The sequence below is a fragment of the Shewanella hafniensis genome (genome assembly GCF_019655335.1).
Taxonomy (GTDB): domain Bacteria; phylum Pseudomonadota; class Gammaproteobacteria; order Enterobacterales; family Shewanellaceae; genus Shewanella; species Shewanella hafniensis.
In genome coordinates, this window is record NZ_BPFD01000028.1 from 1 (window position 1) to 53,036 (window position 53,036).

Genomic DNA, 53,036 nt, shown 5'->3' on the forward strand with positions numbered 1-53,036 from the left:
TGATAATGCTTATATTTATTTTTGAACCCCAAAATAGTGCATTTTAAGTCCGCCGCCCATACGCCAAGGCTTTGACGGCCGTTTATCAGGACAACTCACAGGGTTATCCACAGATTTTGTTGATAAGTCGAAATAACCTAGAAACCACGCGGGATTGGAGGCTGTCATGCCACCGAATAACAGCCAGTCAACATTTGGTAATTTAATTACATTTGATAAATGTTGCTACTTGTATCAATTTCACTAATTGCAACTACCCTTGCTCTTCACTGCGTTGTAAGCCATTCGACTTGAGTAACAGATACGGCTAATTTGATGAAAGCTAAATTAAAATCAGTCACATATTGCGTGTTGAATTGGACACTTTAACGTTTAAAAAGCAATGAACGGCGATCAAATCTCGTTGAATAACTTGTTGGCGCTAAGCTAAAACCTAGCATAGACCAGTGATTAATACTCTAGCACTCCTTAATTATCCTACTTTCGAAGCTAAGATACGCTTCAACGCCATTAATAGTTCACTTTTACAGTAAATGTCTTCTATATACGACGTATAGGCAGCTTAACCTTTAACTTGCTTACGGTGCATACTGGCTAGCCAATCTTTAATCGGACATGGTGACGTATGCCATACCGAAGAAAGAAGCGTTCGTTAATCGCCGACCATTTAATCGCCGACCATACAGTAATGTGCCTCACGGTTTAAGCCTTGAGGTTTACCAAAGCTCCATTTCCCTCTTTATGCTGCTGCGATAACTTAACACTGCATCACTATGTTGGCTTACCAAACTACTATGTTAGCTCACCAAACTAACCCAAAGCTTATCAGTCAGTAGAAAAGAGGAATTAAACCCGCAGCAATATCTGGTAGCGCTTTATATTTAAATTGTTTAAGTCTATTTATTGACTCTGAGCTCAACTGATTTCCAAAAAGTGCTTATTTTTTAACGAGTGATTTCAATTTTATAGCAATTTCCCCCTGCGAACGGTAGCGGCGTTCAAAGCTATATTGCGAATTGTTAAGTGGTTTTTCACTAAAAATGTCGAATTCTGCACCACGATGCACATTAGATGAGCACTTAACAGCATAATTACACTTTTTTTAGTAACTCGAGTTGACTCATCCCACAGAGCGTTTTACTATGCGCTCCGTTCTCAACGAGTCGCTACGACTGTGTGAAACGATTCCCCTGTAGTTCAGTCGGTAGAACGGCGGACTGTTAATCCGTATGTCACTGGTTCAAGTCCAGTCAGGGGAGCCAATTTAACACAGAGTAAAAGCAAGTAAGAACAAGCAGTAACGATAGTAATCGATTCCCCTGTAGTTCAGTCGGTAGAACGGCGGACTGTTAATCCGTATGTCACTGGTTCAAGTCCAGTCAGGGGAGCCAATTACATTATGACACTGCTGTTTTAAAACGATTCCCCTGTAGTTCAGTCGGTAGAACGGCGGACTGTTAATCCGTATGTCACTGGTTCAAGTCCAGTCAGGGGAGCCAATTTAAAGCACAGAATAAAGTCGATAGCTATATCGCACCCGATTCCCCTGTAGTTCAGTCGGTAGAACGGCGGACTGTTAATCCGTATGTCACTGGTTCAAGTCCAGTCAGGGGAGCCATATTCAAAGTGTTATTTCTTAAAAGTCGATAGCAATATCGCACCCTCTACTCCCCTGTAGTTCAGTCGGTAGAACGGCGGACTGTTAATCCGTATGTCACTGGTTCAAGTCCAGTCAGGGGAGCCATATTTTCTAATTCAACACCCCATTCCTCAGTTTCACTCCTGCTAGGCAACTTATTCTTTTCATTTTGTTTTTAAGCAAATGCAGTTACACTGTTATCAGCTTATTAAACAAATTTCTGAGTATCTTCACACAGATAGCGGTTTTTAAGCATTCTTGACTTAAACTTATCCTGTTCGTACTCACCAAAATCTAGAGCGGATTTTTATGGCCATGTCAAAATCATATCCAATTTTTTTACTGCTTATTTTTTTAGGTCTTTTTGCTTGGGTGTATCAAAGTGAAAACAGTCAATTGCAAGTCCAACAGCAGCAAGAACTCGATAGTTTTAAATCCAGCTTAATCCGCTACCAAGAATGGCAAGGTAATGGCACTGAACTCTTCAAAAAACTATCTCAAGACTACCAATTTCAGTTCTTCCAATATATTGATGATACCGACGGGCAACTGAGCCATACCGAAGGCAGCTTAGACAGCCAACATTCCCATCCTTTAGCCAGTTTATTTTCCATCGACCTCAGCCACACACAAAAATTGGCAGCCGGTCGTTTACAAGTCAAACTCAGCGCCAATCAAGCCATTGATACGGCAATTAGCAACACTGAAAAACTTGGCCTCATGTTGCTAGTGGCTTATCTGACATTACTGTTAGTGTTTGTTCTATTAATGTCAAAACATAGGGCTGCAATACGTTATGCTGCTGATTATATTTCCAAAATACCTGAGTTAGGGTTTTCTGCAGTCGCATCATCAAAGCTGACTGGCGAGCTCAACCCTATTGGTATTTCCCTTGAAGAATGTCGCCTGCAACTTAAAACTCAAATCGATAAGCTCAATCAAGAAAACGAAAAGCTCCATAAAGCCGCCTATCAAGACACAGTGACAGGTTTTAGCACCCGCCCAGGATTTACAAAAAAACTAGAAACCATTAGTAATCCAAATATTCCTCAATTAGGCTTGATGGCTATGGTTAAAGCGACCGAGTTGGCGCAAATAAACCAGAAACAAGGGCGAACAGCGGGAGATGATTATCTCGCAAGAGTCGCCAATTGCATCCGTAAAGCCTGTAGCAGCTATCCTGATGCCGAATATTTTCGAGTAGCGAGTGCTGATTTTGCAGTGTTTATTCCAGAAGTTATGCTCAAAGATGCACCGAAATTTTTAGACCAGCTAAAAATTTACCTCGATGAATATCAGCAGATGACAAAAGCGGAATCCGTTGCCCATACAGGCTTAGTCCCCTACAACCAAGGAGTGGAAGCGGCTAATTTACTGACCATTGCCGATACTGCGGTCAGCATAGCGCAAACCCTTGGGCCCAATAGCTATCACATCCAAGAAAAACTCAATGGGGATGAACAATTTGGAGACGATCGCTGGAAGATGGCGATCAATGATTTAGTCACTCGCCAAGCATTAAAATTTTACCAGCAACCTATTCAGCCGTGTCGTACTGATGTCGAAGTTTACCGCGAGTTATTAGCCCGTTTTTATAATAGCGAAGGCAAGTTTTTACCCACCACCACAGTGATTGCCATGGCTGAACGTCACGGCATGAGCACTGAGTTAGATAAACTGGTGGTGATCAGTGCATTAAAAATACTTAAGGAAAACCCGACCATTACCGGTAACTTTGGTATCAATATCAGCGCATTTTCGGCCCATCAAGACATGTTTGTCGCTTGGTTGAAGGACATATTAGGTAAGCAAAAATACATCGCCTCGCGCTTAGTATTTGAGATCAACGAGTCCGGAATGCAGTCTAACTTAGGGGCGAGTTATAAGTTTGTCCGTGAAGTGCACAGTGTAGGTTCGCGGGTGTCGATTGAGCGTTTTGGTATGAGCTTTACCTCCTTCAAATTCTTCAGCGAAGTGCGGCCCGACTTCATCAAGCTCGATGGTAGTTACACTTCTAATATCGATGAAGACAGCAACAATAAGTTCTTCGTGCGTATGATGGTGGATGTCGCAAGGCGGATAGGCATCCGGGTCATCGCTACCAGCGTCGAACGCCAAGAAGAAAAATTGACCCTCGAAAAACTCCTCATCGATGGATTACAGGGCTATTACATCGCACAGCCACAAGCTATGGCCATTACAGATCAGATTTAATACTTTAACGGGTTAATTCGTCGCCAAAATTTACAGTAAAGATGGTTAACCCTGCATTCTATATGTTGTTTATGCATACGGAAAAGTCGATAATACGGCCAAGATCCGTTTAGAAAAGTATTAGGATGACTGAATATCTCCTCCTGTTGATCAGTACAGTGCTGGTCAACAATTTCGTTTTAGTGAAATTCTTAGGCCTGTGCCCTTTTATGGGGGTCTCCAGCAAATTGGAGTCCGCTATTGGCATGTCTATGGCGACAACTTTTGTGCTGACGTTAGCCTCAATTCTCAGTTATCTCGTCAACCAGTATCTGTTATTACCCTTTGATCTAAGTTACCTGCGAACCATGAGCTTTATTTTAGTGATTGCCGTTGTAGTACAATTTACTGAAATGGTGGTGCAAAAAACCAGTGCCGCTCTGCACCGTGCCTTAGGGATTTACTTGCCGTTAATCACGACTAACTGCGCGGTATTAGGCGTTGCCTTATTAAACGTGAATGAGAAGCACGATTTTATTCAATCGGCTATCTATGGCTTTGGTGCTGCGTTAGGCTTCTCATTAGTGTTAATTCTCTTCTCGGCGATGCGCGAGCGTTTAGCGGCCGCCGATGTCCCCTTACCTTTCAAAGGCGGCGCGATTGCGATGATCACCGCAGGTCTTATGTCCCTCGCCTTTATGGGATTCACAGGATTGGTTAAGTAAGATGTCCGGAATTTTAATTGCAGTCATATTGTTGACCCTATTGGCATTAGTCTTTGGGGTGTTACTCGGTTTTGCCGCCCTTAAATTCAAGGTTGAAGGCAACCCGATTGTCGATGAGCTCGAAGCTATTCTGCCACAAACCCAATGCGGTCAATGCGGTTACCCAGGTTGTCGCCCTTATGCAGAAGCCATTGCCAATGGCGATAAAGTCAATAAATGCCCCCCAGGTGGCACAGCCACCATGGAAAAACTGGCGACTCTAATGGGCGTTGAGCCAGAGCCGCTGAATGCCGAGGCACAATCTCAGGTCAAGAAAGTCGCCTATATTCGCGAAGATGAATGTATTGGCTGCACTAAATGTATTCAAGCCTGCCCTGTGGATGCGATTATCGGTGCAGGCAAGCTGATGCATACAGTGCTCACAACCGACTGCACTGGTTGCGATCTTTGTGTTGAGCCTTGTCCCGTCGATTGTATCGATATGATCCCTGTTACCCAGAATCTTAAAAATTGGAACTGGCGCTTAAATGCCATCCCAGTGACGCTCATCCAAGAGACTCTCAGCAAAGAGATTCAGAGCAAAGATCCACAGTTAGAAGAGGAAAAGCGGTGTTAACTTTATTAGATCAATTAGATAAAGGAACCCTTTGGCGCTCACCCGGTGGTATACATCCCCCTGAAGTCAAATTTCTCTCAAATGCGACACCGATTGGCCAATTGCCATTAGCCTCGACGTACTTAGTACCAGTGCCACAAGTCGGTGAAAACTGTACGCTTGCGGTGAAGGTTGGCGATAAGGTGCTAAAAGGCACGCCGTTAACGCAAGGTACTTCCATTTGGCATTTACCTGTACATGCACCAACATCAGGCACAGTTGTTGCTATTGAGCCAAGGGCCAGTAACCACGCCTCTGCACTGCCGGTTAACACTTGCGTTATTGCTGCCGATGGCAAGGACACCTGGTGCGAGTTAGTACCCAATCAACTTGATGACTTAAGCCATCAGCAAATCGTCGATAAGATTCGCTCAGCGGGTATTGCGGGTATGGGCGGCGCAGCGTTTCCGACTCATATTAAGCTAAATCCGGTCAGTGAAATCGACTTAGTTATCATCAACGGCGTCGAGTGCGAGCCTTATATCAGCGCCGATGACAGATTAATGCGCGAATACAGCCAAGATATCCTCGCGGGTATTGGCATAATCCATCGATTGTTAGCGCCAAAACGCATTGTTATCGCCATTGAAGATAATAAACCTGAAGCGGCCAAAGCCATGCAAGCTGCAGTCAACCAATGCGGACTTCCTGCAGGCAGCATTCGGGTGACGGTTATCCCGACAAAATACCCTTCGGGCGGTGAAAAGCAGTTAATTCAAATCATTACTGGCCGCGAAGTCCCGTCAGGGTCGATCCCCGCCAAACTCGGTATTGTGGTGCACAACGTCGGCACAGCCTTTGCCATTCATCAAGCCGTGACCCAAGGTAAGCCTTTGGTTGAACGCGTAGTGACTGTGACAGGCAAAAATGTCAGCAAACCGGGAAATTACTGGTTACCGATAGGCACGCCAGTTGATCACGTACTGACGGCAACTGAATTCACGCCAGAAGCTGAACAAAAGGTGATTATTGGCGGGCCTATGATGGGCCATGCGTTAGCCAATATCCAAGTGCCAATTTTAAAAGGCACTAACTGTATTCTGGTACCCAGCAGCCAAGAAATTGGTAGCGCGCCAGAAGAGAAAGCCTGTATCCGCTGCGGCGAATGTGCCACTGCCTGCCCTGCACTCTTGTTGCCACAGCAACTTTTTTGGCACGCCAAGGCCGAAGAATATGACAAAGCCGCCAGTTACAATCTAAAGGATTGTATTGAATGCGGTTGCTGTAGTTACGTTTGCCCGAGTGATATTCCTTTAGTCGAGTATTACCGCATTGCCAAATCAGCACTTAAACAAGCCGCCGATGAGAAACAACAAGCGGAACGCGCTAAACAACGCTTCGATGCTCGCTTAGCGCGTCTCGAAGAAGAAAAACTGGCCCGTGAAGCTAAAGCGAAAGAAGCTGCAGAGCGCCGACAAGCGACGATGACAGGCACAGATAAAAATGCCGTTGCTGAGGCCATGGCACGCATCGCCGCGAAAAAAGCCGCAGCGGCACAAGCAGCCACAGGTGGAGCAACAATAGAACAACCAGCAACTGCAGAATTAAACGCCACAGCGACTGACACTACAGCAGCACCAAAAGGTAAGGCCGCCGTTGCCGCCGCCATCGCCCGTGCGAAGGCGAAAAAAGCCGCTCAAGCAAATACCGAGAGTACTAAAACACATAGTGTGGAAACAGATAGCGCTCAAATAGACAGTTCGGCGAATGTTGATGAGACTGAATCAGCCACTGATGTGATAGCGCAGGAAGCGCCGTTATCCCAGAAAGATAAAGTCGCTGCGGCGATTGCGCGCGCCAAGGCCAAAAAAGCGGCGCAGCAAACCGATACCGCGCCGCTTGAACCTACAGAAACCGCTGACAGCACATCAGAGTTAAACGCTGCTGATGATAAAAAGGCCAAAGTGGCCGCCGCGGTTGCCCGCGCTAAAGCGAAAAAAGCCGCGCAACAAGCTGAGACGAATGCTGAAAATGGTTTAAACCAGACCGCGACTCCAGCAGTTGATTCCAAAGCTAACGTTCAAGCAGATGTGAATGATGATACAGAAGCAGCCGCTACTGACATTAACGACGCTGAAGCGATTAAGAAAGCCAAAGTCGCCGCCGCGGTTGCTCGTGCTAAAGCTAAGAAAATAGCAGCTGCATCAGCAGAGTCTAAAACTGATGCTGAAATAGAGTCCGTTGACGTGATTCGAGCAGAAGCTAACGTGGCATCGCCCTCGATAGCAGCAACGCTTGATACTGCAACAACTGAAGCTGATGCCGTTTTGCCATCGCAGGGATCTGCTGCAGAGCCCATTGAAACGGCGCAGTTATCCAGTGAAGAGCTTAAAAAAGCGCGGATTGCTGCGACCATCGCCAAGGCAAAGGCTAAAAAAGCGGCACTCGCCCAAGAAGCCAACGCTTCGAGCGACTCAAGTGTGACTAATGATTAAGAACAGAATGATTAAAAGGGAACACAATGGCGTTTAAAATAGCCTCATCACCCCATGTAACGCGTAACTTGCATACCTCAACGGTCATGCAAAGGGTGATTTTATGTTTACTGCCGGGCCTTGTCGTGCAATGTGCCTTTTTTGGCTGGGGCACACTTGTGCAAGTCTTGCTGGCGATCCTCGTTGCCTTAAGCTGCGAAGCCGCGGTGATGAAACTTCGCAATCGTGATATCAAAACGAGCCTTAGCGATAACAGCGCAATGCTCACCGCCATCTTAATTGGCGTTGCCATTCCGCCCCTCGCCCCTTGGTGGATGATCGTCATGGGCACCGCCTTTGCGATCGTGATAGTCAAGCACCTCTACGGCGGTTTAGGCCATAACCTGTTCAATCCTGCGATGGCGGCATACGTGCTGCTGTTAGTTTCGTTCCCGGTGCAAATGACCACTTGGATAGCACCGAGTACCGTTGCACTGCATTCACCAAGCCTTGTTGAAAGCTTGCAGCTTATCTTCAATGTTGGCGCGCACGTGAATATGGAGCAGTTCCGTTTAGGCATTGATGGCATGACAATGGCGACGCCACTCGATACCCTCAAAACCGATTTATCCATGGGATTAACCACTACAGAAAGTCTCACCAAAGCCATTTTTGATGGCAGCACAGGTGTAGGTTGGTTCTGGGTCAACTTGGCTTATCTTGCTGGCGGTTTAGTGTTGCTTAAACTTAAAGCTATTCGCTGGCACATCAGCACTGGCGTGTTATTAGGCCTCTTTGTGGCATCGAGTATTGGTTTCTTACTCTCACCCGATAACCAAGCCAGTCCGTTGCTGCATTTGTTTTCTGGCGCAACCATGTTAGCGGCGTTTTTTATCGCCACCGATCCCGTTACTGCCGCAACCAGCCCCCGTGGCCGCATTATCTTCGGCGCGTTAATTGGTGTGTTGGTGTATATCATCCGCACGAAAGGCGGTTACCCTGACGCCTTCGCCTTTGCCGTATTATTGGCTAACCTCTGCGCGCCCTTTATTGACTATTATGTGCGTCCACGCACCTATGGCCATTCAACGAACTAAGGTCATGCTAAGCGATAGCATCATTCTGCGGGCAACGAGAGCTTAAGGAAAAAGAGTTGAAAAATCCGATGATTAAAAATGGTTTTTTATTGGCATTGTTTGCCTTGATTTGCACTGGGCTCGTCGCCGCAGTCAATCAACAAACCGTCGATAAAATTAAGCAGCAAGAACAGCAAGAGTTAATGCGAGTGTTACATCAATTAATTCCTGATGAAATGCACGATAACGAGCTAACGGCTCAGTGTACTCTGCTGCTAGATAAAGACGCATTAGGGACTGACAGCCCAATGCCCGCCTATATTGCCACTCGAGCAGGCAAACCTGTGGCCATCGCCATTGAAGCCATCGCGCCCGATGGCTATAACGGCAATATAAAATTAATTGTAGGTATCAAAACAACAGGTGAAGTCCTCGGTGTTCGCACCTTAGCCCACCAAGAAACACCTGGGCTTGGTGATAAAATCGATCTGCGTAAATCCAATTGGGTCACTCAATTTGTCGGTAAAGTGTTAAGCTCGGCAGATGATAAACAATGGTTGGTTAAAAAAGACGGTGGCGATTTTGATCAATTCACTGGCGCAACTATCACCCCGCGTGCTTATGTCAAAGCAGTCAAGAACGCAGTAGGATATTTCAATAATAACCAAGCGCAAATTTTCAGCCAACCACTAAATTGTGAAGCTAACCATGACTAATTATCGCGAAATTGCTTGGCAAGGTTTGTGGAAGAATAATCCTGGCCTAGTGCAACTATTAGGCTTGTGCCCGCTGCTTGCGGTCACAGCGACGATCACGAATGCGCTAGGGCTTGGCCTAGCGACTATGTTGGTGCTGATTGGCTCTAATATTTTAGTGTCACTGGTGCGCGACTATGTGCCTAAAGAAATTCGTATTCCAGTATTTGTGATGATCATCGCCGCGTTAGTGACCACAGTGCAATTGCTCATCAATGCCTATGCCTACGGTCTGTATTTATCCCTTGGGATCTTCCTGCCATTGATTGTGACCAACTGCATCATTATCGGTCGCGCCGAAGCCTTTGCCTCGCGTAATAACGCCTTTAGCGCTGCCTTCGATGGTTTGATGATGGGACTCGGTTTTACCTTAGTGCTCACAGTACTTGGCGCAACGCGGGAAATCTTAGGTCAAGGCACACTGTTTGATGGCGCCGATCAACTGCTCGGCCCATGGGCAAAATCCTTAACCATCCACTTATGGCAAGTCGACACTCCTTTTCTACTCGCTATGCTGCCACCTGGCGCATTTATCGTGATGGGACTATTGATTGCATTGAAAAATGTGATTGATAAAAAAGTCAAAGAACGCCAGCCTCAAGTCGCCGCAGAACCCAGTGTTACCCGCGCGCGCATTACTAAGGTCGGTTAGGCTTTCAACCTAACACCTCCTATTCAAGCATCAAAAAGAGTATTATGTTCACCGCTTAATGTGCGCTCAGCGCACATTAAGCGACTGAAATTGAGCCATATAATTTAAAACATACGCATTCAACATAAGCACTCAAAGCATAGGAAATCAGCGGGTCTAGGTTTTAGCTCGTTCAATCATGATTAATGGCCAATTGACAATAAATGATTAACAGTTGAATCCAACAACCGCGCAGGAATCGTACATGAATCAAGAAAAACGCATCCAGATCCTCACCCGACTTCGCGATAACAATCCGAAACCTGAAACCGAGCTCAATTTTTCCAGTCCCTTCGAACTTTTAGTCGCCGTGACCTTATCCGCCCAAGCGACGGATGTGAGCGTCAACAAGGCAACGGACAAACTCTTTCCTGTAGCCAATACCGCCCACAGCATTTATGCCTTAGGCGTGGATGGATTAAAGGAATATATCAAGACGATTGGCCTGTATAACAACAAAGCCATCAATGTGATCAAAGCCTGTGAGATCTTGATTGAGAAATACAATGGTGAAGTGCCTGAAAACCGCGAAGCACTTGAGTCCCTGCCCGGTGTAGGGCGAAAAACGGCTAACGTAGTGCTCAATACCGCCTTTGGCTGGCCAACCATCGCCGTCGACACCCATATTTTTCGCCTCGCCAATCGCACTAAATTTGCGCCCGGCAAGAACGTGGTTGAAGTGGAAGAAAAAATGCTAAAAGTGGTTCCCGCAGAATTTAAAGTCGATGTGCATCACTGGTTTATCCTGCATGGCCGCTACACTTGCCTTGCGCGCAAACCCCGCTGTGGTAGTTGTATCATTGAAGACTTGTGCGAATTTAAAGAAAAAATTTATCCTGAAGAGTAAGCCCAAGCCAGTTAGCCTTGGCTTTTCTTCTCGAGCAAACTGACTAGCTCTTCATATTTTGGCCCTTGCCCAAATTGCGGCAAGGCCACTGCAAACACCACGATTCCAAAGGCCATATAAATGGCGAATTCATTGACCCACAAGCCAGATATTGTCAGCCCAGTACCCAGCACGACTAATGTAATCACAGCTAATCGCACTTTCTGCGCCATCTGTACTTTTCGCTTAGCCGATGCAATTAATGCTATTTCAGTTTCGCTAAACAACATTTTCCAATCCTTGTTAAGTTTTACGTGCATTAAATCACAGACAAACAAAAAGCCGCAATAGCGGCTTTTTTGCTTAACTTGGAGCTGGGTTAACTCAAACTAATACTAGTCGTTAAAACATTGAAACAAAGAACGCGCTGAAAAATAAAGCAATTACAACTGTAGTGCCTAAGGCCATTTTAACTTCGGTGTTCATCATTCACTCTCCTAGTTGGTATGGCTGTATTATCGTCAACCTCGCGGTAAAATCCCACGTTTGTCTCTGTGTTTTGTGAGCGACAGCCAATTTATCGGCAATTTTCTTATCACAATCCGCAAATTCGCCCGTCGACAGCCAGCGCTTTCCTATCCTAACCAATCGAATTGATCAAGTGTGATAAAAACACCATGGATGAGATTTGTGGTCATGCGCAGAGACATTTTTGATATACTCCCCACCGGAATCTATTTAGAGAGAGGACCTATGTCGCAACTATTACACACTATGATCCGCGTCGGTAACTTAGAACGCAGTATTGCTTTTTATACTGAAGTGCTCGGCATGAAACTACTTCGCACCTCTGAAAATCCAGAATACAAATATTCTTTAGCTTTCGTAGGTTACGGTGAAGAGTCCACAGGCCAAGCCGTGGTTGAACTGACCTATAACTGGGGCACTGACAAATACGATTTAGGCACTGGCTTTGGCCACTTAGCGATTGGTGATGAAGATATCTACGCCCGTTGCGCTGCTATTGCCGCTGCAGGAGGCAAAGTAACACGTGCACCTGGTCCAGTCGCAGGTGGCACCACAGAGATTGCCTTTGTTGAAGATCCAGACGGTTATAAAATTGAGTTCATTCAAATGAAGTCAGCGACTCAAGGTTTAGGTTAAGTCTTGTCACCTGAGCAAGAAGATTAACTAAGCTAGATTAAGTGAGCAGAACTGTTCTGCTAAATGATAAATGCCGAATCTTGATTCGGCATTTTTGTTTTTATACTTTTATTTTGCGTTAAGCACAAAGAAACGTGACACAAGCCAGCAATTCACCACTCGCGCCATACGTTTAAGCTGATTTTATCGACGCTTTCTCTTGTCCACTGGTCGTCTTTTTCACGGTTTTACTCATCCCTTTGCGGCTGAGGATGCGCTTAAGCCAAGGCGTACGCCACAGCAGCAACACACTAAAACCAACGATATACAGACTTGGCTCGATGATTTCCGATTTTACCGACCAGTAAAAATGGATTGGCGCTAATATCGCGACTAAATACACCCCATTATGCAAGGTTTGCCAACGACGTCCCATCTTACGCATCACGGCTTTAAACGAAGTGATCGCCAAAGCGGTGACAATAAGATAAGCCACTGCGCCGACTAAAATATACGGTCGTTTTACCACCTCGCTAAACAGTAATTCCCAAGCAAATAACAGATCTAAACTAAAAAACGCCAAGATATGCAAAGTGGCATAGGCAAACACATATAAGCCCACTAAACGGCGAGTCTGCATCAACTGCCCTTGCTTAGTCAGCTTAGCAATGGGTGAAATCAGCAAGGTCGCCGCTAAAGCATTTAACGCACCTATGCCTGTGTAGTGAATAATATGCTGCACAGGATCGCCGCCCGCACGCCCTAACACGACAGTGAGCACTAGGTAGACGATGGGCACTAAACCCAGCAAATGAAATAACGCTTTTAGCCAAAACAAGTGCTTAGCGGTTAATCTCAACATAGGTCATCCCCGCTAAATGGCATATTTTCAAACAAACTAAACATCAATAGTTTTTCCTCAGATCCATGCCGTCATACAGTGAAGCCACAAACTCGCCGTAACCGTTGAACGGCTGGGTATCGATGCGGGTTGCTGAGAATAATCCCCCTTCGCCGATACGACGTTCACTGGCCTGTGACCAGCGTGGATGATCCACCGCCGGATTCACGTTGGCATAGAATCCATATTCATGCGGAGCAAGTTGATTCCAACTTGTTGGCGGCTGTTTATCCATCACGCGAATTCGCACTATCGATTTAATGCTCTTAAAGCCGTATTTCCATGGCACTACTAAGCGAATGGGCGCGCCGTTCTGCGGCGGCAGGGTTTTGCCATACAAGCCAACCGACATTAAGGTCAAATCGTTCATGGCTTCGGCTATCGTCAAGCCTTCAACATAGGGATAACGAATACCGCCCCCCATTAATCGGCTCTTCTGCCCCGGCATTTGCTCGGGATCAAAAGCGGTTTCGAAGGCGACATACTTGCCCTTACTGGTGACGCCAACTTTTTTCAATAATGCCGCCAGCGGGAACCCCACCCAAGGGATCACCATAGACCAAGCTTCAACGCAGCGCAGGCGATAATTACGCTCCTCAAGCGGGAACATTTTAGTCAGATCATTAAAATCTAACGTCATGGGCCGTTCGACTTCACCTTCAATACGCAGTTGCCAAGGATCAACTTTAAAGCCTTGGGCATTATTGAAGGGATCTTGCTTATCCGTACCAAACTCGTAAAAGTTATTGTGCTGCGTCACTTTATCAAGCGGGGTTAACACATCGGCATCACCGTATTGCTTATTGGTTTGAAACGTCAGTGGTGTCGTGATAAATGAGGACTTAGGCTGATCGCCAAATAGATCGAACAATCCGGCCTGCACGTAACCGGGCACACTGGCACCAATAGCACCAAGCCCCATGGCTTTCACAATCTGCCGGCGCGAGCGAAACACCGCTTCGGGTGTCACTCGGTTGTCTTGCATGTGCCACTGCGCTTTTTTAAGAATACCTGGGGTAAAACGGGAATGTTTAGCCAATTGACACCTCTACCATCCAATGATTAACGCCACCGAGTCGCGATAAAATCTTATCTGGCGCTCGTCTGTATCGCTCACTTCTATGCTCACCTTAATATAGACAGGTAAAAGCCAGAAAAACTTTCCACCCGCGAATAAATTCACCTTAAACGTATAAGACTTGCTCATTCAAGCATTAAGCGCAGATATAGTTGATTAAAGGGCTTGAAGCCAGTTGGGGGGCATGCGAACCTAAGCGCCAAAGCTAAAGGAGTGCTATTGATCATGCCATTTTCTCAATCTTTTTCCGTCGCCGAAATCATCGGCCTTCTCGCCATTGCCTTCTTAGGCCTGTTGATCGGTGCTCTGCTCAATCAAAGACTCACCCGCCAACGCTGGCAACTACACAAAGACCAACTTGAGCAAGAAATGCGTCAAGTAAATGAAGATGCGGAATTATCCTTAGCACAACAGCAAATTTTGGTCGATGACAAAGAAGCGCAATTACGTCAATACCAGCAACGCCTTGAGCTCAAAATTGAACAACTGGGCAAAGCCGAGGCCCTAGCCGAACGCGTTCCCACCTTAGAGCAGCAATTAAATGACAGCCAGCGCCGTCAGTTAGAAATTCAATTGGCCCTGTCGAAATCCAATGCCATGCAGCAAACCATTCAAGCCAAGGCCGATGCCCAACAAGAATCACTACAAGATAAAATCGCTAGCTTAGAATCGGCCGAAGTGCGATTAAAGACCCAATTTGAAAACCTCGCCAATCGCATTTTTGAAGAACGTAGCGAAAACTTTAAGCATCAAAATGCCAGCCAACTCGAAGGCGTGCTTGGGCCATTGAAACAACAGCTTGAAGGATTCAGACAACAAATTCGTGAATCCTACACCCACGAACAGTCCGAGCGCAGCGCCCTTAAACATCAACTTGAGCACCTGCGAGATCTCAATCTGAAGATGAGCCAAGATGCAATCAACCTGACCAAAGCGCTTAAAGGTGATAACAAGCAGCAAGGTAACTGGGGTGAAGTGATCCTCGATCGCGTCCTGCAGGAAAGCGGCCTACGCGAAGGCCATGAGTACCATACCCAACAAGAACTCAAGGATGACAATGGTAAGCGCTTTAAGCCGGATGTGATTGTGCATCTGCCAGAAAATAAAGACGTGGTCATCGATGCTAAGATGTCGTTGGTCAGTTATGAGCGCTACTTCAACAGTGAAGATCCGGCACTGCGCCAACAGGCGATTAACGAGCATGTCATTTCAATTCGCAGTCACATTAAAGGCTTAAGTCAAAAGGATTATCAACATCTACATGGGCTTAAGAGTCTCGATTATGTGTTGATGTTTATTCCTATCGAACCGGCATTTTTACTGGCGTTAGAGCATGATCCTAGCCTAGTCAATTTTGCTCTTGAGCAGAATATCATGTTGGTAAGCCCGACGAATTTACTGGTAGCCCTGCGCACCATTAACAACATTTGGCGCTACGAATATCAAAACCAACATGCGCAAACCATTGCTAAGCAAGCGGGTCGAATTTACGACAAGTTATGTGGTTATATTGAAGACATGGAAAAACTCGGCCGCGCCTTAGATAACGCCGAAAAAACCTATCACAGCGCCATGAACAAGCTGTCATCGGGCAAAGGCAATCTAGTGCGTCAAGCCCACTTAATGCAGCAACTCGGGGTCGATACCAGTAAGCAGCTGGATAAAATGCTATTAGAAAAAGCGCTTAATGAAGCCCAAGACGACAACGATACACAGGATGACGCGGAGCAGACGCTGCCGCCAACGCGCGATCCTAAGGACACAGAACTCGAACCCGCATAAATCCAGAATGAGATAGAGAGTTGAGAGACTGAGTTGATTACAAAGTTGAAAAACCTAATTGATTAATAGAGTTAAACACTCACCAATAACCTTGAATCGATACGGACATGTCGATTGATACCTTGATGCCCGGAGGCAAACGCTCCATGTGCAAAGCCGTGATGAATGTGGTTATATCCAGCGCAATATTGCTCGCAGGCGCCTTGAATGCCCCTTCTGCATTCGCGTTAACGCCAACGCAAAAAACTTTCCTTGAGGCCGAAAAAGCCTTAAAGAAACAAGACTATGAAGTCTATAAACCCCTACGAGCAAAATTAGGTAATTATCCGCTCGCGATTTATTTAGACCATGATATCGACATAGGCGATCTCAATGGTTTGCATGGCGCTGCGGCAAAAAATCTGATTGATAAGTATCAAACAACGCCTATGTACAACAGGTTAAGGTCTAAATACTTAAACAATGCAGGAACCCAAAAACGTTGGAATGATTATCTTGCGATAAGTCCCGATGCTCCTACCGACATCCGCCTGCAATGTTATTACTACGAGGCAAAACTCGCCAAGGGCGATGTAAAGACGGCTTACGCGGCGGCGCAATCACTGTGGGTCTTTGGTAGTTCGCGGCCAAAGGAATGTGATCCCCTGTTTAATGCTTGGACCAAAGCAGGTAAACGCACTCAAGATGTGATCTGGGCGCGGATGATGCTGAGTTTTGAAACTGGCGAAACCAGTCTGCTGAGCTTTTTATCCCAGAAAATCACCACCCATAACAACGAAGCAAAGCGTTTAGTCGCTGTCTATAAAGATCCAAACAGCCTACGCCATACCGAAAAGTTTAAGGATAAAAATCCGATTGTGGGTGACATAGTCGCAGCGGGATTAAAACGCCTTGCCCGCAAGGATCTCGACCAAGCCATCAATTTGTGTGAACGGTATCAAAAGGCTAATCGTTTCACACCAGCACAAGCTCAACAGCTGGATAAATACTTGGTTCGCCGCATCTTAATCGAACAAGATGATAGCCATAAAAGCTATGTTGACAATGTGCTTGCCGAGCTAAAAAGTGACGACTTATTTGAACGCCGCTTAAGATGGGCCATTCGCGATCACGACATGCGCAGCATTGCCCGTTACTTGAACTTGCTGCAACCAGAAACCTTAGCTAAGGAACGTTGGCAATATTGGCTCTATCGCACCAACGCCAAAGATGCGCCTGAAAGTGCCACTAAGGCTCTTGCGACAATCAGCAATGAACGTAATTTTTACGGTTTTGCCGCCGCACAATTTTTAAATAAACCCGTCTCGCTGAATCAAAGCCCAGAGCCTATCGTCGACGCCAGCAGCCAAAAATTAACCGATGATCTGGGTTTTGTGCGGGTGCAAGAGCTGATGGCGCTGGACCGTTATTTCGATGCGCGCTATGAATGGATTTCGCTACTAAAACGCAGTGACAATACGATGCGAGCCCGTTACGGCCGTTATGCCCATGAGCAAGGCTGGTATGATTTCGGCGTCGAAGCCAGCATACAAGGTAAGTTGTGGGATGACATTCCCCTGCGTTTCCCGATGGCGCACCAAGAAGGTTTTGAGCACGCCAGTAAAAAGCACAAAGTCAACATAGATGAGATTCGCGCGATCAGCCGCCGCGAGAGCGCGTTTTATCTGTACGCGACCTCAGGCGTGGGTGCCCGCGGCTTAATGCAAATTATGCCAGCAACCGCTAAAGCAACCGCCAAAAAACACGGGGCCAGATATAGCGATCCTAAGGATCTTTATAGCGCCGAGCTTAACCTCAACCTTGGCAGTGCTTACTATGCCCAGTTGTTAAAAGAGTTTAACCAGAACCGTATCCTCGCGACCGCCGCCTACAATGCCGGCCCGTCACGGGTACGTCGCTGGTTAGCAAATTCAGATGGCAAACTCGATGCCATGGGCTTTATCGAAGCCATTCCCTTCACTGAGACCCGTGAATATGTGCAAGCCGTCCTCAGCTATCGATTGATTTATGAGGCGCAGGAGCAAAAAGCGCAGCCATTATTCAGCGAAGCCGAACTGAAGTTTGCTTACTAACTTGCGATATAAAAAGGAACTCGATATTCAGCAGTATCGAGTTCCTACTTTTCAGCATACCCTAAGATAATGCTCATGCTTTAACCGCCTAAAATTCTTAATGATATTCCCTAAATTCAAATAATTAGCAAAGCGAATAATTATTCAGCAATCACGCCGTTTTATCGTAAACTTGTTTGCACTGCAGGGCATTAAATGCGAATAATTAGTATTAATGCATTAAGACTCCCATTAGGCCCATGATTAACCTTAGCTCGTTAACACTTAGCTGCGAATACCAACCCTTTGTCGATCCCCATACGTTAGCCATCGACGGCTATGAAGCCTTAGCGCGTTTTTATCTACCTAATGGCGATGCGGTTGCACCCAATATCGTGTTCGAGCAATTGCATGAATCCACAGAGTTGCTCGCCGCCGTTGAATATCAAGCCAAGGCATTTCAACTCGCTCACGCGCCCAGCCAGCAGCGTATTTTTATCAATGTCGATCCCCACGCAGTCGATGGGCCACATACTGCCAAGCTTATAAAGCTGTTATCGCAAAACCAGCAAATTACGGTCGAGATCATTGAAAATACCTGCATTAGCGATGCTCAACTGGCCAATCAACTATTCAGCCAATTTAAACAAGCGAATATCCAAGTGGCGCTCGATGATATTGGCGCGCCCCACTCCATGCTTTGTGTTGATTTGATGATGAATGTGGATTATCTCAAGTTCGATCGCCATTGGTTAACGCACATCACGCATCCTGAAGGCGTCCAGTTACTCATAGCGCTGATTAACTTTGCCAAACAAACCAATAAACAGTGCATTCTAGAAGGCATAGAAACCGAAACCCAGCTAGCGTTTGCGCGAGATATAGGCGTCGACTTAGTCCAAGGATTTTTATTTAAATCTTGGTTTATTGCCCCAGCCGCAGTCAAACGCTGTGTCTTGCCTAAATCCAAGCGCTAACCTTTGACTTGGTGCCACCAGCACACGCAAGCCTAAACGTCATTCAGTCGAGTAATTGATTTCGCACTAGAAATGCCACTGGATAAGCAGGCGATGATCCGCCATAGTGGTTAAGCTTATCTGCTTTCGCATGCACTTTCAGTTACGCTTTTAAATGTATTAGGAGTCGCCCGTGGCACAATCTGGGATCAGCGAATTACTACAACAACTCGAACAAGTGTTACTGGGCAAACCAAGGCAAATTCGGCTTGCTTTGGCCTGCATTCTCGCCCGCGGCCACCTGTTGATTGAAGATTTACCCGGCATGGGTAAAACCAGTATTTCCCATGGCATAGCCCAAAGCTTGGGCTTGAGTTACCAAAGAATTCAATTTACCAGCGACATGCTGCCCGCTGACATTCTCGGTGTGTCGATTTTTGATAAACATCAAGCGCAATTTATCTTCCATCCAGGGCCGATTTTTAAGCAGATGATCTTGGCCGATGAAATTAACCGCGCCAGCCCTAAGACCCAAAGCGCCTTGCTTGAAGCGATGGCAGAACAACAAATTTCCGTCGATGGCATCACCCACAGATTGCCTAATCCTTTCTTTGTGATCGCAACTCAAAACCCCACCGATCAATCCGGCACGTTTCCACTGCCAGAATCGCAGCTCGACAGGTTTATGATGCGTCTGTCTATTGGTTATCCGAGCCACGACGCCGAACTTGCGATGCTTAAGAGCAATCATAACCACTTAACCTTAGATCAACTGCCCCAATGCCTGACGCCACTGGCCTTAATGCAACTACAAGAACAGTGCGACAAGGTCAGCGCTTCCGATGCCTTACTCAATTACATTCTGGCCTTAGTGAATTTTTCTCGCAGCCAAAGTGACAGCGTGGGTTTATCGCCCCGCGCCACCAAAGCCTTATTGCGAGCCGCTAAGGCATGGGCTTTTTTAGAGGGGCGACATTATTTAGTCCCTGAAGATGTACAAGCGGTCTTTTGCTGCGTGGCGGAGCACAGACTCAGAACCAGTAGCCAATTACAGGGTGAAGCCTTATCCGAGCGAATTCTGGCGAGCGTTAACCCCATCATGTGATGAACCGCTGTCATGAACAATATTGCTAAGGCATGCAGTTAATCGAGCAGTTAACCTAGGCATTAAAGCAAGCCATTCAACCATGGAAGTGATGCAGAAGTGAAACGACTGATACGCCCTACTTTCGTTCCGACTCTAGTACCGATTTGGCAGCGTTGGTTAGCAAGGCGTTTGCCACCGAGTCCTGAAATCACCTTAAGCCATCGCAGCATTTTTATTTTGCCGAGTGTTTTTGGCTTAGTTTGGCTCGGGTTGGTTTTACTCTTATATCTTTTTGGCACTAACTATCAAAATAACTTAGTCATTGGCCTTAGCATCTTACTCCTAAGCCTCTTTAATACCTGTATTCTCTACAGTTACAAAAATCTTGCTGGTCTACATTTACGCGCCATGACGCCGCCCGAAGTCTATGCGGGAGAGACCTTAACCTTTCCGGTCCTCATCAGCACCCATCACAGTGGCCATAATATTCAGCTTAACTATCCGCATAATCGCACTTATACGGTGCAGAACGTCGGCACAGATGAACAGCAAGCGCTCGTGCCCTTCGAATATCATCAGCGGGGCCAAGTGTCACCGGGTCGGCTCAAAATTGAATCCTTCTATCCCTTAGGGCTTTGCCGCGCATGGTCCCATGTGGATTTGGCCATTAGTCACTTAGTCTTTGCCCAGCCGATTGAAGCGCCGCTGCAGCTTGAGGCTGATCATACTCAGTCGGAGCAAGATCCTCTGCTACTGGCGGGTAAACATGTGTCAGGCATTGATGAGTTTAAAGGACTTAAACCCCATGTGCTCGGCGAGTCCCTCAAGCAAGTGGCGTGGAAACAGTGGGCGCAGGGTCGCGGTATGTTGAGTAAAGAATTCCAGCAGCCCCAAGGCGATCCCGTCTGGTTAAGACTCAGACCTGATGCTAAACGGCTCGAAACCCAGTTGAGTCAATTAAGCTGGCAAATCAATAAACTCACGCAACTCGAGCAATATTTTGGCCTACATCTGCAAACACCAATGGGCGAGGATATATTGATCGCGCCCTCTATCGGTCATAACCATAGAATCGCCTGCCATAAGGCCCTTGCCTTGTATCCACAGCTAGCGCCGTCAGCCGTTAATTCGTCATCAGCAGCGGCAAAGCACTCAAATAAAACGGCTAAAACCACCAGCAAGAAACGTCATATCCCGACCTCGAGGGAACAGGCATGACATTAACGGCCAGCAGCACGACACCGCAAATTGGCGATAACATCAGCCGTCAGACTTTATTTTGGTTATTGATCACCAATATCGCCGTACTGAGCCCGCTATTTGATAAGACCACGCCTTGGACCTTAAGCATTTGCGCAATTTGTTTGCTGTGGCGTGTGGGGATTTATGTCGGCAAAGTGGCAAAGCCGCCGCGTTTTTTGGTGACCAGTCTTGCGATCGGCGCCGCAACCACACTGGCACTCGTTTCAAAGGAAATAGGCTTACTCAATGCGCTGGTGAATCTGCTGCTGTTAGGTTATGCCTTAAAATACATTGAAATGCGTAATCAAAGGGATGTGCGCGTTGTCGTCCTCGCGGGCTATTTTATTATCGCGCTGACCTTTATCGACCATCAATCCCTGCTTAATACCGCGCATTTACTCGTGGTAACGCTGATCAATACCTGCGTACTCGTTACTTTGTATCAAGATAAACACTCCCTAAAACACACGGCATGGCTCGGTAGTAAATTTTTACTCCAGAGTGTGCCCCTCGCACTGCTGTTATTTTTAGTGTTACCGCGTTTTGCGCCGCTCTGGTTAGTGCCCAACATGAAAGAAGCGCAAACGGGCTTGTCCGATAGTCTGGCCATTGGTGATATCGGCAAGCTCACCCGTTCGACCGAACTGGCCTTTAGGGCGAGTTTTACCAATGCGGCGCCCATTAATGCTGAGTTATATTGGCGCGCGCTGGTGATGGAAAACTATGACGGTATGACTTGGCGTCAGGAGGAAGGCATTAAAAAGCTGCAAAAAGATGCGCTGCTGTTTCCGCCATCACGGCCAAGCCCAGCTTTGATGCTTAATAATCCAGCTTCGACAGTCACGAGTCCTGACTCTGTGAACTATAACCCTGATTTAACAAAGAGCCCCGCTTCGATAGACAGCGAAGGTCAAGATGCTGCAAAACAAGGCAAGCAAAACAATAAGCCGAGTATTCGTTACCAAGTGATTGCTGAGCCGAGCCACCAGCCGTGGTTATTTGGCCTCGATGTCGCCTACAGCCAAGATGATAGTGTGGTCAATATGCCTGATTATCGGCTGTTAGCACTGCGCAATGTCGATCAGCGAATGAGTTATCAAGTAGAGTCTTGGCCCAAGGCGAAGATGGATCTTAGGCTCTCTGCGCGGCAAAGGCAGATTAACCTCGAACTACCAAGTAACAGTAATCCACGAACTTGGGCGCTGGCCGAGCAATTCAAGACTCAGTATCCCGAGCCTAAGCCACGATTGTGGGCCATGATGCGCCACTTTAATACCGAGCCTTTTTTCTACACTCTCACGCCGCCCCCCCTTGGGCCGCAGCAAGTGGATGATTTTCTATTTGAAAACAAAGCCGGATTTTGTGTGCACTATGCCGCCGCCTTCATTGTTATGGCTCGGGCCACAGGTTTGCCCGCACGTATGGTTACAGGTTATCAGGGCGGCGAATTTAATCCGCAAGCGGGTTACTACAGCGTGTATCAATATATGGCCCACGCATGGGCAGAGGTTTGGCTCGAAGGCGAAGGTTGGGTGCGTTTCGACCCGACCGCTATGGTGGCGCCCGATCGTATCGAACAAGGTTTCGACGCCCAGTTTGATCCCGCGCTAAGTTACCTGCAGGAAAGCCCTTTTAGTAGCTTACGCTTTAAATCCATGCCTTGGCTCAATGAGTTAAGGCAACGTTTTGCCAGCATAGATTATTACTGGAGCGTGTGGGTATTGGGTTTCAATAAAGATAGGCAGAATCAAGTGCTCAGCGGCATCTTAGGCGATGTGACTAACACTAAAATCGCGGTATTTATGGGGCTGTGTATCAGCCTTATCGTGCTCTATATCGCCTACAGTGCGGGGCTGTTACATTTTAGCACTCAGGGCGATCCTATCAGCGCCCGCTATCAACAGATCTGCAATCGCCTCGCCCGCCATGGTATTAAGCGTAATGACAGTGATGGGCCAAACCAATTTGCGCAGCAGATTATCGAGCAATACCAACACAGTTCACCACAGCTTTGTACGCTGATGCACACCTTGACCCAAAGTTATGTGGCGCTGAAGTATCAAGATTTACTGGCTGATGACTATCAAGCGCATTTAACAAAATTTAAAGCGGCGGCGAAGCAACTGAATTGGTTATTGCTCAGGGCAAAGGTGAAAAAGAAGTTCACGCTAGCCTAGCATTGGTAAGCTGAGCATTAGCCGGCCAAGTTTCACCAGTTTAAGGCTCAGTAAACGCCTAAAATTGCGGGTTAATTCCACAGAAGCAGCAATAGTGTTGAATCTTATAAATCAAACACATAGAATTGTTTTACTGTCACCATGCCGAGTTGCACATGCTAAAGTTAATCCAGTCCAATCAGATGGAAGTGCTCTGCGCCCATTTAGCCGCTTACCTGACCCAACCCCTTGCTTTTGCACGTCTACTGAGTAACGAGCATATTCTGGTGCAGAGTCCCGGCATGTCGACTTGGCTACGCCTCGAAATCGCCAAACAGAATGGAATTGCTGCCGCACTGGAATTCCCGCTGCCATCGAGCTTTACCTGGCAGTTGTGCCATGACTTATTGCCCAATGTGCCTAAGGATAACGCCTTCACTAAGGCGGCAATGACGTGGAAGCTGATGCAACTCTTACCGCGCATGTTGCAAAATGACGCCTTTGGGCCGTTGAGACACTATCTAAGTCATCAGCAATCCCGCACAAATGCCGCCGATACAAGTGAACTGCACAACACCCGTGATATGACGGCTGACGATATTAAGCTGTACCAACTCTGTGGCCGTATCGCCGATATATTCGACCAATACTTAGTGTATCGCCCCGATTGGATTTTAGCCTGGGAGCAAAACGAGCATCCCGACTCACTCACCAAGCCGCTGAATGAAGACCAACGCTGGCAACCCATTTTATGGCGCACGCTGATTGCCTTTAACCGTGATGAGCTTAATCAAAGCCATTACCACAGGGCCAATCTGCACAGCGACTTAATTGCCGCGCTGAATAATCCCGACACGTCACTCGCCAAATTACCACAACGCCTATTTGTGTTTGGCATTTCCTCGATGGCGCCGCAAACCCTAGAGGTGCTTTACCATCTGGCAGGCCGTATCGATGTGATCGTGCTGGGCTTAAGTCCGTGTCAGCACTATTGGGGCGACATTGTTGATCCCCGTAATCGTGCCCGCATGGCGGTGCAATATGCAGGTAAACGCCAATTAGCCGAACTGTGGGAAGATAAACTCGAAGTGGGTAATCCGCTGCTTGCCAATAACGGCAAGATGGGCCGTGAATTACTTGATATGCTGCTTGAGCTCCCCGCCGAACACTGCGACTTTGGCGACGATGTGTATTGTGAACCCTGTGACGATCCCAACTCGCCGCACAGTCACGCCAGCATGCTCCACGGGGTGCAATACGATATTTTAGAGATGCAAACCTTAGACAGAGTGCTAGGGCCTGATGCCGAGCTGTATCAGAATGTCGAGAACAGACGCCTGCTTAAGCGCGACGATGAATCTATTCGAGTCAAGAGTTGTCACAGCCCGCTGCGGGAAGTTGAAACCCTGCACGATCACTTGCTGGAGTTACTCAGCAACCATGCCGACCTTACACCCAAAGACATAGTGGTGATGATGCCCGATGTCGCCGCGTACGCGCCCTATATCGATGCCGTCTTCTCGGCGAAGCAAGGTCTGCATTACATTCCCTACGCCATTGCCGACCGAGGCGCAGCGCAGGAATCACCGCTCATCAATAGCTTTTTGAATTTACTCGGGATTAATCAGAGCCGTTTTGGTCTGACCGACATTTTGAGCATACTCGAAGTGACCGCCATTTTGCGCCGTTTCCAGCTCGATGACGATGAATTGCAACTCATCCGCCGCTGGTTAGATGAAGCGGGCGTGCGCTGGGGCCGCGATGAACAAAGCCGCCTTAAGCAAGGTGTGCCAGCATTTGAGCAAAACTCCTGGGCCTTTGGTATTAAAAGGCTGATTTTAGGTTACGCCTTGAGTGACGATGCGCCGCTGTACCAAGATCATCTGATCGTGACTGGTATCGAAGGCCAATCGGCGCAGGCGTTAGGTAAGCTACTCAATTTTATTGAAGTGCTCGATGAAACGGCGCAAATACTCGCCCTGCCGCAAGTGGGCGCCCTGCGTTTAGCGGAATTAACTGAGTTGCTGGATGCTTTTTACGACACAGATGAAGACGAGCGCGAACAGTTACAGGAAATCCGCGATGCCATCGCCGCCCTAGAGCAAGAGTTACTGTCGGCGGGCAAGCCCTTAGATTCAAACTCATTAGATACAAGTATATTCGAGACGCTAGCCCAACAGAGCATAAGCGGACTGAGCCTCAGTATTGAAGTGCTGCAACAATGGTTTAATCAACGCTTAACCGAATCTCGGGTCGGCCAGCGTTATCTTGCGGGGAGCGTGAACTTTTGTACCTTAATGCCGATGCGCTCTATCCCCTTTAAGGTCGTGTGTTTACTCGGCATGAATGATGGGGTGTATCCTAGGGTTCAGCATCCCGTCGGCTTTGATTTAATGGCGCATTTCGGTGCCCGTAAAGGCGATCGTTCCCGCCGTCTCGATGACAGATATTTGTTTTTAGAAGCCTTATTGTCGGCGCGCGAGCAACTGTACATCAGCTATATTGGCCGCAGCGAACGGGATAACTCGGAGCGTATCGCCTCTATGCTCGTCTCTGAACTGATTGAATATTGTCAGCTGTGCTATCTGCCTGAAACGCTATTGGCTCAATCGCAAAACGCTTCAAGCCCCATAGACCCAGAGGAAGCTGAAAAAGCCCTCTATAACGCGATCGTCAGCCACCAGCCGCTGCAACCCTTCGATCCTAAGTTGTATCAGTCCACAGTAAAAAATAGCGACGAAGATGGCTCAAGCATAGGCCAAAGTTACAGCCAGCAATGGTGTCCACCCAATGCGGGCGCTGCGGGCACACATGCGGGCCGCTTTATCGGCGCGCAAACGCGCATCATGCTCGAAGCAGATGAGCAAGGCTCAGTGCCAGAAACAGAGGCACAGCCCGCTTCTGTGCACGAACAACAGCAAAGCAAACAAGTGGATGTGTCAGCCCTGATCCGTTTCTTTCGAAATCCAGCGCAGTACTTCTTCAACCGAACGCTTAAAGTCGATCTTAGCCTCAATATTCAGGCCGATGATAATGACGAGCCCTTTAGCTTGAATGCCCTAGAGCGCTATATGTTGCAGGCCCAGTTACTCGACGATGCCATAGGCCAAGGCCTAACTGAGCCCGATATTGAACTGATTAAACGCCTCAAAGCCAGTGGCACTTTGCCCATGCAGCCCTTCGATGATTTGCTACTGCGCCAATATCAGCATGATATTAAACCTTTGATTGGCAGAACCTTGTTCCTCAAGGGAGAACAAGCCAGCAGTCACGCCGATATTAAACTCGTGTTTGACTTGCCCATTACGGCGGGTAAATCCCAGCAAGTGTTACTGCAAGGTCGTATCGATGACATCAGCCCTAAGGGGTTAGTCAATTATCGCCCTGGTAGCGCACACGGTCGCGATGTGCTGAGGTTGTACCTTCGCCACCTGTGTTTAATGGCAATGGGCCACACACATGCAAGCTATCTACTCGACATGGGGCATTTTCACGCCTTAGCGCCAATCACAGCAGAGCGCGCCCATGCGTTACTGGCCGATTTGTTAGTGTTGTTTTATCAAGGCCAGCAATATCCACTGTGTTTTATGCCGCGCACGTCACTGGCCTACGTCAGCTGCGAGGGTGAGCACGATGAGCGTTTGCAGCAAGCGTTACCTGAATGGCTGGATGAGCAGAGTCAATTAGGAGAAGGGAACGAGCCCCATTATCAGCGCTTATTCAGCTTCCCGCGGGATTTCGCTGAGGATAGCTTTGGCGCATTAGCCGAGCGCATCTATCGCCCTATGGTGAGTTTATATCTCAAAGACACACTGGCTCAGCTTGAGGAGTTTGCGCTGAACGATGGCATGACCCAAGGCCAAACACCCGATGTACAAGCGACTGACACACGAGCGACTACAGCACATTTGAACCGTAATAGCGCACAGGGAGAGCAAGCATGAGTGAACCGATGCAGTTAAACGCAGCAGCGTTACATTCAGTACCACAGGCGCTTGATCCTCTCACTCTGCCCTTTGGCGGTAGTCGTCTGATTGAGGCCAGCGCTGGCACTGGTAAAACCTACACGATTTCAGGTCTTTACTTACGCTTATTGCTTGGTGATGGCATAGCGGCGCCACTGACATGCGAGCAGATTCTCGTGGTTACCTTCACCAATGCAGCCACCGAAGAGCTAAGGGATCGTATTCGCCGGCGTATTCAAATCGCCTTTAAGTGTTTCTTAGGGCTAACGATTGCCGATCCCTTTGTGCAGGCATTGTATGACAACACCCCAGAGAGTGAACGCGCCATTGCCCTTAGGCGATTCGATCTCGCCCTTAAATCCCTCGATGAAGCGGCGATTTTTACCATTCACGGTTTCTGTCAGCGAATTTTATCGGATCTCGCCTTTGAGTCTTCCTTACTGTTCGAATCGGACTTTACCTTAGACGACAGCGAGTTTTTACACCATGCGGTGCGGGATTTTTGGCGTGAGGCCTGTTATCCGCTGCCCGATTACTTAGCACAAATCATTGCCAAGGAATTTGGCGAGCCCGATGGTTTAGTCAAACAGTTGCGACCGCTCCTTGGCGCCAGTCAAGCAAAGCCTTTGAAACCCGCGCTTAAGTTTGATGCCTTAGCCCTATCACTGCGCCAAAGTTTAGAGCGCTTTAAATTAGCTTGGCCACGGGAACGCGATGGCTTATTGGCATTGCTACACAGTTTGCCACTCAATGGCACCCGCTTTGGCAAAGCAACGGATAAATACCCCAAGCTCGCCGCCATGTTCGATGCGCTGGATAACTGGCTCGCCTTCGGTCATGGGTTGCCGCCACTGAAAGAGTTAAAAGCCTTGTCCTTGTCTGAGTTAAAGCTCAACAAGGGCGGCGTGATCCCAAGTGTGAGCGAAGCGCCGCTAATGGATCATATGGAGCAACTCGCCACATTAATTGCCGCCATTAAACCGGCGTTTTTGTATAGTGCGAAACTTGGTATAAGCGAGCGATTTGCCCAGCAAAAGCAGCAAAAAAACGTGCTGACCCCAGATGATTTACTCACGACATTAGCAAGCGCGCTACATGCCAATAATGAAACCTTGCCCAAAGCCGTGGCCACACGTTTCCCCGTCGCGCTTATTGATGAATTCCAAGATACCGATCCGCTGCAATTTGCGATTTTCTCAGGCATCTACCAAGGCAGCTACTCGTTTGAGCAGCAAGGCAAAAACGATACAGAAAATAAGCTCAGCCTGTTGATGATTGGCGATCCTAAGCAAGCCATTTATGCCTTTCGCGGTGCCGATATCCATACCTATATTGAGGCCCGTCATCATACGCAGGCACACTATCATCTGGATACCAACTACCGCTCAAGCGCAAACATGGTCGCTGGGGTTAACCATCTGTTTAGCCAGCATCACGATCCGTTTATCAGTCAGTCGATCCCCTTTGATAGCGTGAAAACGCCCAGCAGTGCTAAAGGGAAAATCCTCACTGAAAAAACCGCCAATCCAGCCGCCTTAAGATTAAGACTCTTAAGCGAAAGCGCAGAAAACGGCCTCAACAAAACCACGGCAAGACACTTGCTCGCCGAAGACGCGGCGGCACAAATTACCCATTTACTGACAGATGCGGCCAATGGCGAATGCCACAGCCCTAAAGGGCCGTTGATCGCTAAAGACATCGCTATCCTAGTGCGGGATCGCAACGAAGCGGCAGTGATGAAAACCGCATTAAGTAAACGCCACATAGGCGCAGTATTTTTAAGTCGCGACAGTGTGTTCGATACCCTTGAAGCGCGGGAAATGGCGTTAATTTTGCGCTCTCTAGCGAACCCAAAAGATGAACGGGCACTGCGCAGCGCCCTAGCCACGGCATTATTAGGTTATAGCGCCGAGCAAATTCATGCCTTTAACCAAGATGAAGAGCACAGACAGCTGTTATTAGAGCAGTTTTTTAACTTGCACCAAGTGTGGCAGAAACGCGGCATCATGCCCGCGCTACTCAGCCTTGCTAATAGCACTAAGTTGATTGACCGTTTACTGCACTCCGCTAGTACGCAAACCGATGCACAGGAGCAAGATGCCACCAACGGCGAGCGCCGTTTGACGGATTTTCGCCACCTTGCTGAGCTATTACAGCAAAAGGCCACCGAGCTTGATGGTATTAGCGCCCTGCTCAATTGGTATGAACAGCAACTGATTGATAACACAGGCACCGATGAACAGCAGCTGCGCCTTGAAAGCGAGCAGAATCTGGTACAAATTGTCACTATCCATAAGAGTAAGGGCCTTGAGTATCCCGTATGTTTTGTGCCCTTTGTCAGCCTAGCCCGCGACAATCGCCGCCGCCCGACGCCTATGCTGTACCACAGAACCAACGACGCTGGTGAGCAAGAACTCGTGTGGGATATCGAAGGCACGGATGACGGTTGGGAGCGCGCCAAGCAAGAAACCTTGGCCGAAGACTTGCGCCTTTTGTATGTAGCGCTCACTCGCCCTGTGTATTTGTGCTATTTGTATATCGCCAATCACAGTCGTCAGCTTAAAAATGGCCTTAAAAGTCAGCTGCATGAAACCGCTATCGGCTATCTGCTCGGCATAGGCGACTCAGAATGTGACTTTGCCCGTATCTGCAATGCTGCGCAGCAGCTCGCTGAAGATGTGGAAGCCATAAGTATTGATAAGGTGCCCGATGACATAGATGAACGGCCATTGCCCTCAAGCCAAGACATAGCACACATACTGAGCGCGAAAACCTTAACCCGCCAATACTGCACGCCGTGGCGAGTTGGCAGTTATTCAGGTCTCGTTAAAAATACTAGCCATGGCAAAGCCGCGCCTGGCGCAGATGATGAAATATTAGGTACGCTTGAATATACGGCGGCGCAAACACTCTCTATTGCTGATGAGGCAAGTCATGATCTGCAGGATGACATGCTCAATCGCTTTAACTTTGAGCGCGGCGCCAATGCCGGTAGCTTTATGCATTTAGTATTAGAAGAGATTGATTTTACACAGGCAGAAATCGACTTACCGCTGCAATTGCCTAAAGCCATGCTGCAATACGGTATCGCGCCCGAGTGGCAAACGGTATTGCACACTTGGTATCTGGATGTGCTGCATGCGCCGCTCGGCTTAGCGTCGCAGGTCACTAGCCATGTAAGCGCCGTCAAACCAGCTCATCCAGAGCTGTGCTTAGCCAAGTTATCGCCACAGGATACCTTAGTCGAAATGGAATTTTATTTACCCTTAAGCGAACTTAAGGATACTGAGCTCAATGCGCTACTGCAGCAGTTTGGCTATGAGTCGACACTTAAGTTTGATGATCTCAAGGGCATGCTCAAGGGCTTTATCGATTTAACCTTTGAATACCAAGGAAAATATTATATCGCCGACTATAAGTCGAATCATTTAGGCGACAACATCAATGCCTATCATCAGAGCGCGTTGCAAAGTGCCATAACCGATCATAGCTACGATTTGCAGTACATCCTCTACTCATTGGCGCTACACAGGTATTTGAGTTTACGCCTGCCAAGTTATGACTACGACAGCCATATCGGCGGTTGTTATTACTTGTTCTTACGGGGAATGTCGGCTCAGTATCCCGGCTACGGTGTTTATTACGACAAGCCGCCGAAGGCACTTATCCTCGCGCTGGATTCACTATTTAATGACAATTTATTTCACAGTAGATTAGCTGGTGCAATCGATACAGGAGTCACGGCATGATGCGCTCAACCCAAGGGCTAAAGGCACATTCACTCACAGCCGCGAAATGGATAGATCATGGCGCAATCCAGCTTAGCGCGCCGCTGCCAGAGCTTTTAAAGCTGTGGGAGCAAGAACGACTGCTTACACCGCTCGATCGGCATTTCGCACTCGAAATGAGCCGCTTGCATCCAAGTGACAGCCAACATCCCTTGTTTATTTTGCTGTGTGCGCTATTAAGCCAGCAATTATCTTCACAGCACAGTTGCCTAGTGCTCGCCCATATCGTGCCGCTTAATCCTATGGCCGAGCAAAATAGCCATTGTAAAATCAGCTTAAGCCTAGAAGCGCTCACCGAGACCTTGCAAACCTTTGATGCCGTCGGTCAAGCGGGCAGTAACAAACCACTTATTTTTGATAATGGCAGACTCTATTTGCAGCGTTATCATCAATTTGAAACCTCAGTGGCCGCTTCGTTAATCTGCCTATCGGGCAGCGTATCTAAACACTCTGAAGAGGTAAGCCACCAAGAGCAAACTCAAACCGCTAAGTTGCGGTCACTGCTAGATCAATTGTTTCCCGCCACTGTCAGCGCTCCCCATTCACTCACTACCAATGTACTCACTACCAGTGTAATCACTAAAAGTGATAGCACACAAAGCACAGCACCCATTGATTGGCAAAAGGTCGCAACGGCCACTGCGCTGGGTAAAAAACTGGCGGTGATCACTGGTGGCCCAGGTACGGGCAAAACCACCACTGTGACTAAGCTTTTGTTATTGCTACAAATGGAATCACAGCAGGAAATTCGTTTAGTCGCGCCAACGGGAAAAGCGGCGGCTCGGTTAAGCGAATCAATCAAAGCCTCAAAAGCGCGTCTGGCGAAGGAACTCAGCGCCCATACTGATGTTGTTGATGAAGCTCGCAATAGAAATAATCAAGACTTTTTAACGGCACTGGGGCGCATTCCAGAGGAAGCATCAACCTTACACAGACTGCTTGGGGTGATTCCCAATTCGCCGCACTTTCGCCACCATCAAGGTAATCCGCTTAGGCTCGACTTATTAATCGTCGACGAAGCCTCTATGGTCGATTTGCCCATGATGTATAAGCTGCTGAGCGCACTGCCTGAGCACGCCAGTTTGATTTTACTCGGCGATCAGGATCAACTCGCCTCGGTTGAAGCCGGCGCTGTGCTCGCCGATATTTGTGCGGGCCTGAAAATACCAGTAGAACCCAATAACCTTGCGCAAAATAACACAGCATCTAACAACTCTGCTCTGTGGCAAATGCGCTATTCCAAGGAGCAAGCTGAGCGTCTGAGCGCGTTAACGGGGTTTGAGTTAACACCCTATATCAGCGACGCGCCTAAACTTGGCGATAGCTTGTGTATGCTGATGCACAGCCACAGATTTAAAGGCGATGCAGGGATTGGACAACTTGCGAGCGCCGTTAATCGCGCGGATCTTCAAGGTATTTTGCAAGTATGGCAACAGGGACCCGCAGAATTAAGCTGGTTAGAACACAGCATGGCTTTAAGCCAAACCCAAGCCAAAGTGAGCGAGCCTGCTAATAATATGGGACTCAATTTACTGCTAGAGCAAGCCTGCCAGCAATATGGTATTTATCTCAGCGCCTTGAATAGCGATGTAAACATTAGCGATGAAAATCATAGTGATTTAAGTAAGCGTCCAAGCACAGCTGAGATCATAGAAAGCTTTAACCAGTACCGCATTTTATGCGCCATGCGCTCAGGCGATTATGGGGTTGAAGGCATCAATCAGTATGTAACTCAAGCATTGGCCAATGCCAAGCTGATTAAACCGCTACAGGAGTTTTATCTGGGTCGGCCGATTATCATCCAAAGCAATGACTATAACTTAGGCCTGTTTAACGGTGATATCGGATTGATTTTGCAGGATGAAGATAAACCCGAACGTTTAATGGCGCACTTCATCAAGGCCGATGGCAGCCTGCTAAAAGTCTTGCCAGCCCGTTTGCCCAGCCATGAAACCTGTTACGCCATGACAGTACACAAAAGCCAAGGCAGCGAATTTAGCCGCGTGGCCTTAGTGCTGCCGCCAAGTCCCAGCTTAGCCCAATGGCAACTGCTGACTAAAGAGTTGGTTTACACCGCCATCACCCGCGCTAAAGTGCACTTTACCTGCTTAGGCACCCAGCACGTATTCGAGCGGGCCAGTAGCCAAGCCACTCAACGCGCATCGGGTCTTGCTGACAGGCTTTGGGATTAAGTTAGGTTGGGTTGGGTTCGTTTAACTCAAGACTAAGCTGTAACGAAAAGAGGTTTTGGTAAACCCTATACTTTCATAGTATTGCTGCGTGGCAATGCGCTGGGTCGATGTAGTGAGTTCGAGTAACTGACAGGCTTCTTGTCTTCCCCGCGCTTTAGCAAAATCAATCAGCTGAGTGCCGATGCCCTGACCTCGCATATAGGCATCCACTACTATCGCCGTAATGCGACAAATACGACTTAAAGCGGGGAAATAATCAAAGAACATCAAGGCCATCACAGCAACAACTTGCGGCTCACACAGCGCATTGAGTTGCTCGTATACCAGTAACTCATCAGTGCGAGAATGGGGATTATCTTGGCACTCGGTTAACGTCTTGGCTAACGCGGCCACAGGTAAAACATAACCTAGCTGCTCAAGTAGCAGTTGAATACTCTGTGCATCGTGTAACTGAGCTAACCGAATGTTTTTATTCATCATACAGATTTTACCCTCGTCATTTACCAAAACTCATTACGATGACTTTCAACCAAGTATTCCCTACAACAATGCCATGTTGAAACGCATCCCGAATGCTAATTTTTTTCGCGGCTATTCATCGCAGCGAATAGTGACTCCACAATTGCAAGACATTGTCAGTTAACCCCACAAAAATCAAAATAAACTCGCCAAATGCACAAGCCCTTATTTGCAATGCGATCAAATGCGTTAAAATTCACCACTTAATAGCCGCCAGTCAGCAAAACCTTGCACTCATAGGGACAAGAAAACTAAGATGACAGCGGTTGTACTATAGGATGATGTTCGTATTGCCACAGGCCGATATCATCCGATTTTGCTCACTTTGAGGAATCACAATGTCTAAGATCAATCTGCTTTTGCTGTGCGGCGGCGGAAGTGCCGAACACGATATTTCATTAATGTCGGCCAACTATTTTGAAACCTCACTGGCAAAATCTGAGCAGTTTTCTGTGTTGCGCGTCGAGCTGGATAAATTCGGCCAGTACCGCACCGCCGCAGGTGACGACTGCGAACTGACCAATAGCCGCGAAATTCGCTTCCGTGATGAAAGCAAAACGCCATGGCCGGTCGATTATGTTATTCCTTGCATTCATGGCTATCCCGGTGAGACCGGCGACATTCAATCCTATTTTAATCTGATCCAACTGCCCTATTTTGGCTGTGAATCCGAAGCGAGCAGCAACTGCTTCAATAAGATCACCGCTAAAATGTGGTTCTCGGCCTTAGGTATTCCGAATACGCCGTATATTTTCCTGAATCAGTTCGATGATGCGGCAATTGAGCAAACCCAAGCAGCATTGGCACAATGGGGATCGATCTTCGTCAAAGCAGCCTCACAGGGTTCTTCTGTCGGTTGTTACAAAGTGGACGACAGCAATAAAGTTGCAGGCGTACTCAAGGATGCGTTTGGCTATGCGCCCTATGTGATCGTTGAAAAAACCATAAAAGCCCGCGAGTTAGAAGTGGCAGTCTACGAGTACAATGGTGAAGTGGTGGCGACAGTGCCAGGTGAAATCATCTGTGATAGCAACACCTTTTACACCTTCGATGAGAAATACGCCAAAAACAGTAAAGCGCGCACCGATGTTGTCGCGCAGCATGTGTCAGCTGAGATCAGCGAACAGATCCGTGCTTATGCAATCAAGGCATTTAAAGGAATGAAGCTGCGTCACTTATCGCGCATCGACTTTTTCTTAACCGCGGACAATGAAATTCTATTGAATGAAATCAATACTTTCCCAGGTTCTACGCCGATTTCTATGTTCCCTAAAATGCTGCAAAATCACGGTCACGATTTTACGCAATACTTGAGCCTAGTGATTAACGGTCAGCTAACCGCTAAATCTTAACATTCATCAAGCTGACTCAGTGTGCACGCCTATACTCAGTGCAACACCCGTTTTCAGTCATAAAAAGAGCGCCGAGGCGCTCTTTTTATTTGTTATTTTTCAATACTATATTCCTCAATATTGGATTATTAACTTACATCTAAACCCAATATATCAATCAGGCTGTCGCAGGTTAAGCCGCCCTCATATTTAGGTCAAACATCAAAGCTCCAATACCAAGAACCTAATGCAGCTCAGCTTGCTTTGCCAACAGCGCAAAGAAAGCGGCTTTTGGCATAGGTTTATAGAAAAGATAGCCTTGAATTTCTTGAATATGATTTGACATTACAAATTTAAGCTGGGACTCCGTTTCTACCCCTTCTGCCGTCACAGTTAAATCTAACGCATGGCTTAACCGCACTATGGCCTCCACCAACGCTTCGTGACGTTTGCCTTCATCTAATCTGTCGATAAAGCTCTTATCGATTTTAATTTGATCGATAGGGAAATTAGCCAAATAGGATAAGGACGAATAGCCAGTGCCAAAGTCGTCCAATGAAATGTTAATCCCCTTAAGCCGCAAACCATTCAGTACATCAATAAGATGTGTATGTTGCTTCATCAGCAAAGACTCAGTGATCTCAAGGGTTAACCTGTCGTAGGGGAAATCTGTTACTTCGAGTTGCTCGGTAATCTCAGCGAAGGAATCCACAAAGGCATCTTGCAGTTCATGGGACCAAAACTCAAAGGTCGACACATTTACCGATAAGTTAATCGGCCAATTATGAGCCTGCATCTCTAAGATGGTTTGCATAGCGCCAAGGCGCACATCTCGACCAATATCAACAATTAAGCCGCTGTTCTCCGCGATAGGAATAAACTCATCGGGGGGAATGAATTGCCCTTCAAGCTGCCAACGAAGTAAAACCTCGGCGCGAACAATCAAACCTGTGGTCGCATTCACTATGGGCTGGTAATAAAGCTCGAAGGTCTGTTGATCGAGTGCCTGCTTGAGTTGATTATGAAGGCTGGCAATGCGCTCGGCATTGAGCTGCATTTGCTCAGTAAAAAAATGATATCGATTACGACCGTTAGCCTTTGAAATATACATGGCCTGATCGGCGCAATTTAACAGCTGCTCGAGATCGAGGGCATCTTCTGGAAAACGGGCAATCCCAATACTTACCGAGCTATATACGCCTTTGCCATCGGCAAGTACATAACGTTTTGCCACATGCTTATTAATTGTTTCAGCAAGTTGCGCCAACTCTTTCTGATTGACTATCCCAGGTAATAGCAAGGCAAACTCATCACCGCCGAGGCGTGCAAACATCATAGTGTCATTGAGACATTCACAAATCTGCCGCACCACTTGCACTAATAATGCATCACCTTTGTCGTGGCCATGGGTGTCGTTAACTTGCTTAAAGTTATCTAAATCCATCAGCATAAAACTAAAGCCGGGCGTCAGGCTGTCGGAGGTAATTAAGGATTGGATCTGTTTAAACAAGGCATTACGGTTAGCAAGCCCAGTTAGCGAGTCATTATTGGCCTGATACTTAATCAGCTGTGCCGCTTTTTTACGTTCGCTAATATCGGAAAATAACCACGCAAAACACGGCTGTAATCCATTAGGCTCTCGAAATGTGCTGACGATAAGGTCAAGGTAAAATTCCTCGCCATTGCCCCTTAAGCCAACCAATTCACCCTGCCACATTTTATCCTGCGCTAAATGCTCAAATAGGCCGACTAACTCATTGGGTTGAGACGCAGACAAAAACATCTTAGGATTAAAGTTTGCTATATCAATATTTTGCGGAAGAACGATGTGTTTAAAAGCGGGGTTAGCATAGAGGACGGAATCATCAGAATTGGAGATAACCAACGCCAAAGGTAAGCGATCAAAAATTTTCACCGCTAAATGCTGAAACTCCATTGCCCGACTGCGCTCAATGGCCAAACTGGCTAATCGTGCCGCCTCTGAAATCAGCTCTAAATCAAGCTCGGTTGGGGACTTTATTGTATCGTAGTACATGGCAAATGTACCGAGCACTTTGCCTTGATTATCTTTGATAGGTTCAGACCAACAAGATTTAAGACCGGCGCGTAATGGCAGTTCTTTATAATTTTCCCAATAAGGATGCGTAGCTATGTCTTCAACAATGATGCGCTTTGCAAAATAAGCCGCGGTGCCGCAGGAGCCGACATTTGGGCCAATCTCTACCCCATTAATTGCTTGGTTGTAACTGTCGGGTAAATGGGGCGCAGCGCCTAACAACAAACGTTTGCCGTCACCGCTGAGCAGTAATATAGATCCACGAGTACCTATCTTTTGCGCTTCGATTTTTAGCACTAAGGCGTGCAAGATTTCATGTAGCGGTGCGCCATTGAGCAGCATAGAGAGAATACTGCTATAGCAAGCTATGCTGACATTATGGGCGAGTTTAACATCAGTATGGTCGAGCAGATCTGGAAGATTAACGCCGTACGCCATAATTCCCTTACAAACAAAGTTGCAATATAAATACTGATTAACAATGTTAAGAATATTTATAACTTATTGGAAATTTTAGGCACTAATATTAACTAAGTAAACCCTGAATGAATGGCATAAAGGGCTTACTTTAGTCTTAACCGCAAGGCTTTACTCTTGAATACGTTCAAGTTTTGCAAGGTAAAAGCCATCAAATCCGCTATCTGCAGGGCTAATACTTTCATCCTCAATTAGGCGGAAATTAGGATTCTCAGCTAAAAACGCATCGACTTGACCGCGGTTTTCACAGGGGAAGATAGAACAGGTCGCATAAACCACTATGCCACCAACCTTCACCATGCGGCTATAACTGCTCAAAATGTGCTTTTGCAGATCCATTAACACGGGTAAACGCTCGACGGTATCACGCCATTTTGCATCGGGATTACGCTTTAATACACCTAACCCCGAGCATGGCACATCGAGTAATACCCGATCGGCGCTGAGCTTTAAGCGTTTAATGGTTTTACTGCTGGCAATCACGCGGGTTTCGACATTGTGCGCCCCATTACGACGGGCACGCTCTTTGAGCTTGTCGAGTTTCCATTGCTCCACATCCATGGCTAACAAGCGCCCTTTGCCCTGCATTTGCGCGGCTATGTGTAATGTTTTTCCACCCGCACCTGCGCAAGCATCGATGACTTTCATACCCGGTTTGGCATCAAGCGCTGCCGCCACGCGCTGAGAGCCCGCATCTTGCTGCTCGAATAAACCATCTTTAAAGCTTTGGGTACGGAACAAGGCAGAATCGGAGGTCACTTCAAGGGCAGAATCAACCCCATCAACGCTCAGCGTGCTCACAAACTCTGCGGCAAGCTTAGCGGCCAATTGATCACGTGTTACTTTAAGGGCATTTGCGCGTAAAAAACGTTTCGGCGCAGTGCTTAACGCGGCACGCTCCTTGTCCCAAGACTCACCTAATTGCTCACGGCCCATCGCATCAAGCCACTCAGGGCAACCGTCCCACAGTACAGGCTTAGTTTTCGCTTGCTCGGTGCGCTCGCTCAAACGCGCCTCATCGACTTGCAGCGAATATTGCATTTTAGGCAGTTCAAGCCCGTGGAATAAATGCCACGCATTAAGCAATTTAGAGCCAAAACGCTCCATCTCATCTGGACTGATTTCCGCCAGATAACAATATAAATTTAAGCGACGTAGGATATCACCCGTCGTTAATGCGATACGCGCCTGTTCGGCGGGTACCAATTGCAACCCAGAAAAATGCTGAGAATAGGCCCGATCTAAGGGTTTCCCTTGGCTCAGCACCATAGTTAAGATACTGATCACTAATTCGTTCGAGCTGGCAGAAAGCGGAGAATTCAACATTTAAAAGGTCACCATGAATGATAAAACCGGAGGATCATAGGAGGTCAGGCCCTAATACGCAAGCACGCTGGCGCTGAGTTAAGGTTAAAGCCATAAAAAAAAGCGATCCAGAGGGATCGCTTTTTAGTTTAACTCTGTTAAACCGTTACATTTTTGAGCCTTTAGCCCCGTAAAACAGGATAAAGCCATAGCAAATCACAGGCAGAATAAACGCGTGCTGTACACCAAGGTTATCCGCTAACATGCCTTGGAATAAAGGTAGAATCGCCCCACCCACAATTGCCAGACACAAAATGCCACTGCCCTGTGAAGTGTGTGGACCTAAATCACGCAGCGCTAAGCTGAAGATCGTTGGGAACATAATCGAGTTAAATAACCCCACCCCAAGGATTGCCCACATAGCAATACTGCCACTGCTTGTCATCGCCACCAGCACAAGTAGCGCTGCAATAAAGGCATTAAAAGCAAGTACTGAGCCAGCGGGCACTTTTTGCATCACCACAGAGCCAATAAAACGTCCCACCATAGCGCCGCCCCAGTAATAGGCGATGTAATGGGCGGCTTCGGCTTCTGGCATGCCCGCAATGTGGCTTTCGCCTAAAAAGTTAACTAAGAAACTACCGATAGACACTTCGGCGCCGACATACACGAAAATACCCACAGCGCCGAGCACTAAGTGCTTGCTTTGTAAGGCACTGGTTTTACCTAGATGGGTTTGGACCTCACCTTGAACACTGTGATCATGCTCACGGATCACAGGTAAATCTAATTTTGCAAAAATCAGCGCTAAGATTGCCAAAGCGCCAGAAAGCAACAGGTATGGCAGTTTAACCACTTCGGCTTCGGCGCTCGCGTTGGCTAAATCGCTGGATACTGAACTGGCAACAGAAAGAATGAGCATAGCACCAAAGAATGGTGCCACAGTTGTACCTAACGCATTGAAAGCTTGCGTTAAATTCAAACGACTCGAGGCAGTTTCGCTACTGCCTAAGGCGTTAACATAGGGGTTGGCTGCCACTTGTAGGATAGTGATGCCCGATGCAAGAACGAATAACGCGCCAAGGAACAGATTGTAGGTCGCTAGCGTGGCCGCTGGATAAAACAGCGCACAGCCAATACTCGCAATCACAAGACCGGTAACTATCCCCTTTTGATAACCCAGTTTTTTGACTAAGTTACCAGCTGGGATCGACACTAAAAAGTAAGCTCCAAAGAAACAAAATTGGATCAACATGGCTTGAGTGTAATTCAGCGAAAACACCGCTTTAAGATGCGGGATCAGAATATCGTTCAAGCAAGTGATAAAACCCCACATAAAAAACAGTGAAGTTAATGAGATCAAGGCAAAACGATAACTGCCCGAGCCATTTTCGCCAGCATTACTGCTGTAACTACCGATATTAATTGATGACGCCATAGTTATTCTCTCTGTATGTTTTTATTATCAGGAACTAATTAAGGTTACATTCCCCAGTATGCCCGTGGGCGGCTTTACGTCGAATAGTGGGCTTGGGTATATACCCAAGCTACCTGAAGATACGAGTTTCAGAGCGCCTAGGGTGCTTCAATTCAAGGCGCATCAATGACAGAATGTCGGCCACCTTTTGAATTGATGCAACACCGAAGTGGAGTGCCCTAGGCGCTCCGTCCCGGCGGGTTTTAACGCACTTTATGCCGTGTTGGTTATTTTTAACTTAGTCCACTAGGTCTGCAAATAACCGCCTTGCCTAAAGTGCGTTAAATTCCCGCTGAATCCTGCATCTTCAAGTTGTTTGGGTATATAACACCTCAGCCGAATAAAAATGAATCATTTTCACTTTAAAACTGCATAAAAGCTGGCAAATGCCGAAAACTTCAGCTGATTGTTTTCTATTTGTGCGGTTTTCAGGCCATGTCCCAGCAACATTTCACTAAATTCAAACTGTGATGAATCCAACTCAACATTAGTATCGCCTAAGTTGAATCCGACGAATATTTTGAGCTCTCCTAAGGTGCGGATAAAGGCCAAGATGGGCTCGTTGCTATCCACAAACTGGATATCGCCTTCAACCAGCACTGGGTGTAATTTACGCCAAGCAAGAAAACGTCGATAACCACTAAGCATGGAATCAGCATCTGATTCTTGTACATCTACCGCTAACGCTTGATGCGCAGGGGCGATAGGCAACCAAGGCGATACCTCACTAAAACCACTAAAATCGGCGCCTTGCTGCCATGGCATTGGCGTACGGCAACCATCGCGGCCTTTGAACATAGGCCAGAAGGTTTTGCCAAAGGGATCTTGCAACTCATGGTATTCAATCGGCGCTTCGGTTAAACCGAGTTCTTCACCTTGATAACTACACACACTGCCGCGCAGTGAACTTAGCATGGCATTGAGCATTTTAACCATGTCAGAATTCTGTTTGCCCTGCCCCCAACGGCTCGCCACGCGCTGCACATCATGATTACCGATAGCCCAACAAGGCCAACCATCACCTATGCTCGCTTCTAATGCCTCTACGGTTTGGCGAATATAAGCGGCGCTGTAATCGTCGGTTAATAGCTCAAAACTGTAGGCCATGTGCAGGCGATCTTCACCTTTAGTGTAAGCCGCCATCACAGCTAAAGAATCTTCGGCCGACACTTCACCTAAGGTCACAGCGCCGGGATAGCGATTGATGAGCTTTCGTAAATCTTCGATAAACGCGATGGTTTGCGGACGGTCATTATTGTAGTAATGATATTGATAGGCGTAAGGGTTATCTTCGCTAAAACCTCGGCCCTGACGTTTATCCTTAGGTTTCGCTGGATTGTCCCTGAGCTGTTCATCGTGATAACAGAAGGTAATCGCATCTAAGCGAAAGCCATCAACGCCCTTTTTAAGCCAAAACTCGACATTATCCAGCACAGCTTGACGCACGTCAGGGTTATGGAAATTAATATCGGGCTGGCTACGCAGGAAGTTATGTAAATAGTATTGTTGTCTGCGTGGTTCCCATTCCCAAGCACAACCGCCAAAAATCGCGAGCCAGTTGTTAGGTGCTGTGCCGTCTTCCTTAGGATCGGCCCACACATACCAATCCGCTTTGGGATTTGTACGGCTCTCGCGGCTTTCAACAAACCACGCATGCTGATCAGAGGTATGACTTAATACTTGATCGATAATGACCTTAATGCCTAAGCCGTGGGCTTTTTCAATCAATTCATCGAAATCATGCATAGTGCCAAAAAGAGGGTCAACTTCGCGGTAGTCACTGATGTCGTAGCCAAAATCTGCCATGGGCGATTTAAAGAATGGTGAAATCCAGATGGCATCGACGTTGAGGCTCGCAATGTAGTCCAGCTTAGCGATAATGCCACGCAAATCACCAACGCCATCACCATTGGTATCTAAAAGGCTACGCGGATAAATTTGATAAATCACCGCGCCACGCCACCAAGTTAACTCACTCATTGTTGCCCCTTTATCGTTATTCTACAGCGATCTTTCCCTAACACACTCACGCAAACAGTTATCGTTTTGTTACTGCAGAGTAAAGGTATCGCGGCTTATTTTGTGTCACCGAGCATACGTGAAGAGGGAAATAAGGTTCAATACACCTGCATACGTATGCAGAAGACCGCGCCAGAAATCACATTGAGACATAACTCGCTTTACTATTTATTAACAGTCACTTAATTGCAAAATAAAATCATTTTACGCCATGAGATTTCCCGCAATTAACGGCTATTCTTAACTCAACAAGGCATTGAATACGTATGCACTCTGTTGTTCCGCTAAGAAGCTCGGGAGTAGTATCTTCACCGTTGCATAACAATTTGGTCATAAACGCAGCACTTATGCAGTCAATTAAGCGCCCAGATACCAAAAAAAAGGCCGCAAACATAACGCGGTGATAACGATAAAACGCTCTACAAAGCGATAAAGCGACTCCAAGGGGAAGAGAGATATGATGCGATTTAAACCCAGTTTGCTAACCTTAGCGCTCATTGCCGCAGGTGCGAGTATGCACTCCTATGCGGCAGATGAAGTGGCGACAGATAAGACAGCTAAAGATGAAAATATTGAAGTGATTCAAGTCACTGGTATTCGCCGTAGCTTGCAAGAATCCCAATCACTTAAGATGTCATCCTCTTCTATCGTTGAAGCCATTTCAGCGGAAGACATAGGTAAATTACCGGATGTCAGTATTGCAGAATCTCTAGCACGATTGCCTGGCGTATCGGCTCAACGACTCGATGGTCGTGCCAACGTGATTTCTATCCGCGGTATGGGCCCTGACTTTACTACCGCCACATTAAATGGTCGCGAACAGGCCTCTGTGAACGATAACCGCAGTGTGGAATTCGACCAATATCCATCTGAGTTATTAAATCGCGTTGTAGTTTACAAGACACCCGATGCCTCAGTTATGGCGCAAGCCATCGGCGGTACGGTTGATATGCAAACAATCAGTCCTTTAGCCCACGGTGAACAAACGATTGCCGTTTCGCTACGCGGCGAAATGAACGATTTAGGTTCATTAAACAGCGGCTCAAGTGACACAGGCTACCGTGGCAGTATCTCTTATATTGACCAATTCGCCGATGACACTATTGGTGTCGCCATTGGTTATGCTCGCATGATGTCACCTAACCAAGAAGAACGTTGGCAAGCTTGGGGTTACCCAACCAATGACAATGGTGATAGCGTTTTAGGTGGTGCAAAACCTTTCGTTCGTTCAAGTGAATTAGAACGTGATGGTGTACTCGCCGTATTTGAATATGCGCCAAATACCACTTACCACTCGACCTTAGACATTTACTACTCAAAATTTACCGATGATCAACGCCTACGAGGCATTGAAATCCCTGGTGCTTGGGGCACAAACGGTGGCGTAATTCCGACGACAACTGATAATGGTTTAGTCACTGAAGGTGTCATCAAAGGAGCTGAAGTCGTTATCCGTAACGACGTCAACAAACGTGATGCGGATTCTCTGTCTATTGGCTGGAATAACAAATTCAACATCAATGAGAACTGGAATGTTGAAGCCGATATCTCCATGTCTAGAGCTAACCGTACTGACATAGGTATGGAAAGTTACTCAGGAACTGGCCGCGGTACAGGTGTGGGAGCGGTTGACGATTTAGGCTTTGCTTATAACGGTAAAGGCGGTTATATATTTGACCATAACCTCGATTATTCTGATAAAAACCTGATCAAACTTGGCGACCCACTCGGTTGGGGTAGCCCACTAGGCGCTAACACTCAAGACGGCTTTATCAACAAACCTGAAATTGAGGATGAGCTAAAATCCTTCCGTTTAAGCGCTGAATATGTGCTCGATGGCGGTGCCGTTCGTAGCGTTGAGTTTGGTGTGAATCGTACTAATCGCGATAAAACCAAATTAGATAAAGGTTATTACCTGACACTCAAAGGTTATGACGGTTCTGCCAATTACACTATGGCAGTACCAGATCAATACTTACTTGCACCAACGTCACTCGATTTCTTTGGCATGGGCAATGTATTAAGTTACGACTCGTTGGCTTTCTACAATGACGGTAACTATACAGAAACTGATGTTGCTGATGTGGATCTTTCCCGCGCAACTAACTCTTGGGCTGTTCAAGAAAAAGTGACCACCGGCTATGTGATGGCCAACCTTGAATCCGAAGTATTTGGTATTCCTTTCACGGGTAACGCAGGCTTACAAGCGGTTCATACCGATCAATCTTCTGACGGTACAGTGGCAACGGTTGAAAATGAAGTAGTGGTGTTAACGTCGCGCACTGCGGGTGATTCCTATGTTGAATGGCTGCCAAGTGTTAACTTAAGTTTCGAAGTTGCCGATAGCCAAGTGGTCCGTTTAGCCGCAGCGCGCACGTTAACCCGTTCACGCATGGACAAAATGAATGCCAACCTAAACTACACTTATTCAGCTAACCCAAGTGGTGGCAACGTTAACTGGAGTGGTAGCGCCGGTAATCCTGAGTTACGCCCATGGTTAGCCCGTCAATATGACTTAAGCTATGAAAACTATTTCAGCGACCAAGGTTATTTCTCGGTAGCGATATTCTACAAAGATCTTGAGAACTACGTTTACGATCAACATACAGACTTTGATTTCAGCACTCTATTCCCACAAGGGCCGACTGATAACCCGATTGGCGATGTCACCCAACCACAAAACGGTGAAGGTGGTTATGTTCAAGGTGTTGAAGCCTCTGTATCTGTCGACTTTGGTATGTTTGCCGATGTGTTAAGTGGGTTTGGTACTGTTATCAGCGGCTCATACAACGACAGTGAAGTGAAAGAAACTCCAACCAGCAATCCAACAACCTTGCCAGGTCTGTCAGAAAAAACCTTAAACGCGACGATTTACTATGAAAACTCAGGCTTCGAAGCGCGCATTAGCTCACGCTACCGCAGTGACTTCCTTGGTGAAGTAACCAAGATCAGTCTGCAACGCGAAAACGTGAACATCAAAGCTGAAACTGTGGTCGATGCACAAATTGGTTATGACTTTAGCGAAAGCGGTATCGAGTCTCTGTATGGTTTATCTATTCAGTTCCAAGTGAATAACTTAACCAACGAGCCTTTCACCTCTTACACTAGCGATGATCAACGTTTAGTCCGTGATTACCAAAACTATGGCCGTAACTTTATGTTAGGCGCGAACTATAAGTTCTAATCCTGCACGGTTTAAAGCCTCTGTAACCTGTTACAGAGGCTTTTTACTTTATCATTTCAAGCCACTGGGCTATTCATTTATCTGCGTTAATTGATCACCACGAATCATAATGTGAAAGGCTTATATCATGAATAAAATCAGAGATATCGTCATTGTAGGTGGAGGTTCATCAGGTTGGATGACGGCGGCCATGTTGGCAAGATTGTTTAAGTCAATACTGAATATCACCCTGATTGAATCTGAAGATATAGGCACAGTGGGCGTAGGTGAAGCCACCATTCCACCACTGCAAATATTCAATAACGTGCTAGGGATTTCCGAAGCCGATTTCATCAATGCCACCCAAGCAACGTTTAAATTAGGTATTCAATTCGAAAATTGGGGCAAACCAAATGAAGCCTATATGCATGCTTTTGGTAATGTAGGTAAAGATATAGGTTTTACTCAATTTCATCATTATTGGCTCAGCACCTCCCCAAAAGAGGTCAATTCGTTTTGGGATTACTCGGTTAATTACCAAGCGGCGAAACACAATAAGTTTCAAGTACTCCAGCAGATCCCAAACTCTCCCCTTGCCGGCTTAACCCATGCTTATCATTTTGATGCATCGCTCTATGCCCAATTTTTACGACGTTTCAGTGAGCAACTCGGAGTAAAGCGTATCGAAGGCCAGATTACGGCGGTCGAACTCACGCCAAACGGCGATATTGAAAGTGTAACCTTAGGATCAGGAAAAACCGTAACAGCCGATTTCTTTATAGATTGCTCGGGCTTTGCCGCGCTACTGATAGAAAAAGCGCTCAAGGTTGGCTTCGATAGCTACCAACACTGGCTCCCCTGCGACAGCGCCTATGCCGTGCCCTGCGAAAAAACGGCGGCAATAACGCCTTATACACGTTCTATAGCCCATGATGCGGGTTGGCAATGGCGGATCCCCCTGCAACACCGCACAGGCAATGGGTTAGTCTATTGCAGTCGCTATATCAGTGATGATGCAGCTAAACAGCTTTTACTCAATCATTTAGATGGTAAGCCTTTGGCTGAACCTAAGAAAATCAATTTTAAAACCGGACGACGAATCAAACAGTGGCATAAAAATTGTGTTGCCATCGGCCTTTCGAGTGGGTTCTTAGAGCCTTTAGAATCCACCAGCTTGCATTTAGTCCAATCGGCGATTATTCGCTTGAGTAAACTCTTTCCACATCAAGGAATTGCACAAGCGAATGTCGATGAGTTCAATCGCCAGTCCCAACTTGAATTTGAACAAATCCGCGATTTTATTATCTTGCACTATCATTTAAACCAAAGGGAAGATGCGAAGGAAAATGGGTTTTGGTATCAATGCCGAACCATGTTACTGCCAGAGAGTTTGCAACAAAAAATCGCCCTATTTCGTGCCACAGGCACAGTGTTTAGACATCAAGATGAACTCTTTACCGAAGCCGCATGGATTCAAGTCATGTTGGGGCAAGGCATTAGGCCTCAGGATTTCAATCCATTAGCGGCAACCATTCAACCGCAAGCACTGAGTGAATTCCTGCTCAATATGCGCACTATTATTGATAATACCGTCACTAAGCTACCAAGCCACGACCAGTATCTAGCACACATATCGACACATAAATAATCACTACGGCTTAAGAGTTACGACTGACGTTAGGAGTGTACTAACTCATCGATTTATAAATTGAATTTGCAGTTTAAATTTGAATCAACAAGGAATGAATATGATATTAAACCTGCGGACTCTCACCACTTCCTTAGTGATTATGCTTAGCCTAGGCGCCTCTGCCAACACAGCGCAGGCAAGTTCGAGCAGTCTCTCTTTGCCACTTCAAGACACATCAAGCCAGCCTCATGGCCTGACACTTGAACCCGCATTTTGGTGGGCGGGGATGCACAATCCTGAGTTACAATTGATGCTGTATAGCCGCGATTTCCCTAGCTTACCGCAGCAGCTTAAGCTTGATATCCAAGGTGAAGGCATCACGCTAAAAAGCATTGAACACACTGATAACCCTCACTATCTGTTTATCAATTTAGATCTGAGCCAAGCTGCGCCGCAAACCTTTGAGCTGGTGCTTTACAGCACGGACTTGACTTCAAAAACCAACACGCCTCTTTATCGCCTGCCCTATACGTTGCAAGCGCGTGCTGAGGGCAGTCGTGAGCGCCAAGGGTTTAGCAATAAGGATGTGATTTACCTTATCACTCCGGATAGATTCGCCAATGGCGACACCAGTAATGACAATCAAGCCGATATGTTAGAGCAAGTCGCAACGAACTCTCCTAGCAATTCCAACCATCCCTATTATCCCGATGCTCGCCATGGCGGCGATATCGCAGGGATCAGCCAGCACTTAGCGTATCTGGCGAAACTCGGGGTGACTCAGTTATGGATCAATCCGCTGCTTGAGAATAATCAAGCCCAGTATTCATACCACGGTTACTCAATTACCAATTTATACCGCGTCGATCCCCGCTTTGGCAGCAATGAGGAGTATAAAGCCTTAGTCGCTAAGGCGAACAAGCTTGGCCTTGGAGTGATTAAAGATGTTGTCGTGAATCATATCGGCTCTAATCATTGGTGGCTCAACGATTTACCTAGCCAAGACTGGCTCAATGACGCCACAAAAATGCAGCTAAAGAATCAAAAATCCAAGCCTCACTTGATTCAGTCTGCCGATACTAAATCCAGCGTTATCACATCCAGCGTTACCAGCCCCCGTTTCACCAGCCATAGGCGCACCACAGTGCAAGATCCCTACGCGGCAGCGCAAGATCATATCGATTTTGTCGGCGGCTGGTTTACCGACACTATGCCGGATCTGAATCAAAGCAATCCAAAACTGGCAACCTATCTTATCCAAAACAGCATTTGGTGGGTCGAGTACGCCGGGCTTTCAGGAATACGCGAAGACACTTATTCCTACGCCGACAAAGCATTTCTCGCTAAATGGTCTAAGGCCGTAATGAGTGAGTACCCGAATTTTAATATTGTGGGCGAAGAATGGACCGCAAACCCCATCACAGTGTCCTATTGGCAAAAGGGCAAAATCAATGCCGATGGTAATACCTCAGATTTACCCAGTTTGATGGACTTCCCGCTATATGAAAAATTAATTGCCAGCCTCAATGAGCCAGAAAGCTGGGACACAGGTTTTATCAAGCTTTACGAGATGTTAGCCAATGATGTTGTGTATGCTGATCCTAGTAAGCTAGTGCTATTTGAGGGTAATCACGACACTAACCGTATCTTCAGTTTAGTGAAAGAAAATATCGACTTATACCAAATGGCCCTCACCTATGTGCTGACCACCAAACGCATTCCGCAGCTGTTCTACGGCACAGAAGTATTAATGACCAGCCCGACAGAAGGCCGTCACGATGGCGTTGTGCGCAGTGATTTTCCCGGTGGATTTGCCAACAGTGCCACTAACGCCTTTACTGGCCAAGGACTGAGTGAACCGCAGCGACAAGCACAGCAATTTGTCCGTACCCTACTCAATTACCGTAAACAATCCCCTGCGCTGCAATCGGGCGACTTGCTACACTTTGTGCCGCAGGATGGCGTCTATGTGCAATTTCGCTGCGTATTAAATACGCCATTATCATCTGAACAGAATGCCGAGGCGCTTAAGTCACTAATACAAAACAATTCTCTAACCCAACACAATGCCTGCACTCAGCCCTCAGCCGATAAAGTCATGGTGATTTACAATAAAAATGACAAGGCAGTCACACTAGATGTAAACCGCTTTGCCAGTGTATTTGGCGATAACGGCACCGCGACAGACATCATCAGTGGCAACACTGTTTCACTCAATCAAGTGATAACCTTGTCCCACGCAGGGGTCACAATCCTCGAGCTTAAGCCTAATTCTAAGACTGATTCTAATACTAAGTCGCCGCTGAATGCTGGCTTGCCGAGCAGCCAAGATTCATTGCACTCGGGAAATCAAGCTAACGTTTTACCGCGCGTTCAAACTCACAGCAGTGCTAACAACAGTGCTAACAACAGTGCTAATAGCCTAGCTAAACACTCAACCCAAAAAGGAACTCAGTCTTGAGCTTTTTATCGCCTATCGATTCCAGAGTGACTCAGAGCCCCCAATCGGCTAAATTTCCCATCGCAGCTTTACGGACCAAAGCAGCGAAAAATACGCAGCGCCGACAATCGCGGCAATCATCACTCAATTTATGTCTACAGTCTTTGTTTAATGCCTCTTTATCTAGTGCAGCTTTATTAACTGCCTTACTTTTTAGCTTCTCGGCCAATGCCTCGGCGCTGGGGCTTGATAATGAACCAAAGTCTGAGAGTGAGGTTATGACGCTAAAACCTGTGGTGTATCAGATTTTTACTCGCCTTTATGGCAATAAAAACCCAACGAATAAACCTTGGGGCACGATTGCCGACAATGGTGTCGGCAAATTTAATGATATCGACGATGTTGCACTCAATAGCATCAAAGACCTAGGTGTTACCCATGTGTGGTACACAGGCGTTCCCCACCATGCATTGATTGGCGATTACAGTGCGATTGGCGTAAGTGCAGATGATCCTGATGTGGTCAAAGGCCGCGCTGGTTCACCCTACGCAGTTAAAGATTACTACAACGTCAACCCGGATCTGGCGGTCAACCCCGCCAACCGTTTAGCCGAGTTCGAGGCGCTGATTGCTCGCACCCATCAACACGGCTTAAAGGTAATTATCGATATCGTGCCAAACCATGTGGCGCGCCATTATCAATCCGTCAGTAAACCCCAAGGCGTGCGCGATTTTGGCGAAGATGATGATACCAGTCTGGAATACGCCAAAAACAACAACTTCTATTACGTCGTTGATAACAGTGTGAAGGGAACGAAAGGACAAGCCCATGCCTTTGAGGTACCAAGCTTACCCGCAGGACTTAAACCGCTTGGCGGAGAAGCTCACCCCTTAAGTGACGGCAAATTCAACGAATTTCCCGCAAAATGGACTGGCAATGGCTCACGCTTAGCTAAGCCCGATGCCAATGATTGGTACGAAACAGTAAAAATCAATTACGGCGTACGCCCCGATGGCACCTATGACTTCCCTCGCCTGCCAGCCAAATTCGCCACTTTTACTGAAGAGCAGCATTACGATTTCTGGCAACAACACTTAGCCGAGATCCCAAGCTCTTGGATTAAATTCAATCAGATTGCGCAATACTGGCTAGCGAAAGGGGTCGATGGCTTTCGCTATGATATGGCCGAAATGGTGCCAGTGGAGTTTTGGAGTTATCTCAATAGTCAGATAAAACACACTAATCCCGATGCCTTTATCTTGGCCGAGGTCTATAACCCTAAACTGTACCGAAATTATATCCAGCTTGGAAAAATGGATTATCTGTACGATAAGGTCGATCTTTACGACACCCTAAAAGCCGTGATGGCGGGTAAAACTAGCACAGCTAATATTGCGGCGAATCAGGCAAAAGTGCAGGATATTGAATCCCACATGCTGCACTTTTTAGAAAACCACGATGAGCAACGTATTGGTAATGCGGCATTTTTAGCATCGCTACAAACAAATATCTCAGCAAATGACTCTGCAACTGCTCAGGCCGTAAATCCGAACTATGCCCTACCAGCCATGGTGGTATCGGCAACAATAGGCACTTCACCAACGTTGGTGTATTTTGGCCAAGAAGTGGGAGAAGCAGCCATCGATAACCCAGGTTTTGGTCATGCATCACGCACCAGTATTTTTGACTATGTTGGTGTCCCCGCCCATCAGCGCTGGATGAACAATGGCAAGTTTGATGGTGGACAATCGACACAGCAAGAAACATCACTGCGAGCTTACTATCAAAAGCTATTAACGTTAAGCACTGGCAGAACCACGCCCGCACTCTTAGGACAATACTATTCACTCGATGCTGCAAATCGCAGCAAGGGTGATACGACTGAAAGTAACAGCACTCAAAATATGAATACTCAAAAGAGTGCCGGGCACGAAACTGGCTATGACGACAGCACCTTCGCTTTTGCCCGCTTCGAGGCGATATCTGGGACCTCAAAGCAGGCTCAAAAGCTGATTATTGTCAGTAACTTCAGTCAGACCAAATCAAAAGCCTTACAGCTCAAGCTACCCAAAGAGCTTATCCGTAAGTGGCAATTAAAGGACGGCGTATTTCCGCTTATGGATTTACTCGAAGATCATGCGGCGAAGTTAGTCATTAAGGAAGCTGAAGGTCTAGTTCAGATGCAACTTGCACCGTTGTCTTCAGCCATATTCGAGCTGGAAGATTAAACGAGCAACAAGCCTAGGTGAGCTAAAAAGTGAAATCGACCGATAGCGTCACGCTAAACTGTGACGCTATATTTTTTAACCGTTATACTCTCAAACCTTTCTATCTTATTTGATTACCCTTTAAAAATCACAAAGGAAAGCGATGTTACTCGGCATTCACCATGTAGCGATTATTTGTAGCGACTATGAAAAATCCAAACATTTTTATGTGACTATTCTTGGTCTTAGCGTACTCGCAGAGCATTACCGTGAGGCACGTAATTCCTATAAACTCGATTTACAGCTCGGGGATAAGAGTCAAATCGAGTTGTTTTCATTCGACACTCCCCCCAAGCGCCCCAGCTATCCCGAAGCCTGTGGACTGAGGCATCTTGCCTTTCGCGTCGCATCGATTGAAACCGCCATCGAACATCTTCATAGCCATCACATTACCGTTGAACCCGTCCGCATTGACGAATACACAGGCAGAAAATTCACCTTCTTTAGCGATCCCGACGGCCTACCCTTAGAATTATATGAGCTATAGCGCGAATCAAGCTGAGCCTCAGAGCAGAGAATGAGATGAACAAAGCTTAATTACCACGGGAATGATTTAGGATTAGACTGAACCAAGCGACACTGCCGTTTAACCAATTTGACGCTACGATAAAGTCAAAGCCTAGCTAGGTTAGCCACTGAGGAACTCAAGGTGTTTGATAATCCCGTATTATTACTATGGAGTTTGGTCTTTAGCCTCATTGGTCTTGGCTTTTTCACCTACGGCAAACGCCAAGCGGCCCCCATCCCTTTAGTCGTGGGCCTCACCCTAATGATTTACCCTTATTTTGTCACCAATCTCGCATTATTTATCGCCATAGGCATCGCCCTCATCGCACTCCCCTATTTTATGAGGATTTGATTTTTTAATCCTTGTTTAACCATTAAAGTCTTTTTTCCAAGAGGTCTTTTTTACTAGGGTCTGTTGATCTTTCGAGAGTGATTTTTAGACAGCATGGCAAGACGTTATAATTTGCTTCGCCAAAAGTAACCATAACCTCAAGCCATGCCAAGACTTATGCTAACCGATGCACGCTGGG

At 47.0% G+C, this 53,036-nt stretch carries 33 protein-coding genes and 5 tRNA genes; 30 read left to right on the forward strand and 8 right to left on the reverse strand.

Features of this window, described 5'->3' with window-relative positions; genetic code table 11:
* Positions 1-1,186 precede the first annotated feature (1,186 nt).
* The 13 genes from K5Q99_RS09970 (at position 1,187) to nth (ending at position 10,995) form a co-directional block, all read left to right on the forward strand.
* Positions 1,187-1,262, forward strand: a tRNA-Asn gene (locus K5Q99_RS09970).
* 53 nt (positions 1,263-1,315) lie between these two features.
* Positions 1,316-1,391 (forward strand) — tRNA-Asn (locus tag K5Q99_RS09975).
* Between the two features lie 32 nt (positions 1,392-1,423).
* A tRNA-Asn gene (locus tag K5Q99_RS09980) sits at positions 1,424-1,499 on the forward strand.
* A 43-nt stretch (positions 1,500-1,542) separates the two neighbouring features.
* A tRNA-Asn gene (locus tag K5Q99_RS09985) sits at positions 1,543-1,618 on the forward strand.
* 50 nt (positions 1,619-1,668) lie between these two features.
* Positions 1,669-1,744 (forward strand) — tRNA-Asn (locus tag K5Q99_RS09990).
* Between the two features lie 204 nt (positions 1,745-1,948).
* Positions 1,949-3,853, forward strand: a complete 1,905-nt coding sequence (locus K5Q99_RS09995) for an EAL domain-containing protein (RefSeq protein WP_220776765.1) — start codon at positions 1,949-1,951, stop codon at positions 3,851-3,853.
* Between the two features lie 125 nt (positions 3,854-3,978).
* The gene (gene rsxA / locus K5Q99_RS10000) at positions 3,979-4,557 is read left to right on the forward strand and encodes an electron transport complex subunit RsxA (protein ID WP_006081543.1); all 579 of its coding nucleotides are present in this window, start codon (positions 3,979-3,981) and stop codon (positions 4,555-4,557) included.
* Between the two features lies 1 nt (position 4,558).
* Positions 4,559-5,173 carry an electron transport complex subunit RsxB gene (rsxB, locus tag K5Q99_RS10005; RefSeq protein ID WP_220776766.1) on the forward strand — a complete coding sequence of 205 codons (615 nt, stop codon included), beginning with the start codon at positions 4,559-4,561 and terminating at the stop codon, positions 5,171-5,173.
* Complete coding sequence (rsxC, locus tag K5Q99_RS10010; protein WP_220776767.1) at positions 5,167-7,647, forward strand: electron transport complex subunit RsxC; 2,481 nt, start codon at positions 5,167-5,169, stop codon at positions 7,645-7,647. The genes rsxB and rsxC overlap by 7 nt, the downstream gene beginning before the upstream one ends.
* Before the next feature lie 26 nt (positions 7,648-7,673).
* Positions 7,674-8,723: an electron transport complex subunit RsxD gene (gene rsxD / locus K5Q99_RS10015; protein WP_220592905.1), complete on the forward strand. Its 1,050-nt coding sequence runs from the start codon at positions 7,674-7,676 to the stop codon at positions 8,721-8,723.
* Between the two features lie 56 nt (positions 8,724-8,779).
* The gene (gene rsxG / locus K5Q99_RS10020; protein WP_086014139.1) at positions 8,780-9,418 is read left to right on the forward strand and encodes an electron transport complex subunit RsxG; all 639 of its coding nucleotides are present in this window, start codon (positions 8,780-8,782) and stop codon (positions 9,416-9,418) included.
* On the forward strand, positions 9,411-10,109 hold the full coding sequence (locus K5Q99_RS10025) for an electron transport complex subunit E (RefSeq protein WP_006081538.1): 699 nt from the start codon (positions 9,411-9,413) through the stop codon (positions 10,107-10,109). The genes rsxG and K5Q99_RS10025 overlap by 8 nt, the downstream gene beginning before the upstream one ends.
* 244 nt (positions 10,110-10,353) lie before the next feature.
* Positions 10,354-10,995 (forward strand): endonuclease III, encoded by a 642-nt coding sequence (gene nth / locus K5Q99_RS10030; RefSeq protein ID WP_106650414.1) that lies wholly within the window; start codon positions 10,354-10,356, stop codon positions 10,993-10,995.
* Positions 10,996-11,006: 11 nt separating this feature from the next.
* Here the strand turns inward: nth and K5Q99_RS10035 are convergent, their stop codons facing one another.
* Positions 11,007-11,264: a hypothetical protein gene (locus K5Q99_RS10035; RefSeq protein ID WP_168825142.1), complete on the reverse strand. Its 258-nt coding sequence runs from the start codon at positions 11,262-11,264 to the stop codon at positions 11,007-11,009.
* Between the two features lie 463 nt (positions 11,265-11,727).
* On the opposite strand from K5Q99_RS10035, the gene gloA reads away from it, so the two are divergent.
* Complete coding sequence (gloA, locus tag K5Q99_RS10040) at positions 11,728-12,138, forward strand: lactoylglutathione lyase (RefSeq protein ID WP_006087315.1); 411 nt, start codon at positions 11,728-11,730, stop codon at positions 12,136-12,138.
* Between the two features lie 172 nt (positions 12,139-12,310).
* On the opposite strand, the gene msrQ is transcribed toward gloA, so the two are convergent.
* Together msrQ and msrP are read right to left on the reverse strand one after the other, a co-directional pair.
* On the reverse strand, positions 12,311-12,979 hold the full coding sequence (gene msrQ, locus K5Q99_RS10045; RefSeq protein ID WP_220776768.1) for a protein-methionine-sulfoxide reductase heme-binding subunit MsrQ: 669 nt from the start codon (positions 12,977-12,979) through the stop codon (positions 12,311-12,313).
* Between the two features lie 43 nt (positions 12,980-13,022).
* Positions 13,023-14,057, reverse strand: coding sequence for a protein-methionine-sulfoxide reductase catalytic subunit MsrP (gene msrP / locus K5Q99_RS10050; RefSeq protein WP_220776769.1), 1,035 nt, complete (start codon positions 14,055-14,057; stop codon positions 13,023-13,025).
* 264 nt (positions 14,058-14,321) lie between these two features.
* Between msrP and rmuC the strand changes: the two genes are divergently transcribed.
* The 9 genes from rmuC to recD all read left to right on the forward strand — a co-directional run bounded on the left by rmuC (position 14,322) and on the right by recD (position 33,315).
* Positions 14,322-15,878, forward strand: a complete 1,557-nt coding sequence (gene rmuC / locus K5Q99_RS10055; protein WP_220776770.1) for a DNA recombination protein RmuC — start codon at positions 14,322-14,324, stop codon at positions 15,876-15,878.
* Positions 15,879-16,024: 146 nt separating this feature from the next.
* Positions 16,025-17,950, forward strand: a complete 1,926-nt coding sequence (locus tag K5Q99_RS10060) for a transglycosylase SLT domain-containing protein (protein ID WP_220776788.1) — start codon at positions 16,025-16,027, stop codon at positions 17,948-17,950.
* Positions 17,951-18,189: 239 nt separating this feature from the next.
* Positions 18,190-18,906, forward strand: a complete 717-nt coding sequence (locus tag K5Q99_RS10065; protein ID WP_220776771.1) for an EAL domain-containing protein — start codon at positions 18,190-18,192, stop codon at positions 18,904-18,906.
* A 172-nt stretch (positions 18,907-19,078) separates the two neighbouring features.
* On the forward strand, positions 19,079-19,990 hold the full coding sequence (locus K5Q99_RS10070) for an AAA family ATPase (RefSeq protein ID WP_220776772.1): 912 nt from the start codon (positions 19,079-19,081) through the stop codon (positions 19,988-19,990).
* 99 nt (positions 19,991-20,089) lie between these two features.
* Entirely contained in the window at positions 20,090-21,190 is a 1,101-nt protein-coding gene (locus K5Q99_RS10075; RefSeq protein ID WP_220776773.1) for a DUF58 domain-containing protein, read from the forward strand.
* Positions 21,187-23,391 carry a transglutaminase TgpA family protein gene (locus K5Q99_RS10080; protein ID WP_220776774.1) on the forward strand — a complete coding sequence of 735 codons (2,205 nt, stop codon included), beginning with the start codon at positions 21,187-21,189 and terminating at the stop codon, positions 23,389-23,391. The genes K5Q99_RS10075 and K5Q99_RS10080 overlap by 4 nt, the downstream gene beginning before the upstream one ends.
* 155 nt (positions 23,392-23,546) lie before the next feature.
* Complete coding sequence (gene recC, locus K5Q99_RS10085; protein ID WP_220776775.1) at positions 23,547-27,314, forward strand: exodeoxyribonuclease V subunit gamma; 3,768 nt, start codon at positions 23,547-23,549, stop codon at positions 27,312-27,314.
* Positions 27,311-31,084, forward strand: coding sequence for an exodeoxyribonuclease V subunit beta (gene recB, locus K5Q99_RS10090; RefSeq protein WP_220776776.1), 3,774 nt, complete (start codon positions 27,311-27,313; stop codon positions 31,082-31,084). Before recC ends, recB begins: the two co-directional genes overlap by 4 nt.
* Positions 31,081-33,315 carry an exodeoxyribonuclease V subunit alpha gene (gene recD, locus K5Q99_RS10095; protein WP_220776777.1) on the forward strand — a complete coding sequence of 745 codons (2,235 nt, stop codon included), beginning with the start codon at positions 31,081-31,083 and terminating at the stop codon, positions 33,313-33,315. Before recB ends, recD begins: the two co-directional genes overlap by 4 nt.
* Positions 33,316-33,336: 21 nt before the next feature.
* Here recD and K5Q99_RS10100 read toward each other — a convergent pair whose 3' ends face one another.
* On the reverse strand, positions 33,337-33,795 hold the full coding sequence (locus K5Q99_RS10100) for a GNAT family N-acetyltransferase (protein ID WP_220776778.1): 459 nt from the start codon (positions 33,793-33,795) through the stop codon (positions 33,337-33,339).
* A 377-nt stretch (positions 33,796-34,172) separates the two neighbouring features.
* Here K5Q99_RS10100 and K5Q99_RS10105 point away from each other — a divergent pair, with 377 nt between their 5' ends.
* Entirely contained in the window at positions 34,173-35,186 is a 1,014-nt protein-coding gene (locus K5Q99_RS10105) for a D-alanine--D-alanine ligase (RefSeq protein ID WP_220776779.1), read from the forward strand.
* Positions 35,187-35,409: 223 nt separating this feature from the next.
* Here the strand turns inward: K5Q99_RS10105 and K5Q99_RS10110 are convergent, their stop codons facing one another.
* The 4 genes from K5Q99_RS10110 to K5Q99_RS10125 form a co-directional block, all read right to left on the reverse strand.
* Positions 35,410-37,659, reverse strand: coding sequence for a sensor domain-containing phosphodiesterase (locus K5Q99_RS10110; RefSeq protein WP_220776780.1), 2,250 nt, complete (start codon positions 37,657-37,659; stop codon positions 35,410-35,412).
* A gap of 150 nt (positions 37,660-37,809) precedes the next feature.
* On the reverse strand, positions 37,810-39,024 hold the full coding sequence (locus K5Q99_RS10115; RefSeq protein WP_220776781.1) for an RsmB/NOP family class I SAM-dependent RNA methyltransferase: 1,215 nt from the start codon (positions 39,022-39,024) through the stop codon (positions 37,810-37,812).
* A 145-nt stretch (positions 39,025-39,169) separates the two neighbouring features.
* Positions 39,170-40,441, reverse strand: a complete 1,272-nt coding sequence (locus K5Q99_RS10120) for a sugar MFS transporter (protein ID WP_106650396.1) — start codon at positions 40,439-40,441, stop codon at positions 39,170-39,172.
* Positions 40,442-40,837: 396 nt separating this feature from the next.
* Entirely contained in the window at positions 40,838-42,460 is a 1,623-nt protein-coding gene (locus K5Q99_RS10125) for an alpha-glucosidase (RefSeq protein ID WP_220776782.1), read from the reverse strand.
* A gap of 496 nt (positions 42,461-42,956) precedes the next feature.
* On the opposite strand from K5Q99_RS10125, the gene K5Q99_RS10130 reads away from it, so the two are divergent.
* The 6 genes from K5Q99_RS10130 (at position 42,957) to K5Q99_RS10155 (ending at position 52,858) form a co-directional block, all read left to right on the forward strand.
* Entirely contained in the window at positions 42,957-45,683 is a 2,727-nt protein-coding gene (locus tag K5Q99_RS10130) for a TonB-dependent receptor (protein WP_220776783.1), read from the forward strand.
* 127 nt (positions 45,684-45,810) lie between these two features.
* Complete coding sequence (locus K5Q99_RS10135) at positions 45,811-47,310, forward strand: tryptophan halogenase family protein (protein WP_220592884.1); 1,500 nt, start codon at positions 45,811-45,813, stop codon at positions 47,308-47,310.
* Between the two features lie 100 nt (positions 47,311-47,410).
* Positions 47,411-49,753: a glycoside hydrolase family 13 protein gene (locus tag K5Q99_RS10140; RefSeq protein WP_220776784.1), complete on the forward strand. Its 2,343-nt coding sequence runs from the start codon at positions 47,411-47,413 to the stop codon at positions 49,751-49,753.
* The gene (locus K5Q99_RS10145; RefSeq protein ID WP_220776785.1) at positions 49,750-51,960 is read left to right on the forward strand and encodes an alpha-amylase family protein; all 2,211 of its coding nucleotides are present in this window, start codon (positions 49,750-49,752) and stop codon (positions 51,958-51,960) included. Before K5Q99_RS10140 ends, K5Q99_RS10145 begins: the two co-directional genes overlap by 4 nt.
* A 142-nt stretch (positions 51,961-52,102) precedes the next feature.
* Positions 52,103-52,486 (forward strand): SMU1112c/YaeR family gloxylase I-like metalloprotein, encoded by a 384-nt coding sequence (gene gloA2 / locus K5Q99_RS10150; protein ID WP_220776786.1) that lies wholly within the window; start codon positions 52,103-52,105, stop codon positions 52,484-52,486.
* A 162-nt stretch (positions 52,487-52,648) separates the two neighbouring features.
* Entirely contained in the window at positions 52,649-52,858 is a 210-nt protein-coding gene (locus tag K5Q99_RS10155) for a hypothetical protein (RefSeq protein ID WP_220776787.1), read from the forward strand.
* Positions 52,859-53,036 lie beyond the last annotated feature (178 nt).

Coding starts and splice junctions, on each gene's coding strand:
- K5Q99_RS10105 (WP_220776779.1), top strand. CDS start 34,173: ATGTCTAAGATCAATCTGCTTTTGCTGTGCGGCGGCGGAAGTGCCGAA.
- recB (WP_220776776.1), top strand. CDS start 27,311: ATGAGTGAACCGATGCAGTTAAACGCAGCAGCGTTACATTCAGTACCA.
- K5Q99_RS10115 (WP_220776781.1), bottom strand. CDS start 39,024: ATGTTGAATTCTCCGCTTTCTGCCAGCTCGAACGAATTAGTGATCAGT.
- K5Q99_RS10125 (WP_220776782.1), bottom strand. CDS start 42,460: ATGAGTGAGTTAACTTGGTGGCGTGGCGCGGTGATTTATCAAATTTAT.
- nth (WP_106650414.1), top strand. CDS start 10,354: ATGAATCAAGAAAAACGCATCCAGATCCTCACCCGACTTCGCGATAAC.
- K5Q99_RS10080 (WP_220776774.1), top strand. CDS start 21,187: ATGACATTAACGGCCAGCAGCACGACACCGCAAATTGGCGATAACATC.
- msrQ (WP_220776768.1), bottom strand. CDS start 12,979: ATGTTGAGATTAACCGCTAAGCACTTGTTTTGGCTAAAAGCGTTATTT.
- recD (WP_220776777.1), top strand. CDS start 31,081: ATGATGCGCTCAACCCAAGGGCTAAAGGCACATTCACTCACAGCCGCG.
- K5Q99_RS10035 (WP_168825142.1), bottom strand. CDS start 11,264: ATGTTGTTTAGCGAAACTGAAATAGCATTAATTGCATCGGCTAAGCGA.
- K5Q99_RS10140 (WP_220776784.1), top strand. CDS start 47,411: ATGATATTAAACCTGCGGACTCTCACCACTTCCTTAGTGATTATGCTT.
- K5Q99_RS10135 (WP_220592884.1), top strand. CDS start 45,811: ATGAATAAAATCAGAGATATCGTCATTGTAGGTGGAGGTTCATCAGGT.
- recC (WP_220776775.1), top strand. CDS start 23,547: ATGCTAAAGTTAATCCAGTCCAATCAGATGGAAGTGCTCTGCGCCCAT.
- K5Q99_RS10110 (WP_220776780.1), bottom strand. CDS start 37,659: ATGGCGTACGGCGTTAATCTTCCAGATCTGCTCGACCATACTGATGTT.
- K5Q99_RS09995 (WP_220776765.1), top strand. CDS start 1,949: ATGGCCATGTCAAAATCATATCCAATTTTTTTACTGCTTATTTTTTTA.
- K5Q99_RS10130 (WP_220776783.1), top strand. CDS start 42,957: ATGATGCGATTTAAACCCAGTTTGCTAACCTTAGCGCTCATTGCCGCA.
- rsxA (WP_006081543.1), top strand. CDS start 3,979: ATGACTGAATATCTCCTCCTGTTGATCAGTACAGTGCTGGTCAACAAT.
- K5Q99_RS10060 (WP_220776788.1), top strand. CDS start 16,025: ATGTGCAAAGCCGTGATGAATGTGGTTATATCCAGCGCAATATTGCTC.
- rsxB (WP_220776766.1), top strand. CDS start 4,559: ATGTCCGGAATTTTAATTGCAGTCATATTGTTGACCCTATTGGCATTA.
- rsxD (WP_220592905.1), top strand. CDS start 7,674: ATGGCGTTTAAAATAGCCTCATCACCCCATGTAACGCGTAACTTGCAT.
- K5Q99_RS10100 (WP_220776778.1), bottom strand. CDS start 33,795: ATGATGAATAAAAACATTCGGTTAGCTCAGTTACACGATGCACAGAGT.
- K5Q99_RS10065 (WP_220776771.1), top strand. CDS start 18,190: ATGATTAACCTTAGCTCGTTAACACTTAGCTGCGAATACCAACCCTTT.
- K5Q99_RS10025 (WP_006081538.1), top strand. CDS start 9,411: ATGACTAATTATCGCGAAATTGCTTGGCAAGGTTTGTGGAAGAATAAT.
- gloA2 (WP_220776786.1), top strand. CDS start 52,103: ATGTTACTCGGCATTCACCATGTAGCGATTATTTGTAGCGACTATGAA.
- K5Q99_RS10120 (WP_106650396.1), bottom strand. CDS start 40,441: ATGGCGTCATCAATTAATATCGGTAGTTACAGCAGTAATGCTGGCGAA.
- rmuC (WP_220776770.1), top strand. CDS start 14,322: ATGCCATTTTCTCAATCTTTTTCCGTCGCCGAAATCATCGGCCTTCTC.
- gloA (WP_006087315.1), top strand. CDS start 11,728: ATGTCGCAACTATTACACACTATGATCCGCGTCGGTAACTTAGAACGC.